The 57671-nt window shown below is 52.4% G+C and carries 46 protein-coding genes and 1 pseudogene (2 of these 47 running past the window's edge); 14 read left to right on the top strand and 33 right to left on the bottom strand.

Annotated elements, in window-relative coordinates; genetic code table 11:
- The 4 genes from LDN30_RS01970 to LDN30_RS01955 all read left to right on the top strand — a co-directional run.
- Positions 1-162 carry the 3' portion of a hypothetical protein gene (locus LDN30_RS01970; RefSeq protein ID WP_223926894.1) on the top strand. Its footprint begins 1500 nt before the window's first position, so the window shows 162 of its 1662 coding nt (coding positions 1501-1662); its start codon lies off the left edge, out of view; its stop codon occupies positions 160-162.
- A 285-nt stretch (positions 163-447) separates the two neighbouring features.
- On the top strand, positions 448-672 hold the full coding sequence (locus tag LDN30_RS01965) for a hypothetical protein (protein ID WP_223926893.1): 225 nt from the start codon (positions 448-450) through the stop codon (positions 670-672).
- A gap of 71 nt (positions 673-743) precedes the next feature.
- The gene (locus tag LDN30_RS01960) at positions 744-1631 is read left to right on the top strand and encodes a GLPGLI family protein (RefSeq protein ID WP_306421498.1); all 888 of its coding nucleotides are present in this window, start codon (positions 744-746) and stop codon (positions 1629-1631) included.
- A gap of 12 nt (positions 1632-1643) precedes the next feature.
- Entirely contained in the window at positions 1644-4220 is a 2577-nt protein-coding gene (locus tag LDN30_RS01955; RefSeq protein WP_223928582.1) for a TonB-dependent receptor, read from the top strand.
- A 130-nt stretch (positions 4221-4350) separates the two neighbouring features.
- Here the strand turns inward: LDN30_RS01955 and LDN30_RS01950 are convergent, their stop codons facing one another.
- Complete coding sequence (locus LDN30_RS01950) at positions 4351-4710, bottom strand: hypothetical protein (protein ID WP_223926890.1); 360 nt, start codon at positions 4708-4710, stop codon at positions 4351-4353.
- Positions 4711-4922: 212 nt separating this feature from the next.
- On the opposite strand from LDN30_RS01950, the gene LDN30_RS01945 reads away from it, so the two are divergent.
- Together LDN30_RS01945 and LDN30_RS01940 are read left to right on the top strand one after the other, a co-directional pair.
- On the top strand, positions 4923-5846 hold the full coding sequence (locus tag LDN30_RS01945; RefSeq protein WP_223928581.1) for a DMT family transporter: 924 nt from the start codon (positions 4923-4925) through the stop codon (positions 5844-5846).
- A 450-nt stretch (positions 5847-6296) separates the two neighbouring features.
- Positions 6297-6647 carry a winged helix-turn-helix transcriptional regulator gene (locus tag LDN30_RS01940; RefSeq protein WP_223928580.1) on the top strand — a complete coding sequence of 117 codons (351 nt, stop codon included), beginning with the start codon at positions 6297-6299 and terminating at the stop codon, positions 6645-6647.
- 163 nt (positions 6648-6810) lie between these two features.
- On the opposite strand, the gene LDN30_RS01935 is transcribed toward LDN30_RS01940, so the two are convergent.
- The 4 genes from LDN30_RS01935 to LDN30_RS01920 all read right to left on the bottom strand — a co-directional run bounded on the left by LDN30_RS01935 (position 6811) and on the right by LDN30_RS01920 (position 14710).
- Positions 6811-8856, bottom strand: coding sequence for a DUF5686 family protein (locus LDN30_RS01935; protein WP_223928579.1), 2046 nt, complete (start codon positions 8854-8856; stop codon positions 6811-6813).
- Positions 8857-9448: 592 nt separating this feature from the next.
- Entirely contained in the window at positions 9449-11701 is a 2253-nt protein-coding gene (pnp, locus tag LDN30_RS01930; protein WP_223926886.1) for a polyribonucleotide nucleotidyltransferase, read from the bottom strand.
- Positions 11702-11957: 256 nt separating this feature from the next.
- A complete protein-coding gene (locus LDN30_RS01925) occupies positions 11958-13526 on the bottom strand; it encodes an ArnT family glycosyltransferase (RefSeq protein ID WP_223926885.1) in 1569 nt (522 codons plus the stop codon).
- A gap of 14 nt (positions 13527-13540) precedes the next feature.
- A complete protein-coding gene (locus LDN30_RS01920; protein ID WP_223926884.1) occupies positions 13541-14710 on the bottom strand; it encodes a TlpA disulfide reductase family protein in 1170 nt (389 codons plus the stop codon).
- A 121-nt stretch (positions 14711-14831) separates the two neighbouring features.
- On the opposite strand from LDN30_RS01920, the gene LDN30_RS01915 reads away from it, so the two are divergent.
- Positions 14832-16880 (top strand): protein-disulfide reductase DsbD family protein, encoded by a 2049-nt coding sequence (locus tag LDN30_RS01915; RefSeq protein ID WP_223926883.1) that lies wholly within the window; start codon positions 14832-14834, stop codon positions 16878-16880.
- A gap of 618 nt (positions 16881-17498) precedes the next feature.
- Here LDN30_RS01915 and LDN30_RS01910 read toward each other — a convergent pair.
- The 16 genes from LDN30_RS01910 to LDN30_RS01835 form a co-directional block, all read right to left on the bottom strand.
- Complete coding sequence (locus LDN30_RS01910; protein WP_223926882.1) at positions 17499-18251, bottom strand: metallophosphoesterase; 753 nt, start codon at positions 18249-18251, stop codon at positions 17499-17501.
- A gap of 101 nt (positions 18252-18352) precedes the next feature.
- Entirely contained in the window at positions 18353-19729 is a 1377-nt protein-coding gene (locus tag LDN30_RS01905) for a class I adenylate-forming enzyme family protein (RefSeq protein WP_223926881.1), read from the bottom strand.
- Positions 19716-19952, bottom strand: coding sequence for a phosphopantetheine-binding protein (locus LDN30_RS01900; RefSeq protein ID WP_223926986.1), 237 nt, complete (start codon positions 19950-19952; stop codon positions 19716-19718). The genes LDN30_RS01905 and LDN30_RS01900 overlap by 14 nt, the downstream gene beginning before the upstream one ends.
- Before the next feature lie 48 nt (positions 19953-20000).
- Positions 20001-22790 carry an MMPL family transporter gene (locus LDN30_RS01895; RefSeq protein ID WP_223928578.1) on the bottom strand — a complete coding sequence of 930 codons (2790 nt, stop codon included), beginning with the start codon at positions 22788-22790 and terminating at the stop codon, positions 20001-20003.
- Positions 22791-22922: 132 nt separating this feature from the next.
- Entirely contained in the window at positions 22923-23738 is an 816-nt protein-coding gene (locus LDN30_RS01890; protein ID WP_223929416.1) for an alpha/beta hydrolase, read from the bottom strand.
- 28 nt (positions 23739-23766) lie between these two features.
- On the bottom strand, positions 23767-25281 hold the full coding sequence (locus LDN30_RS01885) for a glycosyltransferase (protein ID WP_223928577.1): 1515 nt from the start codon (positions 25279-25281) through the stop codon (positions 23767-23769).
- An 11-nt stretch (positions 25282-25292) separates the two neighbouring features.
- Positions 25293-25904 carry a hypothetical protein gene (locus tag LDN30_RS01880; protein ID WP_223928576.1) on the bottom strand — a complete coding sequence of 204 codons (612 nt, stop codon included), beginning with the start codon at positions 25902-25904 and terminating at the stop codon, positions 25293-25295.
- Entirely contained in the window at positions 25879-26499 is a 621-nt protein-coding gene (gene lolA2 / locus LDN30_RS01875; RefSeq protein WP_223928575.1) for a flexirubin biosynthesis/transport protein LolA2, read from the bottom strand. Before lolA2 ends, LDN30_RS01880 begins: the two co-directional genes overlap by 26 nt.
- Before the next feature lie 178 nt (positions 26500-26677).
- Entirely contained in the window at positions 26678-27031 is a 354-nt protein-coding gene (locus LDN30_RS01870; RefSeq protein WP_223926984.1) for an EamA family transporter, read from the bottom strand.
- 182 nt (positions 27032-27213) lie between these two features.
- Entirely contained in the window at positions 27214-28992 is a 1779-nt protein-coding gene (locus LDN30_RS01865; RefSeq protein WP_223928574.1) for a beta-ketoacyl synthase N-terminal-like domain-containing protein, read from the bottom strand.
- Entirely contained in the window at positions 28993-29250 is a 258-nt protein-coding gene (locus LDN30_RS01860) for a phosphopantetheine-binding protein (RefSeq protein ID WP_223926875.1), read from the bottom strand.
- Between the two features lie 75 nt (positions 29251-29325).
- Positions 29326-31071, bottom strand: a complete 1746-nt coding sequence (locus LDN30_RS01855; protein ID WP_223928573.1) for a beta-ketoacyl synthase N-terminal-like domain-containing protein — start codon at positions 31069-31071, stop codon at positions 29326-29328.
- A 51-nt stretch (positions 31072-31122) separates the two neighbouring features.
- Positions 31123-32019 carry a lysophospholipid acyltransferase family protein gene (locus tag LDN30_RS01850; RefSeq protein ID WP_223928572.1) on the bottom strand — a complete coding sequence of 299 codons (897 nt, stop codon included), beginning with the start codon at positions 32017-32019 and terminating at the stop codon, positions 31123-31125.
- A gap of 8 nt (positions 32020-32027) precedes the next feature.
- Positions 32028-32270, bottom strand: a complete 243-nt coding sequence (locus LDN30_RS01845) for an acyl carrier protein (protein ID WP_223926872.1) — start codon at positions 32268-32270, stop codon at positions 32028-32030.
- Between the two features lie 15 nt (positions 32271-32285).
- Positions 32286-33386, bottom strand: a complete 1101-nt coding sequence (locus tag LDN30_RS01840; RefSeq protein WP_223928571.1) for a FlxJ family methyltransferase — start codon at positions 33384-33386, stop codon at positions 32286-32288.
- Positions 33387-33424: 38 nt separating this feature from the next.
- Complete coding sequence (locus LDN30_RS01835) at positions 33425-34699, bottom strand: beta-ketoacyl-[acyl-carrier-protein] synthase family protein (protein WP_223928570.1); 1275 nt, start codon at positions 34697-34699, stop codon at positions 33425-33427.
- Between the two features lie 86 nt (positions 34700-34785).
- Between LDN30_RS01835 and LDN30_RS01830 the strand changes: the two genes are divergently transcribed.
- Positions 34786-34992, top strand: coding sequence for a hypothetical protein (locus LDN30_RS01830; protein WP_223928569.1), 207 nt, complete (start codon positions 34786-34788; stop codon positions 34990-34992).
- Between the two features lie 240 nt (positions 34993-35232).
- Here the strand turns inward: LDN30_RS01830 and LDN30_RS01825 are convergent, their stop codons facing one another.
- The 12 genes from LDN30_RS01825 to tsaB form a co-directional block, all read right to left on the bottom strand.
- The gene (locus LDN30_RS01825) at positions 35233-36057 is read right to left on the bottom strand and encodes a Cof-type HAD-IIB family hydrolase (RefSeq protein ID WP_223928568.1); all 825 of its coding nucleotides are present in this window, start codon (positions 36055-36057) and stop codon (positions 35233-35235) included.
- Between the two features lie 259 nt (positions 36058-36316).
- Positions 36317-37192: a T9SS type A sorting domain-containing protein gene (locus LDN30_RS01820; protein WP_223928567.1), complete on the bottom strand. Its 876-nt coding sequence runs from the start codon at positions 37190-37192 to the stop codon at positions 36317-36319.
- A gap of 15 nt (positions 37193-37207) precedes the next feature.
- Positions 37208-40489, bottom strand: coding sequence for a choice-of-anchor J domain-containing protein (locus LDN30_RS01815; protein ID WP_223928566.1), 3282 nt, complete (start codon positions 40487-40489; stop codon positions 37208-37210).
- A gap of 18 nt (positions 40490-40507) precedes the next feature.
- Positions 40508-42850: a C10 family peptidase gene (locus tag LDN30_RS01810; RefSeq protein ID WP_223928565.1), complete on the bottom strand. Its 2343-nt coding sequence runs from the start codon at positions 42848-42850 to the stop codon at positions 40508-40510.
- Between the two features lie 88 nt (positions 42851-42938).
- Positions 42939-44537, bottom strand: coding sequence for a helix-turn-helix domain-containing protein (locus LDN30_RS01805; RefSeq protein ID WP_223929415.1), 1599 nt, complete (start codon positions 44535-44537; stop codon positions 42939-42941).
- A gap of 5 nt (positions 44538-44542) precedes the next feature.
- On the bottom strand, positions 44543-45733 hold the full coding sequence (locus LDN30_RS01800; protein WP_223928564.1) for an anaerobic nitric oxide reductase flavorubredoxin: 1191 nt from the start codon (positions 45731-45733) through the stop codon (positions 44543-44545).
- Between the two features lie 102 nt (positions 45734-45835).
- Positions 45836-47236, bottom strand: coding sequence for an RIP metalloprotease RseP (rseP, locus tag LDN30_RS01795; RefSeq protein WP_223928563.1), 1401 nt, complete (start codon positions 47234-47236; stop codon positions 45836-45838).
- A 144-nt stretch (positions 47237-47380) separates the two neighbouring features.
- Positions 47381-48562 carry a 1-deoxy-D-xylulose-5-phosphate reductoisomerase gene (locus LDN30_RS01790; protein WP_223929414.1) on the bottom strand — a complete coding sequence of 394 codons (1182 nt, stop codon included), beginning with the start codon at positions 48560-48562 and terminating at the stop codon, positions 47381-47383.
- 151 nt (positions 48563-48713) lie between these two features.
- Positions 48714-49253, bottom strand: a complete 540-nt coding sequence (gene rimM / locus LDN30_RS01785) for a ribosome maturation factor RimM (protein ID WP_223929413.1) — start codon at positions 49251-49253, stop codon at positions 48714-48716.
- 149 nt (positions 49254-49402) lie between these two features.
- The gene (gene murA / locus LDN30_RS01780) at positions 49403-50707 is read right to left on the bottom strand and encodes a UDP-N-acetylglucosamine 1-carboxyvinyltransferase (RefSeq protein WP_223928562.1); all 1305 of its coding nucleotides are present in this window, start codon (positions 50705-50707) and stop codon (positions 49403-49405) included.
- A 9-nt stretch (positions 50708-50716) separates the two neighbouring features.
- Positions 50717-51313, bottom strand: coding sequence for a DUF4290 domain-containing protein (locus LDN30_RS01775; protein WP_223928561.1), 597 nt, complete (start codon positions 51311-51313; stop codon positions 50717-50719).
- Positions 51314-51377: 64 nt separating this feature from the next.
- Entirely contained in the window at positions 51378-52070 is a 693-nt protein-coding gene (gene tsaB, locus LDN30_RS01770; protein ID WP_223926861.1) for a tRNA (adenosine(37)-N6)-threonylcarbamoyltransferase complex dimerization subunit type 1 TsaB, read from the bottom strand.
- Positions 52071-52158: 88 nt separating this feature from the next.
- On the opposite strand from tsaB, the gene LDN30_RS01765 reads away from it, so the two are divergent.
- The 6 genes and pseudogenes from LDN30_RS01765 to LDN30_RS01740 form a co-directional block, all read left to right on the top strand.
- Complete coding sequence (locus LDN30_RS01765) at positions 52159-53037, top strand: YicC/YloC family endoribonuclease (protein ID WP_223928560.1); 879 nt, start codon at positions 52159-52161, stop codon at positions 53035-53037.
- A gap of 110 nt (positions 53038-53147) precedes the next feature.
- On the top strand, positions 53148-53726 hold the full coding sequence (gmk, locus tag LDN30_RS01760; RefSeq protein ID WP_223928559.1) for a guanylate kinase: 579 nt from the start codon (positions 53148-53150) through the stop codon (positions 53724-53726).
- 167 nt (positions 53727-53893) lie between these two features.
- On the top strand, positions 53894-54526 hold the full coding sequence (nadD, locus tag LDN30_RS01755) for a nicotinate (nicotinamide) nucleotide adenylyltransferase (RefSeq protein ID WP_223928558.1): 633 nt from the start codon (positions 53894-53896) through the stop codon (positions 54524-54526).
- A gap of 1142 nt (positions 54527-55668) precedes the next feature.
- A pseudogene (locus LDN30_RS16580) lies at positions 55669-55866 on the top strand (hypothetical protein); the annotation flags it as partial.
- A gap of 228 nt (positions 55867-56094) precedes the next feature.
- Complete coding sequence (locus LDN30_RS01745) at positions 56095-57438, top strand: hypothetical protein (RefSeq protein ID WP_223928557.1); 1344 nt, start codon at positions 56095-56097, stop codon at positions 57436-57438.
- A gap of 5 nt (positions 57439-57443) precedes the next feature.
- Positions 57444-57671, top strand: partial view of a DUF1848 domain-containing protein gene (locus tag LDN30_RS01740; protein ID WP_223928556.1) — the start only. It continues 843 nt past the right edge of the window; only the first 228 of its 1071 coding nucleotides appear in the window; it begins with the start codon at positions 57444-57446; the stop codon falls past the right edge of the window.

Genomic DNA, 57671 nt, shown 5'->3' with positions numbered 1-57671 from the left:
GTCATTTGTGTGTTAACCAGATTGCATTTTATCCCGACAGAAATTGCGACATTACTCAATCTTACGAAACAACGCATATCAAATCTCAGACGTTCTCTTAACAAAAAGATTTTCAATCAAGAAGGTTCTAAAACTTTTACTGCTAACATCTATCGAGTTTAAAGATAGTAGAGAACAAGATGTACTATAGCCCTTAACCATCTGCAAATTATAGCATTAACCAATTATTGCTTTACAATAGTGTATTAAGTGTACTCAAATAAATCGTTTTTATCAATATTGCTTCTTAATTTTGCATTGTATTTCAACTGAAGATGATGCGACAGACCGGTAGTTGCGCGTCTAAATTGATTTGACATAAGATGATTGACGAATCATCATGTCCAGACCGAACTGACAAAAGGAGCAAAGCTGAAAGCTTTTAGACGGCAATAATAACTTACAAAAATGAAAAAGAAAATAAGGATTTTTGCTTTTTCTGGGGCACTGATGCTCGGCATGCTTATGCCGACCACTGCTTCGGCATATAAGTATTATGTGACTCTACCCAATGGAACTCAGGTAATGTTTCATGCTAGCAGTAAATTCCAAGCAATAAGTATATTCAGAGCTAATTTTACTCAAGGAGTTCTTACTTCTCGTCCTGAAGGAGGCTATCTGGATCAACTGTAAAATTATAGAATATTCATGTCCTTTTTACCACGAGCAACTTGGTAGAGGGGGCATGGACATTCTTTCTGTTAATGAGGTATATGAAAAAAATTCTTTTTGTTCTTATTGTTTCATTTTACTTTATAGCTTTACAAGCTCAGACGATGTTCAGCCCTGATGGCGGCATGGACCACTACGAGAAAACAGAAAGGACGGTTTATGACACGGCGAAAATTAACGTGTATTATACGCTGTATTTTCTTGCAGATTCTTCTAAAACAGACAACTATACTAAGGGGCTGATGGTGTTGCAAGTCTCCGACCATTATCTCCGCTTCGGCGACTTATACCGCATTCAGCTTGATTCTATCAATGATTTCTGCGCTATAAACAAAAAGAACGCGAAGAAAGCTGCTAACGATTTTAATCAGACAAGTAGTAAGGTGTGTTATGGCTTCAACATTACTTCATTAGTAGACTTGGACAACGAGACAGCAACGGTTCAACTGCAGGCTTTAAGGAAATATCAATACACAGTTCCTTTGCCGAAATTCGACTGGCAAATTACTGAAGGCGATTCCATCATCAACGGACTTGCCTGCAAGCGAGCTGTTTGCAGATATGCTGGCAGAAGCTATATAGCATGGTTTGCGCCATCAATCAATTTGCCTTATGGTCCTTATCTTTTCGGCGGTCTGCCTGGACTGATAATGTGTCTTTGCGACAAAAGCAACAACTGGATATTTACGAATAGCGGTATTGAGGTGGCAAGAAGCAACCGCGATATGTACCTTTACAGCGACAAGGATATAATAAAGACTGACAGGGAAAAGGCTCTTTCTGCTTACAAGAACGAAATTGAGGACTGGAATAATCTCGCCGTCGACATTATCGGGCTCCGTGTCATAAAAAATGGCAAGGAAATCAAGCCCGACACTAATTATCCGAGAAAACCAAGCAATATGCTTGAACTGAAATAATAAGCACAAAAGTTGAGTTCAATAAAAATCACAAAAAGAATACTCGCAGTCTTTCTGTTCGTAATTACAACAATATGCAGTTACGCACAGACAGAGTTCAGTGGCATAGTAATTGACAATAAAGGCGTAGCTGTCAATCGTGTCACTTGCCGGTTGTTCTCAGCGTCAGATTCCCTAATTTCGTATGCTTTTACAAACAAAAAAGGAGCATATATTCTTAGGAACATTGAAAGCGGAAGCTATATAATTTTTTCAAAAGTCGGATATACTTCAATGCGTTTAGCAGTAATCGACAAACAAACGACTTACAACGTAAAACTTGAGAGAGGTGAGATTTCCCTAAAAGAAGTAATAGTTACCGCTCCACCGATTACGCAACGCAACGACACTTTATTGTATAACGTAGCAAGCTTCCAACAGAAGGGAGACTTGTATATTGAGGATGTACTGAAGAGGATGCCCGGAATAGAAATTGACGCAAACGGTGGCATCACCTATCAGGGCGTAGCTATAAATCAGGTAAATATAGAAGGGCAGAACCTGATGGGTGATCAATATAACCTCGCAACACAAAACATGCCGGCAGAGGCAGTATCTCAGGTGCAGGTTATGCAGAACGACCAGCCCATCCGCTCGCTTGCAGGGAAGGTAAACACGAACCGCGCCACGCTGAATCTCAAGTTGAAGAGGGATTATCGCTTGCGGCCTTTCGGAGAGATCATAGGAGGATACGGGACATCGGGCACTTACGACGACCACATCACTGCGATAGAGGCAGGAAAAAAGAATCAGTTTCTGTTGTCGGCAGGCATTAACAACCAGGGCAATAACTATGCTCAGGTTGTCAACGGAGTGTCAACAGTAAACAGTCTTTACACCAATGAACCATTGCCCAACCTTTTCCTTCAGAATGCCAACAACCACAAGCCCCCGCTCTCACCAGAATATTATCTTCGAAATGAGTCGTATTATGCGTCAATGCATTATCTCCATGCACTGTCAAAATACTCTACACTAAGAATAAATGGATTGTGGTTTCATGACGCAACCAACCTTAACGACAGTACTTACGACAGATATATAGCCAACGATACAACAACAATTTTCGAGGCTTCGGCAAGCCACAGGCAGACAAATGTCATTAAGGGGCAGATGCAATACGAACTGAATTCTGAAAAGATTTACTTGCAGGACGAAGTGAGTGGAAAACTTAATGCCTGGCATACTGATGAAAGTATAAACAGTCAGCAAGGTCATGTGGACGAAAGAATGCGACGGCGGCCGCTCACATTGCAGAACATATTCAACATGAATATAAACACTGGAGCAAGGCTTGTCCAACTGTCTTCTATTTTTCGCTATTTCCATGCTAAGGAGGAGCTTTATGCTTTGCCCGATACCATTGACGACAGCACTCGGCTCAAACAGTTTTTCATGCGCAACCGCATTGGCACGTCGTTCAATGTCTTTGGCAATCCGCTGCTTATTGGGTATATAATAGAATACAAGCACAACGATGTTAAGCAATCAAATTATGACGACGCACAATATGGCGAAGGCAAATCTATCAGCAGGTACTGGCTGCACACTTTGGAACCGGTATATGAATGGAATTTCCGTGGCGGATCAATGGAGTTCCGTCTGCCAGTCGAGTGGATTCATTACAGAAACGCTTGGAAAAACAATTCCGACTCGCGATGGATGTTCTCTCCGTCGGTAAAATTTGACAAGAAGCTAAACCCAGTCTTTTCATTATCAGCCAACGCCAGTATTAATCAGGATGCAAACACCATTGATGTGCCCGTCCGCAATGCAATAACAAACAACTACCGCACATTCACCGACGGCATCGACAGCCTCAACATTAACAAGACAGACATGGTTTCGGGACGCCTTTCTTATCTGAGCACAATACATCTCTGGTCATGGGATGTTTATGCTGTATGGACTAAAACGAAGTCGGACTATTGCCGTGCTTATCTTTACATGCCCGAACTGACATATTCAATGGCGGTATGGAAACAGAACAAGCAGTATAATTGGAGCCTTGCCTATAGCATAAAGAAGAACTTTCGCAGTACGCATTTGACCATAAGCCACAGCATGTGCTATGCCTACAACAAATTCCTTCTTTCGCAAAATGGGATTGAGGATTATGTACATTCAAATGTCCTCAACATGTCATTGTCTGTCTATTGGGACAAACTAAGCTGGCTGCACTATAAGTTGTCATCGGCGGGCAATATCAGTTGGAAGGGCAAGGATGCGTTTTCACAGTCGAATAACGCACTGCATAATTTCTATTCCACAATGCATGCTGACGTGTTCCCATTTCCTCAACTACGCTTATATGCCGACTGCTCAATTGAGAGTTTTGAGATTTCACATGGAAACTATTCATCTAATTGCTTCTCAAATGTCGGATGTGAATGGAACATTACCAAGAGATTTTCATTGTCAGTAATCGCCCGGAATATCTTCAATAGAAGACTTTATGAAGAGACTGTATTTTCTGGAGCAAATTATCAGTATTACTCTATCCCTTTATGTCCACGCAGATTCGTTGTTGAATGTCGGTTTAGATTTTGAATTCTATGTTACGCGTAAGTGCTTCTACAAGAGTTTTCCCATCATCAAGCCGGGATGGAATGAAACGTGTATTGAGTCGATGTGGCTTTTTACCACGCTTACTTTCAATTTATTATTTTAATTTCATAAATTATAGGCTATAGCGATTGACGTTGTAACCTTGGTCAACAAGTTCACGGAGGATTTCCTCACGGCTCTTGTGGCGGACATTAGGATTTTCAACAGCTCGTGAGCCGGCGCCGATGTTCAATGAACTAGATAAATTGAGTATAGACGACAAGCGGAAGAACATGGTGTTCTCTATCTTCTTCACTTCGGCAGACAGCTTTACTCCGCTAAGTTGTCTTAGTCGCTTTGCAAGAGCCACGTCTATCTCTGCTGAGAAGTATTTGGCAACAATTTCTTCTTTGGAAATCTCGTCTGCACGGTAAGCCCTAACATCTTCCTTATCAGCTCTTTTGCATATAGGGTCACGGAATCCATCTGGCACGACAACTTTTCCCGCTTTCGTCGCCTTTTTGAAGTGACAAAGCTAATTGCCTGGAAATCAGCCTTTGGACCTTTGAAAATACGCGAAATTGGGTGTTTCAAGCGAATCAAACACATTTTCTTATGGCAAATATAAGGAAAAAACCGGCAATTCGTATCATCCGATGGTATTTATTCGTAACTTTGCGCATGATTTTATAACAGTAATAAAGTATGAAGGATAGCAATGCCCCCTTGCGGGCGCATCTTAGCATGTTCATCGCCGAAGCCATCTGGGGTTTTATGGCCCCTATCGGCAAGGCAGCGATGAACAGTGGCTTTGACGGTATTTCAGTGGTGTCGTTTCGTGTGGCTGGTGCAGCTCTGCTCTTTTGGCTGGCCTCGTTCATCGGTCCGCGTGAGCATATTCCCGGGCGCGATATTGTGAAGTTAGCAGGGGCTGCCGTGCTTGGTATAGTGTTCAACCAGTGCTTGTTCAACATCGGACTGAGCATCACCTCGCCTGTCAATGCCAGCATCGTAACTACTTCGATGCCCATTTTTGCCATGGTGCTCTCCTTTTTCATCCTGAAGGAACCCATAACGTGGAAGAAGGCGTTGGGTGTGGCCATTGGTTGTTGCGGCGCGCTCATCCTCATTTTCAGCAGTGCCAGTGCGGGCAATGCCAAGGTAGGCGACATACGTGGTGACCTGATGTGCCTTGGTGCGCAGTTTTCCTTTGCACTCTACCTGGCACTCTTCAATCCACTCATCCGCAAATACAATGTTTTTACGGTCAACAAGTGGATGTTCACGTGGGCCTCGTTGTTCGTATTGCCGTTCACCACGGTGCATGTCAGCCAGTTGTCCTGGGCCTCGTTTACCGCCGCCACATGGCTGGAAGTCGTCTATATGGTTGTTTTGGGCACCTTTGTGAGCTATCTGCTTAGTGTGGTGGCCCAGAGCGTACTCCGGCCTACGGTGGTGAGCGTCTACAATTATGTACAGCCCATTGTTTCTGTTGTTGTCAGTGTGGCCGTGGGCATGAGCGTATTCACCCTGCCTCAGGGCGTGGCCGTTGTACTGGTCTTTACCGGTGTGTGGCTCGTCATTAAGTCGAAGTCGAAAAGAGACGAGGAGTTAAGGGCCAAGAGATAAGGGTCGGGAAGTTGACAATTAATAATCGCGAGCCGGTAATCGGTCAGCAGTAAAGAACCATGCGACAAAACAAAGAATATCGCGGCGATGACGTTCATCGCCCTGTTTGATACTGTAGGGCTGTTGTCCTTCATGACACACGAGAGCGCCAAGAGCCGACGAAGGCGGCAAAGGCCCGAGTCCTCGGCGCTGACAGGAAGTGCGTTATTGGTTTCTGGTCTGAATATATCGTTTGTTTTAATATTGAGTGAGCATCCATAGACACAGAAATTAAACGAATTTGGGTGTCCTAAAAATGAGAACCCGATGTGGCTTACTCACTTTTTTTAGTAGGAAACGGATGCAAAGGGGAGGAAACGGGGCTACAGTTAACTTGCTTTAACCCTTCAGTCTTTTGCCGTTTGGTAACTTTTGGTTACTTTTGCGTCAAATAGGAAGATACAAGCGATTATGACGAAGAAAGAAATCAACCCGGAATATCTCACCTGCCCCATCCGCCAGGTGATAAGTCGGTTTGGCGACAAGTGGTCAATGCTCGTGATATACTCGTTGGACGCGAGCGCAACGGGGGTGATGCGCTTCAACGAACTGCACGCCCACATGGTCGACTGCTCGCAGAAGATGCTGTCGAAGACGCTCAAGGAGCTGAGGGAGAGCCACCTCGTCGACCGTACGGTCTACCCCGAGGTACCGCCACGTGTGGAGTATCGCCTCACCGATGTCGGCAAATCGCTCATTCCGGTCATCGAACAACTCATTGGATGGGCTAAGAAGCACTTCGACGATGTGGTGCGGCCGTAGCCATAGCTGATGCCGGCTGGAAGGGTGCCGAGGCGGCAGTGACTGTGGCGAGGGGAGGCCGAGGGACGGCAGCCGGGACTTTCCGCCGGGCTTTCAGTGCGTCAGTCGTCGAGTTCATAACTTTCGGGCGCTGCGGCAAAAGTAATCGGGCGTGGCTGCAGACCTAATAGTTGTTGAACAGTTCGAAGCCGAATTTCATGCCGACACCCTCAAATCCATATTTGCTCCAGCCGGTGAAGATGCCCATGGAGAACGCCCTGTTGGTGAATCCGTAGCCGGCCTCAACGTAGGGCAGGAGGCCGCGGACGGCGAGGGCACTGAGGTAGATGCGCTCTTTTTCGACGATTTGGCCTACGATGGGACAGAACGACAGGAAAAGCAACGGCGACTCGTAGGTGGCGTTGGCACGGAAGTAGTAGTCGGAGGCGTTGTACCAGTTGGCGTTGAGCATCTCGAACTCGCCCGACCAGCGGTCTTCCCACCCTAAAGAAATATAGTCCTCGTGGAAGTTGTGGTAGTCGAGGAAGTAGTCATCGTGGCCTTTATGAGTGTAGAACCCGAATCCCGACCGCAGCTGCCAGCTGCGCATCCGCGGCATGTCGAGGACGTACTGTCCGTCGAACTCGAAGCGGTCGTAGGCTATCTGTCCGCCGAAGTGCTTGATTCCGTGTTCCCACTGCGTCGTAATCACCAACGGCACACGGTCGGTCAGCGGCCGGTACTGGAGCTGAAGGAACGGGGCAAAAGTCTTGTAGACGGCGGGGCGACCGGCAGCCTCGAAGCCTTTACGGTCGACTGCCGAACGGCGGTGCTTGGTGAAACCGGTCTCGATGCCCAACGTATTCTTGATTACGTCGATATTGAATCCCAAATGGAACCGGGTGTCGCGGAAGTAATCGAGGTGCATGGCGTTCCAGTCGATGGAATCGGCATGATGGATTGTCTTGATATTGTCGAGGACGCGGGAATTGGAAATTCTGTTTCCGTTACCGAATTCGACAAGAATGTATCCGTTATGGCACTTGTCGAAGTTCCATTGAACGGGGATTTTGTAGAACAGCTGCTTCTGCTTGAAGGAATAGCCGAGTTTCAGCCGTGCCGTAATGTCGCTGTTCGGTGTGAAATTATAGAACGATTTGATGTCGAAACGGTATATGACTCCCTTGTGGGCGGTATAGCCGAAGTAGAGCGGATTGAAGATAGGGCCAATGCGTATCTGTCCTTTCTCCTCGCCACCGATATTGGTCTTAATCTTGTTCAGGATATTGTCGCCGACGATGTCCCACATTATGTGCTTGGCCCAGTTGCGTTTCTTGTGTCCGTCGGATGTAGTCGCAGTGTCGGAGCGGGCCTTCGCGTGCCGCTTGTAGTAGTCCTCCTTTATCCGTTCCTCCTCATCGGTAAGCGGTATGGGGCGCACCCGGCTCATGAGAGTGCTGTCGTCGCTATCCTCGATGGAATCGGGCATTTCGACCTTTTGGCCGTACATCGTGATGAGATGGACCTTAATTTTGTTGCCCATGAACGAGAACTTTGCCTGAACGTCGCAGTTCAGTGGCATCACGGAGATACTGTCGTCGCGCATCGTGCAATGGAGCACCGACCGTATCATGTCGTATTCGCCTTCGAAAGAAAACTCCGAGATGCGGCCTGTGGCATTGTCGACGATGGCATAACCACGGCGGATGAGCTGGGTGTTGCGGTGGCGGGAACTTATGCTGACGTATGACGTGCCGTCGCCGTTGTCGCGCATACGGTAGCGGTAGTACTTCCGGTTGTGGTAGTTGGCTGGCGAGAGTATGGCATCGGCAAAGAGTTTCTCCTCATAGAGGCGCGGAGTGACGTATTTCTCCATCGGCGGCAGGGTGTTGTGGCGGTGATAGATGGTGCTTAGATGCAGATAGCGGTGAGTGTCAATATCCTTACCGTTAGTGACAACGCGGCTGTAGCTCTCCGAGAGATGGTTGCGCTGGCCGTCGCGGAGGAGGTAGAACATCGTCGGAACGACACTGAGAAGGACGTTGCGGCGCCCGATATTTATCGTGTATTTGCTGTAGACATTCGTCGTGAGGGTGTCGCCGGCAGGCACAACGTGGGTTTCGCCGTAGTGGAGCATGCGCTTCAGCACTTCGGCGTGGCTCTGGGCACTGCACTGGATACCGGCGAGCATGAACGCAGCAGCCAATAATATGATTCCACGTTTTATCATTTCCTAAAAAGAAAACGCTTAACATCGGCTTTTGTTGTGTGGGGGCGATAATTTGGTCGTAGTACGGCCGCAGAAAATAATGATTGAAAGAAGAGCGCACCGGATATTTTCAGTTGATCAAATTTCATTCCCCAAGGACAATGAAAATGTGGCATCACGGTCCGCATTTTGAACACACATTATTATATAGGAGCTGGGTCCGACACAACTCCTACCCTACGAACTACCCTCCTTTCTATACCCCGAAAATTTGGAATCGAGAAAAAAGTTTTATAACCTTGCAGCGAAATGACAATCAACCTAACCCGACATGATTATTACTGAACCCTAATAATCGTTCTTTTCAGTCATTCCGGTCGTCAACATACATATTCCATTTCGGTAGAAAAGGATGTCAAACAACATCCATTGTAGGGCTTGAATGCGGAGGCCTGTGCATCTTTATCGGCAAACAAGGATACCGAATAACATCCGATAAGCCCGGAGCGCAATTAACACCAATCCGCAGAAGATACCCGATAGGAAAAGAAAAGTCCCACAAACCAACGTGTGGTCTGCGGGACTCTGTGATAAATTCCGGGTTCGAGGAATTTTAATCGTTGTCGTTATGCTCGTTGTTCTCACGGCGCGGACGGCGGTCGCCACGTGGACGGCGGTCACCACGCTCACCACGCTCGCCACGAGGACGGCGCGGACGCTCTACATAACCTTCCGGCTTGTCCTCAAGCACACGGTGAGAGAGCTTGTACTTTCCTGTCTTAGGATCAATCTCGAGGAGCTTAACCTGAATGTGGTCACCCTCCTTGATGCCAGCCTCCTCGACGGTCTCAAGGCGCTTCCATGCGATCTCGGAGATGTGGAGGAGTCCTTCCTTACCCGGAAGAATCTCAACGAAGCATCCGTAAGGCATGATGCTCTTCACGATACCATCGTAGGTCTCACCAACCTCAGGGACAGCGACGATAGCGCGAATCTTGGCCATGGCTGCGTCGATGCTCTCCTTGTTAGGAGCGCTGACCTGCACCTTGCCCACACCGTCGGTCTCGTCGATGGTGATTGTAGCACCGGTATCCTCCTGCATCTGCTGGATAATCTTTCCACCCGGGCCGATGACGGCACCGATGAACTCCTTAGGAATGTCGAAGGCCTCGATACGGGGAACCTGAGGCTTGAGTTCCTTGCGTGGCTCAGCGATGGTGTCGGTGAGCTTGCCGAGGATATACTCGCGGCCTTCCTTAGCCTGCATGAGGGCTTTCTCGAGGATCTCGAACGACAGTCCGTCGCACTTGATATCCATCTGAGTAGCTGTCAGACCATCCTTTGTACCGGTGGTCTTGAAGTCCATGTCGCCGAGATGGTCCTCGTCGCCAAGGATATCGGAGAGGATAGCATACTTGTCCTCACCCGGGTTCTTGATAAGACCCATAGCGATACCACTGACAGGCTTCTTCATTGGAACGCCGGCGTCCATGAGTGCGAGTGTACCTGCGCACACTGTAGCCATCGACGACGAGCCGTTCGACTCGAGAATCTGCGACACCAGACGGACGGTATAAGGGAAGTCCTCAGGAATCTGACCCTTCAGGGCTCTCCAAGCCAGATGGCCGTGACCAATCTCACGACGGCCTACGCCGCGCTGAGCCTTTGCCTCGCCGGTGCAGAACGGTGGGAAGTTATAGTGGAGGAGGAAGCGCTGATAGCTCTTGTTGAGCACATCGTCGACCATCTTCTCGTCGAGCTTGGTGCCGAGGGTACAGGTCGAGAGCGACATTGTCTCACCGCGCTGGAAGATAGCGCTTCCGTGAGGCATTGGCAGTGGGCTCACCTCGCACCAGATAGGACGAATCTCGTTGCAAGCACGGCCGTCCATACGCTTTCCTGTATCGAGGACGCTGCGGCGCATCGAATCGCGCTGAACGTCAGCGAAGTAGCGGTCGATTTCAGCATGCTTCTCCTCGAGGTCCTCCTCGCTGAGGTCTGTGTGCTGAGCATCGTAGGCATCGACGAACTCCTGCTTAATGTTGTCGTAGGTTTCCTCGCGGTGCTTCTTATCGGCATCACCCGACTGAGCCTCTGCATAGCACTTGTCGTATGTCTGTTCGCGGACCTGCTGGCGCAGCTCCTCGTCGTTAGTCTCGTCGTCGTACTCGCGTTTAACATCGGTGCCGAGCTCCTTAGAGAGCTCCTCCTGGAGCACGCACATTGGCTTAATGGCCTCGTGTGCTGCCTTCAGAGCACCGATAAGGTCCTGCTCTGAGACCTCATCCATCTCGCCCTCGACCATCATGATGTTGTCCTTTGTGGCTCCAACCATGATGTCCATGTCGGCATTCTTCATCTGCTCGAATGTCGGGTCAACGACATACTCACCGTTGATGCGTGCTACACGCACCTCACTGATGGGGCACTCGATTGGAATGTCGGAGCAAGCCATTGCTGCCGAAGCTGCAAATCCGGCGAGAGCGTCGGGCTGGTCTACTCCGTCAGCTGACAGGAGCATCACCTGCACGTAAACCTCGCAGTGGTAGTCGGAGGGGAATAAAGGCCGCAGTACGCGGTCAACAAGGCGTGATGTAAGAATCTCATCGTCGTTGGCTTTGCCTTCGCGCTTGGTGAATCCACCTGGGAAACGGCCTGCGGCAGAGTACTGCTCGCGATAATCAACTTGCAAAGGCATGAAGTCTGTGCCCGGAACTGCCTCTTTGGCTGCGCAAACGGTAGCAAGAAGGACGGTGTTGTTCATCCGCAAGACAGCGGCTCCGTCGGCTTGTTTCGCAACCTTTCCGGTCTCAATTGAGATGGTCCTGCCATCTGGCAATTGAACTGTTTTCGTAATTACGTTCATCGAAAAAATAAAAAATACTTATTGTTTTGACCAAAATCATCTTTGGAAGAGACATGTGCCAATGGCGTTTTTCCCCTTCCGCATAATTAAAATCGTGCAAATTTAATGAGTTTCAGCGAGATAAACGAATGTTTTGCTATTTATTTTCGTTTCCGCTGCGATTTTTTTCGTCGGGTGAGTCGCCACGAAGTCACTTCTGATTGCACTCTACGACAATGGAGGCGCACGCAATATGCGCCACGATAGCCTCCAAAGCTTACTTCTGATTGCACACGACGACAGCGAAAGCACCTACGACATGCACATCCTTAGCGTTCAGACTCTTAGCGTCTTCCTTCCTCGTGAGGAGGATGAAGGGAGCCCCTTTGCCAGCCAATTGAGGCACACTACGGTCGTCCTCGGCAGTAATCTGCTTGCCGAGGTATGCGTCCATGTTGGCGGCATGGTCGAGGCGCCACGCGTGTACCGACCCGATATGTGTGGTATCGGAAACCTTCATGGCTTCCTCGCAGAGCTTGCCATAACCGAGGTCGGAACTTGCTGCCGGCAGAGCCCAGGCGGCCACGAACACCGCAAGGCCTATTCCACCGGCCATCCGACGTATAATCTGCGCGAGATTCTCGGGCTGAGCCTTATTATAAAGGTGGTAAAGGACGTTGCCTCCCGACAGCGACAGCACCGTGGCAGCGGCATAGAAGAGGCCGTTGTTGAGGTAGTCGATACTCGGGAACCGCGATGCCGCCCATATAAGCACGGGCAAAGCGAGGAGAATCATCAGCGCGGGGATGGCGATGGATGTCCTTATCCACTTGCTGCCGTGGTAGCGAGGGGTGAACATTGCGGCCGAATAAACCATGAAGGGAACGGCCGGAAGCATGTAGATCTGCATCTTTGAACCTACACACGACAGCACGACGAAGATAGCAAACGATGCTGTCAGAAAGAAGGTCTGGATGCCGCTCTTTACCACCGAGTGCCTCAGCGACGCGAGATTGATGCCGATGATAAGCAGCGACCACGGCGCAAGGATGTACCAGATGGTCAGCAGATAGTAGTAGAACGGCTGCACATGGCGTGTGGCATCGAAGGTGCGGTCAACCAACTGATTCTCAACGAACTCGCGCAGGAATCCTGCTCCACCCTCGGCATAGACAGCCGTGAGCCATGCAGCCACGAGGACGATAAGCACAGACCACGTGCGCCAGCTCCAATAACGGAAGAACCGGTTCAGGCGTCCCGACACTGCGAGGTATGCGGCAGTTACTGCCAACGGGATGATAAGGCCGAGAGGACCCTTCGTGAACATCGCCAAAAAGATGTAGATTGGGAATCGCCAGCGGCAGCGGGCAGTGCCCGGCTCTCCGCTCTGCATCATCCAGAACTCGTAGAGGGCCAGGACGATGAACAGACTCATAAGCATATCCATCCGTATCGTTACCGCCGAGACGAAGAATATGCCGCTGGTGATGAGCATCAGCCGTGCCATCGACCGTCCGACCCCGTCCATATCGTGGACCGTCCAGCGGTCGATGACCCTCGCGATGATTATTGCCGGAACGAGAGAGAACAGTCCCAAGAGCGTCATATAGTGTCCGCCGGTGAGCCATCGGCAGAGCATCACGATCCACAAGTAAAGTGGCGGTTTGTCGACGAAGGGCTCACCATGGTTCGTAAAGGCAAAAAACACATGGTTGCGCAGTGCCTCATCGGCGATGCTCAGATAGCGCAACTCGTTCGACGACGTGAAATCGCGGAACAAGAGCACCGGCACGAGTGCCAAAATCAGGCAGATGTAAAGTATATGACGTTCTCTACTTTCTCTCATAAACGATTTTTCTTTTACAGCAGCGACTGGATTTCCTTGTCGAGGTCCTTCACGTCGGCAGCCTTCTTTACAATGTTGTTGCCACGGTCAATGATGAAATAATAGGGCAGACCAGGTGTGGCGGCGAGATAAGCCTGACTGGCCCCGTGGTCGTCGAAGACGTTAATCCACGGCAGAGCGCTCACCTGCGATATCCAGAACGACTTGTTGTCGTCGAGTCCAACCATATAAATCTCAAACCCACGGGCATGATATTTATTGTACAAGTCGCGGAGTTGCATGACAGCCTGCTGCGAGCCGTCGGCCGAGAACATATTGAAGTAGAGCAGCACCACCTGTCCCTTGAGGTCGGAGAGTCTGTGGAGCACATCATTACGGTCATAGAGCGACATGTCGATGATGCCCGTCTCGCTGACCTTCATGTTCTTAGCCTCAGCGGCTGTCTGCTGTTGTTCGCGTTCGTTATTCTCAATGATGCGGGCGTTTCTCATTCCGCGGATAGTGATATTGTGCAGATTCTTGCCCCGCTCAGAGTTGGGATAGAAAGTATCCCAGCTCGTTGCCACGGCACCGAACACCTTGTTGTCCTGCGCGTTACCGGCAGGATCAAATATCATTACCGGCTGATTATTGATGACGATATACTGGAACAGGGCGAAATAAGCATACGCTTTCATCGGTTCTCTGAAGATGTAGTTGCGCTCAACATTCTCCTTATAACGGCTTATCATGGCATTGACGGTAGAGTCGGAAGCACCATTGGCATAAGCAGCCTGGCACTGTGCCTGAAGATTTATCTGCATAAGAGCGAGCTCACGAATCTTCTCATTCTCGTAAGACCCCTTGACATCATAGTCGGTAGCCATGCCGGGATATTTAGCCTTGACGTTTACAGTCTCGGTAGAGTCAATGGCAATGTTGATAATCTGACCGTCGATGCGCAGACGGTAGAACTCCGGTGCGTCGGCTTTGTCGCCACTAAAGCTAAAATTGCCGTTTTCATCGAGTTTCGTTGAGTCGAGAACGGCGAATCCATCGAGACCGTTGTGCTCAAAGTAGAGAATGCTGTCCTTAGCGCCCGTGACCGTTCCCTCGACGTGGAAGGAGTCCTTACCGCAGGAGGCAAGGGCAAGAGCAGCGACTGCGAAAATACCGCAGAAAAGCAGTTTGCTAATTTTTTTCATCTTTTTTTTTCTATTTTAGCCACAAAATTACATCAATTAATATGAATAAACAAAAATAATTTCCTAATTTTGCACAATCTTTTATATCAACAGCACATAAACAAGAAAGGTTTACTGTAAAATGTTTAAAAAAGCATTCATGTCACTTGCCCTTTTACTCATCAGCGCACTAAGCTGGGGGCAAGGCAATCCTGTGCATTTCACTGTTGCACAGAAACAAGTTTCACCGTCCGAAGTCGATGTTGTCTTCACCGGCACCATAAACAACGGATGGCATGTCTACTCCACCGCCCTACCCGATGGCGGTCCCATCTCAGCATCATTAAATGTAGAGAAAGCCGTGGGAGCCAAGGCTGAAGGTCCGCTGCGCCACTCGGGAAAGGAGATAAACATCGACGACCCAATCTTCGGCATGCGCGTCCGCTACTTCGAGCATCACGTGCAATTCGTCCAGCGGTTCAAGATTACCGGCAAGACCTACAGCATCAACGGCTATCTCGAGTATGGCACCTGCAACGACGAGATGTGCATGCCGCCGCAGTCGGTCGACTTCAACTATAAGGGCAACGGTCCTAAGGATGCCCCCGCAGCCACCGACGAGACTGCTGCCGCCACTGCCGACGATGCATCTCCTGCCGACAGTGCCGCCGCAACGCCTGCCGGTGAGGCCCAGGACTCTGTAGCCGCAGCGGCCCAGGCTCAGCCCGCCGACACGGCGACGGCCTCCATCGGCGACCAGCTCTGGACTCCGGTCATCGACAAGATGAAAGCTTATCAGCCCGACACCGAGGGCAAATCGCTGTGGTACATATTCCTCATGGGACTCCTCGGTGGTATCATCGCACTCTTCACACCATGCGTCTGGCCAATCATCCCGATGACGGTGAGCTTCTTTCTCCACCGTTCGGGCGAAAAAGGAAAGGGCGTGCGCGACGCCATCATCTACGGAATATCCATCATTATTATATATATGACCCTGGCGCTTGTCATCACGGCACTCTTTGGTCCACAGACGCTCAACGAGATGTCGACAAACGCACCATTCAATATTTTCTTCTTCCTCCTTTTAGTTGTCTTCGCCCTGAGTTTCTTCGGGATGTTCGAGCTCGCCCTGCCATCGTCGTGGGGCAACAAGGTCGACTCTAAGGCCTCGGCCACGACCGGTCTGCTGTCGATCTTCCTTATGGCCTTCACCCTCTCGCTCGTCAGTTTCTCCTGCACAGCGCCTGTTGTCGGTCTGCTTCTCGTCCAGGCAGCCACAAGCAACAACTGGGTGGCACCGGCCATCGGCATGTTCGGCTTCGCCCTGGCGTTGGCTCTGCCCTTCACCCTCTTTGCGATGTTCCCAAGCTGGATGAAGAAAGCCCCGAAGTCGGGCTCGTGGATGAACACGGTGAAGGTGGTACTCGGATTCGTCGAACTGGCCTTCTCTCTGAAATTCTTCTCCGTTGCCGACCTCGCCTACGGATGGGGACTCCTCGACCGCGAGACATTCCTCGCCCTGTGGATAGCCATCTTCACGCTCATGGGACTCTATCTCCTCGGAATCCTGCACTTCCGTTCCGACGGCGACAACCCGAAAGCGCAGCCCGTGGCCTGCATCATGCTCGGTCTGTGCTCCCTGGCCTTCGCCGTCTACATGGTTCCGGGACTGTGGGGCGCTCCCTGCAAGGCCGTCTCGGCATTTGCTCCGCCCATGTACACTCAGGACTTCAACCTCAACAAGACTGAGGAAGTGAAGGCTAAGTACACCTCTTACGAGGAAGGTATGGCCGCAGCCAAAGCTCAGCACAAGCCCGTAATGCTCGATTTCACCGGTTTCGGATGCGTCAACTGCCGTAAGATGGAGGCTGCCGTCTGGACCGACCCGGAGGTACAGAAGCGTCTCAACGACGATTACGTACTCATATCGCTCTATGTCGACGACAAGACTCCGTTGGCTAAGCCTATCGAGGTGAAGGACTCGAAGGGCAACACCCGCAAACTGCGTACCGTAGGCGACAAGTGGAGCTGGCTCGAACAGACGAAGTTCGGTTATCTGGCCCAGCCTTACTACGTCACGCTCGACAACAACGGCATGCCTCTCAGCGGCTCGTTCGTCTACAAGGAGGACATTCCGGGATTCCTCGAGTTCCTCGACAACGGTCTGAAGGAATACAAGAAACGCTAAGCCGGCGCCCCCGCTGTCTCGCGCATCAACCACAGGCAGCAGCCGTCGTCCGGCAATAATTTATTGTTAGGGGCGGCATCGCCAAATCCCTTTTCGCCACACAGCAGCACACGATTCACACATCGCGCCGACGCTAACAGTGCCGGAAAAGGATTTGATGATGCCGCCCCTAATACGTATCACCTACCGTTCCGGAATAATTTATTGGAAGTTTACAGGAATTAATGTAAACAACAATCTTCACGAATTAACCACACATTTCGCATACATTCATTATTCTCGGTTAATTCACGATTCACTCACAACAATTCAATATTCAAGAAAGCGGAGTCTAATGTTCATGGTTATTTCAAACTCCAAACCATTCAACATTAGCGAAAAATATTAACAGCTTTGCCATATATGCCGTTTCATCGTCTGAAACGGGCCGTTTTGCGTTCCAATTCGGGCCATTTCAGCGTCTAAAACGGGCCGTTTCAGAACGCAAAATGGGCCTTATCTCCATCTATTTGATTATTAGATAGTTACGAAGAAAGATAAGGAAGTCCTTAAATATGAAATATTTTTACTATTGATTCGGGGATTAAAACGGAGGAGACAGGTCAGAATGATCACCTATTACATATCGTCGCCGTACTCGTGGACAGTGCCGTCGTCGGCAAGAACGAATGGACGGCGGACATCGAGCATGGCAAAATGGCTGTTGATGATGGGGTCGTTCCTACGCTGACTGTGTGCAAAGACCTCATAGTCGTAACCGTCGATGGTGTACGGATGGCCGTCGGCATCGTAATGTTCGGCTACATCGGCCCACAGCGGACCTCCCGTCGGACGCTCACCGCCGCGCATCCGTCCCACATCGGAGAGGGCGAACCACCCGTCCTGGGTGTTCATCAGCGCGTTGATGCTGTCGGCACTCAGCGGTTTCAGCAACTCGCCGTGGCGCTCAACCCACTCGCGGTTGACACCTGCATGGGTGAAGAGCACCCGTTTCGGCCCCACCATCGTATCGTAAGCCACCCGGAACAGACTCTCATTGCCAGCGAAGATGGCCTTGATAGCATCGAAATAGCGACGCGACAGTCGGCTGCCGCCGGCAAAAGCCGAGAATACTGGGTTGGCGTAATGAGCATCGTGATTGCCAAGGAGGAATACTGGCTGACAGCCGAGGACACCATCGCTGACGGTAGCGAAGAGCCGGTGCCAGTTGGCTATGGCCTCGCTCTCGTCGATACCCTCACTGTCGTAGGGGTCGAAATAGTCGCCCATGAACACTATCGAGTCGAAATGGCGGCGGTGACGGATAACATCGTCAAGGGGTTTCTGCCAGAACGAGCGGCCATGGATGTCGGGGAAAATTAGTATGCTCATATCTTCGAGGTTTTACGTAACACACTGACTGTAAACGCAAAAGTAGTTATTTTGTCGCAGACTGCCAAATTCCGGAACGGAAAAATGTCTGCCGCCAGCGGTCATTCATCAGACTTCTCGTCGCCACCAGTAAGATAGAACCGCCGGTCGGGCTTGCCGTTGAATGTGTGGCGGATGCTGCCGGCCTCCTCAAAGACCCTCGGCACCTTGTAGCTTTCGAGCTTCGCGGCCAAGGCCCGTGCCACATCACGCTTGCCAAGCATACAGCCTGGACTGACGACATAAATCAGTTTCATCGTGTCGCCAAAGATACCGGAGTGGAACGGGATGCAGATACTGTCGGCAACGGCCTCAATATCACTCGCGGCATCCTCTATTTCCTGTGGCGACACCTTATATCCGCCGATGTTTATCACGTCGTTCTGCCGCCCTTTGATGTGCAGCCGGCCGTCGCTGTCAATCTCGCCGAGGTCGTTGGTGACCACCGTGCCACCGTGGAGAACGGCTCGTGTGAGGGTCTCATCGCCGAGATAGCCGCTCATGACCGTCGCCCCGCTGCACGTTATCCGTCCGTCGGCGGTAATCGTCACGGCGGAGTTGCGCATCGGCCGGCCGGTGCATCCGGCAGGAGACGCACCCTGACTGAAGTCGGCGGTGGTCACGATGCCTGTCTCAGTGGAGGCATAGGTGTTGTAGAGTCGGACTCCGGGCAGCAGACGACGGAGTCCGTCGATGTCAGACTGTGACAGAGCAGCGCCCCCAGTCTCGATGAAATCGATGTTTTTGGCCACTTCCTTTATCCTCTTACTGCCGAAACGTAGAATCATCCGCAGACTCGCCGGCACCATGAATGTGGCAAGGTGCTGACCGGAACGGTCGAAGAGGCCGAGCAGCGAGTTGATGTCCTTCATGCCGTCGACTATCACCAGTGTGCCGCCGAGGGCGAGCACGGGCCATATTTTCGACAGCGAGCCGATATGGTTCAGCGGCCCGCATATTATAAAAGTGGTGTCGGTGGTGAACCCCTGCGAGCTGATGAGGTTGTCGGCATCGGCAATGATGGCGCGGTAACTCACCATAACCCCTTTCTGCCGCCCCGTCGAGCCGGTGGTGAAGAGCACGTCGGCAATGCTCTCGAGGGCATCGTCGGCCGGCGGCAGGACCATCGTGCCGTACTCGTTTCGCAGAGCTGTGAGCCGCGCCTCAGGCAAATCCTTCTCCAGGGGCATAGCCACCATTCCGGCACGATGGGTAGAGAGATACTCGACGATGAATTTCTTGTCGGCCGTGGCGCGGAAGATGTTCAGGCGTCCCGGTGCGGCGGCAGCTCTCAGTTCGTCGGTGCGGCGGCAGACATCGGCCCATAGCTGGGCATAGGTGGTCGTCGTTCCGCAACTGACTACGGCGGGTTTGTCGGGTGTCGAGAGGGCGTGACGCTCCACCTGCTGCTCGATGGTTGTCATTTTATTGACGATCATTCTTCTCAGCAATCTTCGTTTCGACGAGCCGTACGAGACTGTCGAGGTTCTTGAAGTTCTTTGGTGTGACGTCGGGCGATTCCAAATCGATGTCGTAAGCCTTCGATAGAGTCATAAGTATGGCCGTAATGCCCAAGGAGTCGAGTTCGGCAAAGAGGAAATCGGAGTCAAAGTCGACGAGCGGGAGTATATCCTCGAGCATCTTCCTTATATCGTTCTTCATCTTATTTTCATCCATAATATAGTTTATTTTTATGATTATGATGTTTCGTTATTTACTTTCTATCCTGATATTTCCAGCTATCCTGCAAGCCACATTGCGGCACACGTCGGCATCGTCGGCATCCAATGTCCTGGCGATGACGGTAGCCTTAGGATGCATGAGGGCCTCGACGAGGGCCACGGCACCATACGATTCACCGTCGACGGTGATGGTGCCATTAGGCGACGGTACGGCGGTGGCCGTATGGTTGCGCAGAGCTGTCTTCACCGTCCTCACGATGTCGGCCCCACAATAGTAGTAGCAATCCATCACGTAGCGTGCATAGTAGTCGTGCGTCCGGCCCGCCTCACAGCTGTCGGGATAGCGGCGGGGCATAAGCAACGACCTGACAGTCAGCGGCCGACGCCGCAGCGACCCGTTCTTCCGCGTTATCCACTTGAAGATGAAAGGCGGCAGCAGGTAGGCCATGAGGACTACCGAGAACATGCCGACGACGGTCACCTCGCCCAAGGAGCGCAGTGCCGGATGGCGGGCGATGACGAGTACGCCCATGCCAATGAACATGATGATGGCCGAGATGACAATGCTGTTTTTGTAGGAAGCGAGCATCTTCCGGCCGTAAGCGTACTCATACTGACAGCCTTCGGTGATGAAGATGGTGTAGTCGTCGCCTTGTCCGAAGATGAATGTGGCGAGAATGATGTTTATGATGTTGAATTGTATGCCGAACAACGACATCAGTCCGAGAATCCACAGCCAGCTGACAGCCATCGGAAGGAACGAGAGGGCCGCGAGCTCGATATTTCCGAACGACAGCCAAAGGAAGAAAAAGACTATCAGTCCGCATGCCCAACCGATGTAGTTGAAGTTGTCGGACAGGCTGTTGGCAATGCCTTTATTCAGTGCTCCAATCTCGAAACTGTAGCCGCAGGGAAGCGACTTGTCGAGGTGGGCGGCCACGTCACCGGCTCTGTCGGCCCTTACCGTGACGGGAGTGATAATATTATATGTGCCGGACGACTTGTCGTAGTAGTAGTTTTGGCGCAGTGGACCGTCGGTAAGCGGAGCGAAATGGGCGATATTCTCGACGGTGTATTTCTTCGAGAGGATTGCATAAAAATCGCTGAACGAGCCGGACCCGAAGCCTAACGATGCCCCGGCGGATTCAAGATTATCGCGGATGGTCTTGCCATAGCGGTCCACAAAGCTGTTCCACATGGCCAAACGCCGGTGCTGTTCGGCCTTTGAGGGCAGAAACTGTGCCGGCGAGTGGACACCGGTGACGGCCTTGTCGCGACTGATTCCGGCTAAGGCCGTCTGCATCTTCTCATTGGCTGCGAGGGCCTCATCGGCCGAACGGCCGTCAGCAACAGCATATACGGTTTTCTCCTTGGGGTTGCTGCGCAGCAGAGAGGAGAGATAACTGAGGTTAGATTTCTGCTCCTTCGTGAGATAATTGATATGCGAGATGTCGGAATCGAACTTCGTATTAAGACTCAGAACGCCGAAAATGAGGGTCAGAACAGCCGTCACGACAACTATCCAGCGCTTATTCTCGAGTTGCACATTGCCGAGACGCGTCAGCCACCCGGTCCGTGGCTCTGCGCTAACCCTCACGAAATGAGGCAGAAAGGCGAAGACGAAGAGTATGGTACCGATGAGCAGGAAAGCTGCGAAGAGTCCGAGGTCGCGCAGGGCGACCGACTTCAGCGGCACAAGGCACAGGAAGGCGCCGATGGTGGTGATGTTTCCGACGAGCAGGGGTTCCACAATCTCGCGCAGTGCCTGCCGCATGTCGGGGGTGTGATTGAGGTGGGCGACGAGATGCAGGGGATAGTTGACGGCTATACCGATGATTATCGACGAGACACCGAGGACGATAAGCGATATTGTGCTGTGGACTATCGACAGACAGCCGAGGGCGAAGACCCACCCCCAGATGATTGTTACGGCGATGAGTCCGATATTTCGGACGTTGCGGAAAGCCACTGCGAGGAGGACGAGGATGAGCACGATGGCGATGGAAACGGAGAGAATGGTGTCCGATTTTATCTGACCGGCATTGTCGACGGCTATCACCGGACCACCCGTAAACCGGATACTGACACCGGGGAACTGCTTCTCCACCTTGCCGGAGCAATCCGTCAGCCGCTCGATGAGCTGTCCGTTCCTGTCGGTCTCGCTCGAACCGTAGGGCGATTCGATTATCACGACAGCATTCTTCATGTCGGGTGTGAAGATATGCCCGTTGTAAAGTTCGTAGTTCAACGACTGTGCACCATTGCTGAGACGTTCCACCACGGGTGTGAAGAGGTTCAGCGGGTCGCGCCCGATGTTGTCGGAGAGCATACTGCCCGACGGAAACATCAGCATCTCCATGTCGTTATTGAGCTGTGAGCCGACATAATCGTGAGTCCGGAGGAGCGAGTCCATGCGGTGATAGTCGGCATCGGTGAGGAAATAAGGAATATTCCGGTAGACGAATGCGGCAACATCCGACATCTTGTCGAGGTCGATGGTGTAGGTGGCCTTGAGCTTCTCGCCGTCGATGGAGGTCACGAAGGCATCGGCAGCATCGCAGAGGCGGTCGGCATCGGGACTCTTCGCGCCTTTCGCACCGACGATGGCGATGATGCGGTTAGCCCCCGACAGTCCCTGATACATGCGCATGGCCTCCTGATCGTTGCCGCTGAGAGGAAGGAAATCGGTGATATCCTCCTTATAGCTGATGCGGTGGATGAGCACACCGAGCACCACCGTCACCACGGCAAGGACCGTAAACATCAGTCCGCGGTGCGCATGGAATGTGTCATAAAGTATGAGTATGAGTCGTTTCATTTCGTTCTTATATCGTTAACCGACTTTATTTCAGTATCTTGGGGATTGATTCCAACCGTCGGGAGCCCCGGAACCGTATCGCTGTAGAGTCATGTCCCCACCATCCGGCGGCATATCTCTGACTGTCAGAGCCTAACGGCTGATTTCGCGGAACCATCTGATGAATTCGTCCTTCCACTGGCGGCATTCAGCCGTTCCTTTCGTCTGTGATGCTCCAAAGCCATGACCGCCGGTGGCATACTGTATGTACCGGTGAGGCACATGGTTGGCGGTGAGGGCCGAATCGAGGAGTTCGGCATTATGATAGTTGACGATTGGGTCGTCTTTGCAGTTGACAACGAACACCGGCGGACAGCCGGCGGGGACGTGCTTCTCCATCGACAGCGAGTCGCAGAGCCTTCTGTTGTGTTCCCGACTGTCACCGAGCAGACCGCGCCGCGACCGTTTATGAACACATGGTGCCGTCATTGTGACCACAGGATAGACCGGCACGACGAACGCCGGCCACTCTTCGCGCGGCAGAAGTTCTACGGAGCTCATGGCGAGATGGCCCCCGGCCGAGAATCCCATAACCCCTATGCGACTGGGGTTGATACCATATTTGCCGGCCCCTTGGCGCACAATGCGCAGAGCCTGCCTCAGGTCGTTGAGACAATCGGGATAGCGGTTGCCGCGGAAGAGAAGCCGGTAGTGGGTGACAAAGGCCGGTACATAGGCCGTGCGGTAGCGGAGGACAAAGGCTGAGATGCCGTTTCGGCTGAGCCATTCGCCCACCTGCCGTCCCTCGCCGTCCATATCGTGCCAGAAATAGCTGCCTCCGGGACAGACGATAACGGCCGGGGCATGGGGCCCAGGAGCAAGATATGGGGTCATCTCCACATCGTGTCGGACGGCAGTACCACTCCAGATGTTTATTTGTCCGGAGCTGCACAGAGGCAGAAGTGCCATCGCCAAGGTTATGATTATATGGTGGAGATTATGCATCCTGTTCCATTTTATTTGACATTTCATCATATCTCTGCCTATAGAGGCGGTGGAAGTACTTCGTCAGAGCACGTCGGTTGCCAATCGCTTCCAGCTCGGAATGACTGTACCGTCGTCCAACCTCAACATGTATATGGCCCCGATGGGGAATATGCCGCTTCTTCCTCAGCACCTTTCCTGCGCCATAGAGCATAACCGTTTGGATGTCAAGGCCTAACTGTTCGGCAACATAGAAGGCACCTTGATGGAACCGTGCTATCCTACAGTCGGCCGAACGGGTACCCTCAGGGAATATGGCGATGCTGTAGCCACGGTCGACAAGCGATTGAAAGTGGGGCATAAGATTCTCTATTCCGGCGGCAGCAGGATAATATTCGGACGCATGGATAAGGAATCCGAACAGTTTACTGTGCCACACCCAGTTGTTCGTGAGGAAGATAATCTTCGGTGTCAGAGCTAAAAGGTATGGCAAATCGAGATGCGACTGATGGTTGCAGATAATCACCGAGGGGCGGGAGAAGTCGGCAGAGGCATCCTCCGTCATTGTGAAATGGACTCCGGGGAGCCCGATTTTCATTGTTATAAGCCTCGCCACACGATATGTTATCATGTGCAGACGCCACCTCTTACGCTCCGTCATGGGTCCAATCTTGGTGTATAAAAGCAGTGACGGCCAGAAGATTACGACGACGGCGACAAGTATCGAGGTCATTGCCGCCACACGCAACCATTTCATCATGGTCCGCAGAACGAACAGAGGGAGTGCGTAGACGACGGCAAGAATACAAAGAATGGTATTCAGAATGCTTATGCGGGTGAAGTCCTTGGCCGGCCGGAAGTGGCTGACGCGCTCTTCCTTGGGAGGATAGTACACGTCGACGGGAATGGAATGGATTGTCACTCCGTGCCAGGCGGCGAAGACGAGGAGTCCGAGTTCGGCCTCATAGCGGGCGGTCATAAGACGGTAGCCGTAGAGTTTCTTCAGCGGATAGAGCCGGAAACCGGTCTGCGTATCGGGCAGTCGGTGCAGTGTCTGGACGCAAAACCAGAAGTTGGAGAAGCTGTTGGCAAAGCTGCTGCCCTTCGACCGCACAATCTTCGCCTTGTTTCTGTTGCCGAGGATGATGCTTCCCGGCCACCGTCTGTTAGCCTCCACGAACGCGGGAATGTCGGAAGCGGAGTGCTGTCCGTCGCCATCCATAGTTATGGCATAGGCGAAACCGCGTGCCAAAGCCCGCTCGATGCCCCGTTTCAGGGCGTATCCCTTGCCTCTGTTCCGTTCATAAGCCACCACATCAATGCCCTTCTTCGACGATAGAATGGAGGCCGTGGTATCATCACTGCCGTCATTGACAACGATGATATCATCGCAATAGAGAAGAGCTTCGTCGACGACGCGACCGATGGTTCCGCCATTATTGTATGTCGGAATAATCACGCAGATGGCACGTTCGTGCATTATCGTGCGCAGGTCGCTGTACTTACTATCGTTAACTTGCTCGTTCATAAGGTCTTAGTTCATGGTTGCGGGTTGCCGTCATCGTCCTTCAAGGCATTTCCTTCGGCGCCGGAATCATCACTATCCTCCCCTTTCCCGGTACCGTCCATGGCACTTACGCTATAAGCTATCTTATATTTCTCGTCGGTATATGACGTTTTTCCGTTCCTGATATTGTGCAGAAGACTTCGTATATCCTTGCTGATCACCGGTTTGATGTACCATTTGTCGAGCATCGGAGCGACGCTCACGACTTTCACCTTATCCTGAGTGATGAGATAATCGAAGTCGGCGAAGGTCACACCGAACTCGTTCACGATAGCGCCATGGATGGTATCGCCGTCGTGGATGAGAATCATTATCCCGCTGACCGTCCCCTTCGGTGTCGTCACGAAGGCCAGGCACTGCGTCCTACTGCCCTCAGCCTCAGGATATAAAGAGTTTCCTGCCGTGACCGTATCGGCCACACAGCACGTGTCGGCGACACTATCACAGGCTCTTGGGCACTTGCCGACGGTAGTATCGCTCACCGACTGGCAAGCCGCTGCACCGCCACCGGCATCCGTCACGTTCGCCGCCGTCATCGACAACACCACTGCCAAGGAGCTAACGAAGATTGAAAACCGATGCATTGATGGGAATATTTGTCCTCACATTCGTGAGATTTATCGTCGTGGTATCGCCGTTACGCTCAGTCATCTTGACGGCTGTGACTGTCGACCGCCTCATATCGAAGTAAACGATGATAGAGCTGAACATCTGCCGGAGAGGGTTCCGCCGTGGTGTCAGCACCGCATGCCAGTTGTTTCCACCTCCCTGCAGTGCCACCTTAAAGTCGCGGCTGTCGTTGACACACGACCCCACGACGCTGCTCATCATTATCCTTGTTATCTCCTTAAACACCTTACTCTGAGCCACATCGGCCCTGCTCGTTCCGCGGGCGTTGCGCATTGTCACCGTCTGACCGTTCATAACGAACTGATAGCGGTACGGCGACGTGTACTCCCAGCGCAGGCGGTTGGGCTTACTGTAGTACATTTTGCCGCGCGAACTGACACTGCTCTTGAGCATGTGCAGTTTCTTCGTCTGAACGAAATTACAGCTCATAGTGTTGATATGCGCCGTCATGGAGTTTATCCGCTGACGCACCTGCGCCACCGAATAGTTCTGCGCCGACGCACCTACGAACGCAAGAATAGCTATAAATAAAGCAAATATCTTTTTCATCTTCATATAATGTTCAATCAATGTTTATCCTTTTTCTGTCTGACGGGACAGAATCCGCGCCCTTTGATGACACTGAAATCAGTCCACCGAGGAAAATTCCGTCATATTTAATGATACGAAAATATCGGTTCTCTATTGCCTTCGACGGGATATTGTTTCCCATTTTAACCATCATAAGCTACTTTACTATCAGACAACAGCCTGCCATTATCAGTCCTACCCCTGCCCACCGCGTCGGCGTCACGTTCTCATGAAACACCACGACTGCCGCTACCATGCCGAAAACATAGCTCAGCGACACAAGCGGATAGGCTATGCTAAGCGGAAAGACCTTCAGCATGTACATCCACAGCAACGAGGCCAAGAGGAAAAGCAGGCCTCCCACAGCCAATTGCCAGTCGACAAGGACACTCCTTATGAACCTCCACGACCAACTGAAAGCATGCAGTCGCATCATGGCAATCTTCATCATCACCTGTCCTCCGGCAAGCAATGCACTCTGTAATATAGCCAATGGCAGTATCTTCCACATCATTCTGTATTCTATTATCAGCTCGTCCGAACCATAGTTTTCCTATTAATAAAACCCATATTCATGCTTTTGGAAAACTCATTCTTTTGTCGTCAGACCAATATCAAGTTTATTTTGGGAAGTAATTCATTCTTCAACAAGCAAAAATTATGCCGATTTTAGAATTCCATTCCATTATTTTATTATTTTTTAACCGCTCTCAGTACTATCGCCGTAGAGGCTACCTCGGGTTCAGGGGCAAATCCCGCCATACTCATGAACTTAGCGAAGAGCGGTGCCATCTCGTCATGACAGCCCACGAGCACCGTCTTGCAGCGTCCCGACCGAATCAGCAACTCAGCCTGATACAGAGCCCATTGCATCGACTGTCGGCCTTGCGATATCGTCGTATTATAGCCATGACACTTAAGGTGAATGGCAATCGTACTGCCAGTGGTATTGTGTGTGCTCTGCATGAAGTATGTCGGCTTGAAGGCATCGCCCGTAGCCATGGCCGTCAGCAGCCGTTCACTGTATTCCAACGAGCCGTGCGCCGTGGCCGTAACGATGGCATCGGGACTCACAGCAGCCGTCTCGAGAGCCTGGAGCGATGTCATCAGGGCGCTCTTCAGCAGTTTTCCCATTCTTCGCGCCTCCATGGCACTGACGTAACGCCTTATGTCCTTGAGGTTTTCCACGCTGTTATTCTCCACTCGCGTCACCTCCTCAACACCGATATTGCCTGTGAATTCCTCACGCTGGCATCCGTTGTCGGAAGCCGAGAGGATAAGCGAAGAGTCGTTGCCGCCAAAACCGAACGAATTGACCATTACGTTCTGCAACTCCGTTTTTATCGGACTCTGGGCCGTGGGGATAGCCTTGGATATTGGATTCCCGGCTCCCAACGACACCGGAACGAACCCGTCGTGCATCGCGAGGATACTGATAACGGCGGCTATAGCACCCGACGCGCTCGTGGTATGGCCCGTAAATCCCTTCGTACTGGTCACCACCGGAGTCGTATCGCCAAACACCCGGTCGATGGCCACGACCTCACTGCTGTCGTTATTCTGCGTTCCGGTGCCGTGAGCGTGAACCCACTGAATGTCGGCCGACTTCATTCCGGCCATCGCGAGGGCCTCACGCATAGCCATCTGCGCACCGGTATCCTCCGGCGACGAGGCCGTCTGGTGGTAAGCATCACATGCATTGCCGTAGCCCGTAAGCCAGGCGTCGATGGTGGCACCACGCTCCCGGGCCTCATCTTCGCGTTCCATGACCACGTAAGCGGCCCCTTCGCCGAGGTTCAGTCCGTTGCGGCTACTGTCGAACGGCCTGCAAATATCGTGGTCGAGAATCATCAGCGAGTTGAAACCATCGAGATGGAACCGCGACAGAGCCTCCGTACCACCGGCAACAACAATATCGGCATCGCCGGCCTTCAGCATATCGGCACCGAGGATGATGGCGTTAGCCGCTGACGAGCAGGCCGTTGAGGTTGTCGTAAAGTCGTCGAAGATGCCGAAATAGTGGGCTATATCCTCCGTGCAACTGCCACAGTCGTGGTGGCCGAGCCAGCTCAGGTCGCACGATTCCTGCTTGTCGCCGGCGGCCGCGAGCATCTTTCCGAAATTCTTCTCGGTGACATCCATACCCGCCACCGTCGTTCCCGAGATGAGGATGATGCGCCGCGAGGCTCCTTTTTCCACCTCGGACTGCCGCAAAGCTTCCCTCACGGCCATGATTCCGAGCAGCGTCGTGCGGCTCACCGTCCTGTCGGCGGGGATGCCCAACAGCCGTTTCATCTCGTCGTCCGACAACTTCACCTCACCGACGGGCAGCTCGTGATGCTCCGATTGCAGATAGCGCATCTCGCCGATACCCGTCCGCGATCCACCTATAGCCGTCCGCACCGACTTCTTATCGTTGCCGATGGCACTGACGATGCCTTCACCCGTTATGACGATACCCTTGCCAGCCATCTACTTCTTGCGGTTCTTGCTCACATATTCGGCCATAGTACGGATGCTCTTGAAGATATCCTTACCCTCAGAAGCGCTCGCAAGACGGATGCCGTACTTCTTCTCCATGAGAACGATAAGTTCCAGAGCGTCGATGGAATCGAGCCCCAGACCCTGCCCGAAGAGCGGCGCGTCGTCGTCGATGTCGGCGGGAGTCATCTCCTCAAGGTTCAGAACGCTGATAATCTCGCGTTTCAGTTCTTCCATTAATTCTTCCATATCGCTATTCACGTTTAATATTCCAATATCGTTATTTCTGCCTAAGCAGATGATTCTCAAGTTCTTACATTATCATTATTTTGTCGCCGCAGGTCTTCCGCCGCCGTCCGCTTTGCGTTCGAAAATGCTCAAGTCGGCCTCAAACGCCGTCTCACTCCCACATTCGATCCATCCTCCTACGACACTGTTTGTTCCCCGGTCGCAGAAAGCCGAGCGGAGAATATCATCTACGAACGCATCGTTTCTGTCGGCCAAGAGGTAGAATCCTGTCTCGCCGTGGTACTTATTGCGGATGGCAATCTCGCCGGTGACGATATTCGGCAGCGTGTAGACAAAGCGTTCCGGACTCGGGAAGTAGTCGTCGGCATCGCTTATCGACGACAGATAGTTCATATCGGCAAGCACAGAACCGGAATGTCCCACGAGGACGACGGCCCTGTCGCTGCGTTCCACGAACCTCACGCCGCCCTCAGCGCGAAGCAGGAGCTCCGTGGCTACGAACCCCAAGCGACTCAGGAGGTCCATCTTGTAGAACCGCGGATAGTCGCCGACGACACCCTTATATATCTCCGTAAGCATCTGACGGCCCACAGCGTGTGTCGGCATGACCTTGCCGTCGATGCAAACAGTCGATTCCGTAATATGAACATTATGTTTCGCCTGCAAAGGACCATCCTCATGGCAATCCGCCGTGGCTCGGTCGGCTGCATTCTTATTGCTACTCAGGAGCATAGCGGCATTGCATCCGCCGAATCCCGACAGCATTTTCACGAATCCCTTACGGCTCGTCGGCGCAGCGTTAGCCGCTACCGTAATCCTACCGGAGACCCCAAGCTCGGCGAATCCCATCGTCGACGGAACGATGCCATTATCGACGGCACACATCGACAAAGCCGTTTCCATCACCCCACAGGCCCCCATTGTATGGCCGTAGTAGCCTTTAAGTCCCGCCACCGGCACCTTGCCGAGGCCTGCTCCGGCTATTGCCACCGACTCCATCTGGTCGTTGAAGAGTGTTGCCGTGCCGTGGGGAGAGATGAAAGCTATGTCGTCGGCGGGATAATCGCCGACAGCTTGCGTGAGGGCCATGCGCGCTCCGAGACCCGTTTTCGACGGTGCGCTGAGGTGGTAGGCATCGTTGCGCTGACAGCCGTCAACGATTTTCCACCCGTGTTCCTTGTCGTCGCCACGCCCTAAGACTATTGTCGCGGCGGCTTCACCGAGGTTCAGGCCCATGCGGTCGATGTCGAAGGGACGGCATGGCAGCGGCGACACGGCCTTCAGCGACTGGAATCCCGAGATGATAAACTTGCTCTGCACCTCCACACCGCACACTATGGCACGGTCGTAGCGCCCCATCATCAGCAGTCGCCAGGCCGTTGTCAGTGCTGCCAGACCCGAGACGCAGGCGTTGTCGACAACGATGGGGGCCGTAGTCACGCCCAACGCCGTAGCTATCATCCGTGCACTGCTGTCGGGCAGTGCCCGTTCGAGAGGATGGATGCCGTCGGCAAGCCATTCCACATTACCCTTAGTCGTACTCAGGACGAGCAGTGTTCTGTCTGATGCCGTATCGACATCCGTGCCCTTCAGGGCCGCCCGTATCGACCTCAGAGCCAGACGCTCCAGACGCGAGAGCCCCGCGGGGCCGTCCGTGGCACCGCTGCCGTCGTCGAAGAGCGACGCACAGAAATCGCCGACGGGACCAAAGCGGCCATGCCATTGGCGCACAGCCGTCTGCTGCCGGAGCACCGACCGGAAGTTGTCCTCCGTAGTCGAGCCCAAGGGCGATATGATATTATGCGACAGAACCGTTATCATTGTCAAATAATCTTTTCCTCAGTCAATCCTTTTCTTTACTCTGATGGCACCTCACCGATTCCCGGCACCATCATGCCAGAAGTCGAAGAAATTGTACCACTGGGCGGGATACATGCGCAGAACGCGCTCTAACTCAGCGGCATAGCCGTCGGCAAGAGTCCGAACCTGCTCCCGCCGCGGAGCCGTCTTGTCATAGTCGATAGGCACCACGTAGGCAGTATAGCCCCTGGCGCTGGTCTTCATCACGTTCACGGCCACGACATTGAGACCCCGCATCGCAGCTACGCTGAACGGACCCGACGGCAACGAGGCCTCCGCACCGAGCAGACTGACACCGACGGTCCTCCTCGAACCGAACACCCTGTCGGCAGGGATGCTCACAATCTCGCCGCCACGGAGGGCCTCCTCAATCCGGAACAGATGGCTCATGTCGCTCGTTATGGGTATCATACGTATGTGGTTGTCGGCAAACAGCCGGCTGCGGCCGTTCATCACCGATGCCTTCTCGTTGGCATAGACGAGGGCATTGAACATCTTACGGTCGGAAACAAGCTCGTAGCCAGCCATCTCGTAGCAGCCCACATGAGCGCTGAGGATGACGAAACCATCGTCGGCGGAAGCGAGACGGCGGAAGATGTCGCTGCCTACAACCTTGATACTCATACGCTTACCGGCGTAAAGAGCAAACTTGTCGATTACGACCTGCGAGAAGAGGGTGAGGTTTACATACGTCATCAGCAGCGACCGGAGGGGACCAAAGCCATGCCGCCGGCGGAAATAACGCCACGACGTGCGCGCTCCCTTGGCGAAAATCATACAGAAGGGTATGACGAACACCGCCGCGAAAGCATACCAGAACCTCACGTCGCTGTAGCGCAGGGCCCTGATGAGCCATCGGTGCATGAAAGCGGTACCGAACGTATTGCCTTTCCATTCCTTCTCGGCCATGGCGATCACTATGCTGTCTTACGTTCTATATAGGCGTAGAAGTCGTCAAGAGTCCTGACATCCTTCATCTCCTCAAGGTTGATCTTGAATCCGAAAATCTTCTTGACGACAACGACAAGGTCGACGAGGTCGAGGCTGTCGATGCCCAAGTCCTCCTTGAGCCGCGCCCCGCCCTGGATTTTGTCGGCTTCGATTTCGAATTCGTCAACGAGAAAATCATTAACTTTCTGTTCTATTTCCTTTCGAGTCATATTCAAGGTTGTGAGTTACTTTCTTACTACTATTATCGAATGGCCCTGCCCAAGGTGGTCGTGGATGGCCTCAACGGTCAGACCGGCCTCCGTGATGCAGTGCTCCATATCCTCGGTATTGTACATCTTCGAGTTGCCGTTGGCCATGGCCGCAAAGTAAAGGCTGGTGAGCGTCAGACAGAGTGTCGCCGGCTCATACTTCTGGCGGTCCCACAGCGTCTCCATGATGTATATGCGCGTATTATCCTTCATCGCCTTCCGCGCCCTCCGGAGGATGCCTACTATCTGCTCCATACTGAAACAGTCGAGGAACTGACTCATCCATATAGCGTCGGGACCGTCGGCAGCCACGGGGAAGTCCTGCGTCGCGTCGAGCAGGTTGATGCCGTAGCCGCTAATCCTGTCGGCACCCGGTTTGCCGTCGATATTCTCGCGCATCATAGCTATCTGCTGCGGGAGGTCGAGGACCGTGACCTTGGCCTCGGCACTGTGGGCGACACAGCGGAGTGCCCATTTGCCGGTGTTTCCGCCGACATCGTAGAGCGTTCTGACCTTATGTTCGTCGAAGACAATCCTCAGGGCCTCAGGAAACGACGAGTCGCTGTAGAAATGGTCAAAGCCGAACCAGCTCTTCTGTACCTCGGCAGGCAGTGACGACAGCCCCTCGTAGATCGTGGGCCAACTGCCGAAGTGCCTCAGTCCCACTGGTTTACCTTCCTTTAGTGACTCTTCGAGATGGAACCATCCCTCATAGTTCACGTCGTGGTTGAAGTCGATATTTACGCGTGTGGCCGGGTCGTTGATGAGAAACCATCCTGTCTTCGACAGCGTATAGCGGTCGGTGGCGGGGTCGGCGAGCACGGTGCCAATGCTCAGCGAGGCCTCTAAGAGGCACTTCACGGCATAGTCGGAGAGACGGCTCTTCGCCACAATTTCCTGACGCGTAAGCCCGTTGTCGCTGTCGCGGAGCATCTCGAGGATTCCCCACTTCAGCATCAGCCGCGAGACCTGGAAGATAGCCGGTCCCCAGGCTATGAACTCAGCGAGGCGTTGGGCCTCGGGAGCAGTGAGCTGTTCGGCAGTATATTTCTTCTTTAACGACTCTGATAAATGCATTTTCTTCTACAAATGATATTCTTTCCTACTCCCCGTCATCAGATTTTCCTCAGGACGAGTGCTGCGTTCGTTCCCCCGAAACCGAAGGAGTTGCTCAGCACCGTATTCACCGGAGTCCTGACGGCTACGGGAGTGATATTGAGTTCTTTAGAGTATTCGTCGGGTTCACAGAAGTTGATGTTCGGAGCCACGAAGTCGTTCTGCATCATTATCGTACAGTAGACAGCCTCGCTGGCTCCTGCCATCCAGCATTCATGACCCGTCATCGACTTCGTCGAGCTGATGAGGGCGTGCTCTCCGGCGAAGAGTCCGCTAAGGGCTTTTGCCTCCACGGCATCGCCCTGCGGTGTCGAGGTGGCGTGGGCGTTGACGTAGTCGATGTCGCCGACAGACGTTCCGGCATCGTCCAAGGCGCGTTCCATGGCCGTGCGGCAGCCGCGTTCGTCGGGCGACGATATTCCGCCGCCGTTGCCGGAGAATCCGTAGCCTGCCACCTCAGCGATAATCCGTGCCCCGCGGGCAACGGCGTGGTCGTAGTCCTCGACGACAAGCGCCGCCGCACCGCCACTCGGTACGAGGCCGTCGCGATGACGGTCGAAAGGGCGGCTGGCTGCCGTTGGGGCATCCATGCGCATGGAGAAAACCTGCAGGGCATCGAACGACGACAGAGAGAGGAGATTAGTCTCCTGGGCACCGCCACAGAGGACGACATCCTGCAAGCCCTGACGGACGAGCATCGCGGCCAGACCGATGGCGTGGGTACTGCTGGCGCACGCTGCCCCCACCGTGAAGTTGGCCCCGCGGAGATGGAATATGGCTCCGAGGTTCATCGTCACCGACGAGGTGAGACACTGGAACACGCTGCCGTAGCCGAGCATGGCACTGTCGTGGCCGTCGGCCATGGTCTGAGCCGACTCAATGACGGCCTTCGCCGAGGTGTCGTTGCCGAAGATGCAGCCCACCTCGTGGGCCGCAAGATAATCAGCGTCGATACCGGCGGAGCTGAAAGCCTGACGGCTGGCGAGGAAAGCATACTTCGCTTCTTCCGACATACAGGCCCGCATGTGGCGGCTGACATCGGCTTTCGTCAGTACCGGTTCGGGGACAATGCCCGTCAGTGCCGACCGGTAGCCGTAGTCCAACCGCTCGCGCTGCACACCGATACCGCTGCGCCCTTCGAGAAGCGAGCGGCCGACGGTGGCCACGTCGGTGCCAATGCACGACCAGATGCCCGTGCCGGTGATGACTACCTTTCTTTGTTTTCCTGCTCCAGTCATAGAGTCTTTCTTGCGTTGGTTATTCGTTTGCAGCATGCAAAGATACAATATTTAATAGGAATAACGCACTTTCGATGGAGAAATATTTGCCGCTATCGGGTTAACGGCTAACTCATATAACTATGGAAGCTATTGACTCTATAGATACTATAGAAGCTATAGCAACTATAAAAGCTATAAATTCTATAGATACTTTAGAAGCTATAGCGTCTATAGAAACTATAAATTCTATAGCCGCTATAGCTACAATAGAGCTCCACAAGCCCAACGACAAATGTAAATATTATTCAAACGTCGGCGCTTTCTTATCCGTCTCTGCTACCGGCTGATTACCAACGGCTTACAAATACATGCCATTTGGCATTGCAAAACGGTCCATTTCAGGACACAAAACGGACCGTTTCAGGAGACGAAACGGACCGTTTTGCAAGCCCAAATGGACCATACGGGAATGCTGTAAAGATATTTCGCAGTAGCTGAACGATTGTCAGTCATGGGGCGGAGAGGGCGCGACAGGCTGCGGAACACTCCGGCACGCGGCAGCAAATGGCCGGGTCGGAGGGACGCGACTACTCCTTTCGGCCTTTGTTCAGAACGAACTTCTCGACAACATGGGCCACACCGTCCTCCTCGTTGGAGTAGGTTATGTAGTCGGCGGTGTCCTGGACGTCCTTCGGAGCGTTGGCCATGGCTACACCCAATCCGGCAAACCGGATCATATTCTGGTCGTTATAGCCGTCGCCGCAGGCTATGACCTCATCCTTACTGAGACCCAAAATCTCGAAGAGACGCTGCAACGACCGAGCTTTGTCGATGCCCGGCGGCACACACTCGAGGAAGAATCCTGCCGAGCGGTAGGCATCCATGCGCCCTCGGAAGGCCGTCTGGAGGTTGAGCTCGAGTTCGTGGAGGGGTGAAGGATCGCCCACGACGAGACACTTATTTATCGGGTAGCGCACCTCGTGTACAAAGTCGGAGAACTCGACTACGGGCATCTTGTTGATGAAAGCCTCGTGGAGCACGTACTTGTTGGCACGTTTTGTGGCCGCAATCTTCTCGTCCTGATAGGTGAGCATCTCCATTCCCGCGGCCTTGACCTTATGGTAGAGGGGTTCGACAACGGATGGGTCGAGGGGCTGATCGAATACCACACGGCCTGTGGCGCAGTCGGTTATGCGTCCGCCATTGAAAGCAAGGATGTAGCCGCCATAGTCCTTCAGCCGCAGCTCATCGGCAAGGGCCGTGATGCCATAGGTAGGCCGGCCGGAGGCAAGCACAACCCTCAGTCCCTGCCGCTCGGCAGTGAGCAGCGTCTCGCGCGTGCGGTCGGTCATCTCCTTCTTACTGTTCGTCAGTGTGCCGTCGAGGTCGAGCACAATCATCTTGTATTCCATATCCTGAATTCTTTTGTCGGTTTACTGCCGCAAAAGTACAATAAAAATATCTATTGACCGCAGTTCCGTCCCGATTCTCTTACCAAACAATTGGCTTTACGATTGCAAAAGTGGGACTTTTGTCGCGGTCGCGGTGGTTTCGGCATCGCCTAAAGAGAAAGCCCCGGGCCATGGAATGATCCACGACCCGGGGCCGTTATGTCTGCTTGCAGCATCCACGCAGAAGGTGCCGGGCACCACCTCGCGGCTGCTGCCAAAGTTATTTCACTACCACCTTTCGGCTCTCCTGCCCATCCGTGACGATGTATGCTCCCGGAGCCAAAGTGCGTATGTCGTTGCCGGTCGATGTGAACGTGTCGACGTTACGGCCGTCGAGGGTGTAAATGTGGTAAACGTTTCCACGCTCACCGAGGAACGAAATGCCGTTCTTCACACCGCGGATGCCTGTGCTACGGCCCATAACAGTCTGGATGCCATCGGCGGTCGGCGACGAAATTGTGACATTATCGATGAACACATAGTCGTAGCCACCGCTCACGCGAGCATCGAAACGAAGGGTGCCGTAGCTGCCGAAGGCCTTCAGCGGCATGTGGAACTTAGTCCATCCGGCCTCGCCATCCTTAATGAAGATGGTGTCGGCAAGGGCCGTATAGGCACCGTCGTCAGCATTCTGACTTACAACGAGATAAGCCGGATTGGTATAGTTGTTGGCTATTCCGGTGTAAACCCAGAACTCGGCATAAGCACCTTCGTCAGCGGCGGCGAACTTAGGCGATACGAGCTGACCCTTGGCCTCACCCTCATAGTATGACCCGAAGTAGTAGAGAGCCATACCGTTATCGCCGTCCTGCGACTTGTATGTCTGGCCGTCCTGCGGCTCCGACCATGTGGCATAGTTCGACGAGCTGCCTGTCAGCCACACATTCGTCGACTCGGCACCATTGGCGAACGACTCCTTGAATGGCAGGGCGTAAGGCTTACCGAGCACGACGTAGTTGATATAGGCGTAATGCAGGTCGTAGCCGGCACTCGTCGTCGGGATGACGGTGTAGTAGTGAACGGCCTGAGTGTCAGCAGTCTCCACATTATTTATATTATAGCTTGTCTGCTTAGTCGTGCCAACTACTTGCAGCATCTTGCTGGCATCGCTCTAATTGGGGAAGTACTCGCCAACGATATACTGCAGTGAGCCGTCGATAACGCCACCGTGGACACCACCGGTAGGAGCATCCCATGAGAGACGGGCACCGGTATTGGCATCGTTACCCTTTACGGTGTAGTTGCTGACGCCAAGAGGCTGATCGACACCTACATAGCATGTGTCGCTTGCTGCGCGGCCGCGGCCATAGTCGTTGCGCGCCACCACCATATAACTGTCGTAGCCTTTGAGAGCCGAATTGTCGGTCCACGTAAGAGTTTCGCCCGGAGTGACACTACTGAAGGTCTTGACGGGGATTGTATTGTTGGCTCCACGGTATATGTCGACGGCGAGAGCACCGCTGAGACCGTTGCCGGCATAGTCCTTAGCCGGCGCATTGAAGCTGACAGTAGCCGCGAGAGCACCCGTAGGATCGTTGACAGCCTTGAGATTTGTGACCGAGTCGGGAGCGAAAGCCGAGCCAATGGTCTTGATGACAATACTGTCGATGGTCGGCGAGAGGTAGTTGGCCTCCTCGGTGCTGATACTCACGTAAGGATAGTAGCGGCCGGCCTCGCTGGTGACAATGTCGAAAGCCATGAGCTTATTGGCACCATAAGCCGTCTTTGGCAGGTCGCCAATCTTCACAAGATCAGAGGGTTGACCGGAGCGCGAGTAGCCGAACTCGGCCGGTGCCTCGGCGGTACCCCAGATGCTGTTGTCCCATGTGAAGGACACTTCGTAAACGCTGTCCTTATCGAGTTTGATGGCCGGGAACATCAGGTCCATGGTTGCAGGCAGAGCATCCTGCGACGGGAAGTAGCCGAGTTCGAGGTCGTGGCCGTAAGAGTTGTATTTCCAGCCAGTTACATTATATCCGTCGACGGGCTCCCCATTGAGGTAAGATGTGAAGAATGCATCGGAGCCCTCATCGTCGAAGGTATTGGTGTAGGTTGGAGTGTAGATACCAATGAATGCTGATGCCGACACCTTCTTACCCTCACCCTTGTCGTTGGCTATGGCAACGGTGTAGCTATGGGTGCCCACTCCCGTCACGGCATCGTCGGTATATGAGGCTTTGCTGCCTGCGGTGACATCGATACTGGCTATCGGCTCACTGCCTTTATCGCGGTAGATATTGGCGGTAAGACTGCCGGTGAGATCGGCTCCACCAAGGGTCTTTGTCGGTGCGGTGAAGCTAACGGTGCCCTTCATGGCACCATCCTCGTCGGCCTTGACAGCGAGGTCGGCTGGCGCTGCGGGTGCCTCGATAGAACCAAGGGCATCGACGGAGATTTTCTCAACGAACATTCCGGAGCCATGGGCTTTCTGACTTGTGCAGACGAGGGCGAAATAATAGGTACCGTCGGCGTCGACGGTGATATCGTTCTCGATGTCGGTGAGGGTTCCACTGACATCGAAGGAGTCGCACTCAGCTATCAGTTTAAACGTGGAAGTATCGGCAGGATTGGTTCCGCAGAGAATCTTATAGCCCTCATAAGTGCCGCGGAAGGTGTTGCGCATATTGTAGACGAGGCCGTAAGCAATGCCCTTATTCAACTTTACGCCCGGGGTTATAAGCCAGTCGTTAAAGGTATCCTTGGCACTGTAGTTGACGGTATTAATGCCCATATCCTTGTTCCACGTGTTATATGACCACGTAGCCCCGTCGTTGTTGGCATCGATGATGGTGAACAGAGGTTGCGTTTCCTCGCTGTCGAAATCGTCGGAGTAAGGCACGCTGTAAGCATCACCGTAGAGGACGCGGTTCGACTCGGCGTAGTCACCGGTTTTGTCGTTGTTAACCGGATACACACGATAGTAGTAGCGGTGGAGCGTCGACGGTGCCGGATCAGCAAAAGCAGTGTCGGTCAGGCCGTTAGCAACGGTGACGCTGTCGGGCATACGCACGACGTTGTACTTGAGGTTTGCCTTGTCGAGGTAACCCTTATTGACACCATCAGCAGGTGCCTTCCACGTGACGTTGAACTTCTTGGCAGTGCTGTCGACGGTGAAAGTGACATCGGTGACGGGGTTCGGCGTATCGTAACCAACATACTGATATACATAGTTGTTAGGCGCAAAGCCGTTATCGTTTTTCAGGACGACATCGATGTAGTGGTTGTCGTTGCTGAAGTCGACGGCCTGAGTCTGCTTGCTGCCCGGTGCCACGGTGGCTGTCTTAACCTCGCTGCCGTCAATATATACGGTCATATCGACATTGTCCGTCAGCGCGGAGCCGTCGTAGGCCTTCGATGGTACGGTGAAGGTGAGGTCGCCCTGCTGGGCTGCGGTGCCAGTGAAGCTCAGGGCCATATCGTTGATGGCTGCCGGAGCCTTGTCTTTGGCCTCGTTGCTCTTGAAGAAGAGTGACGAGAGCTGCTCGTTCTTCGACAGACCATTGACGAGAGTGGCCTCTCCTGTCTCTGTATCGACGGAGTAAAGGCCTGTGCCATCATCGGTTACGGCCTCCCAGAGGAAAGTACCTGTGCGACCGTCGTAGCCCATTGCCTGCACATAATTGGACGGTACGGGACCCGGCTGACCAACCATCGAGGCATCGCCGGTGGCCTTGTCGATCTCGTAGAAGTAGCCGTCGAGACCGATACTGAACAGACGGCCGTCGGGAGTAGCGGCAAGGGTAACGGGCTGGAAGTCGTTGCTCCACTTCTTCAGAGTCTCGAACTTACGCGTCTTTTCGTTGAAAACGGCCCAGTTGATACCGTTGAGCTGGTCGTTGTACATAGCTCCGTAGAACTTGTCGCTTGTTGGATCGTAGGCCATAACCGTGGGAATGTAGCCATAGGAGACACCACTGTATATTTCTTCCCAGTCCTGCTTGAAGTTGGCGGAGTCGAGACAGATGTAGCGGACACCGTTGAGAGCTCCCATTATTGACATGGGGAACACTCCGATAAGGCGGTCGCGGCCATAGGCACTGGCCATAAAATTATATGTTCCCGCCGTGGAAATAGCCGAGAAATCGGCGTTATCGCCGAAGGTGTAACTATAGACACCATAGGGAACGGAGCCTATAGATAATCCCGCCCAGTCATTACTGTTGACGAGATTGCCATAGAAGGTGCGGCCGGCATAGGCCGACGCATCGACAGCCTCGTGGTGCGGAGAGCGCAAAATGTGGCGCGTGGCAACAGCTGGCAGGGCCTGTCGGGGACTCACCACCTGCTGAATGCGGTAGGGTTCGCCGCCTTTCTCGGGCAGACGGACCTGTGCCTGCAGTGCTGTAGCAGTCAGACTGGCCAGACACAACGAAATGAATAATGATTTCCTCATAAGCTTTCTTTTAATAGATTATTTTACTATGTATTTCTTTCCGTTAATGATGTAAAGGCCGGGAGCCAAGCCGTGCAATGTGCCGTCGTGGCCGACGATGCGTCCGTCGAGGCTGTAGACGAGGCCACGGCGGACGGGTGTTACCATGGTATCGGTTATTCCGTCGGCCGTAGGAGCAGAGAGGGTAAAGGTGCAGGACGCAAGATCCTTAGGGGTGATGTAGGTGAGCTGCGACAAATTGACGAGAACGGCTTTATAGGTCTGACCCACCACCCCGTTCTCGAAGGGGCAAGTGAAGGTTACATCGGGTGTCTCGCCGGCCTCAGCGAAGAGGAATACGGGGTCGAAACTACCCATAACATTCTGGCCATCAGCGTCATAGATATACACAGAGAGGTCGTTGGCGAATACACCTTTGTCGACTTTGAGGTGCGCTGTCAGCGTGACGCTGTCGGCTGGGACGTTGTTATTATTGGCGAACGACAGCTGACGGGCCATAGTGATGACAGCCTCGTCGGCAGGTGTATCCAAGACGACAACCCTCTGGAGCCCAGACACTTTCTGCATATTCTCGTCGATTATACCGAAATAGTATGTCCCCGCACTGATGGTGAAGGCATTGCTGATGGCTACGGCCACAGAATCGCCGGCAGGGATGTCGTAGTTGAAGTCGCCGCTTTGGGCCACCAACGTACCGTCGGCGTTGAAAAGGGCGGTGCGGAGAGGACCCGAATACTCGAGCTCGCCGTCGTTATGCACTGTGGCAGTGGCGCGGGAGGTCACTCCGCGGTATATTTTTGTGGTCGTAACGGTATCGGCCTTAAGGTCGTAAGACTCAGCCTGATGGAAGAAAAGGCTGTCGGCGGTAACGCTGAGGCGCACGACATTGGTCTTGGTATAGTTGTAGTTGCAAACGTGGAACCACCTGCTGCCACCGACATTGCGTGCTATCGGCCGAAGGGTGTAGTCGCCGGGCGACAGTTGGGAAAGGTCTGCTGCGGGCGCTTTTACACTAATAATGAATTTATCCTTAGCCAACGGCTGCCCGCTCTTTGCGACGATGGTCTGGCGAAGGGTTCCGGTGGAGTCGTAGATGCCGAATCCGAGGTCGACGTTGACATCCTTCCATCCGTAGTTGGCTACCTTTCCACCCAAGGTGATGGTCTCGGCAGTGGTCTTGGCTGTAGCCATCGCCGACACCTTCGTGCGCTCCGAGCTGACCACCTGGAGCCAGTCCTCGCTGTCGTCGGTAGGCGGTTGGATGCCCACAATGATTCCCTGACGATAGTTGAAGCCGCCGCTGGAGCCGCCGGTGCCCTGCGAGGGCGGTGTAAGTGCAGACGTGCGGAAGTATCCGTTCGACATTCCGCTCCAGCCCCAGTTCACATGTATGAGCCCATCGGCATCATAACCGTCGAAGACAAAGGCGTGACCGCCGTTGCCATCGGTGAATCCCGTGGCAAAAACAGGGCGGGCATTGTCGATTTCGGAACGGATAATATCGTCCCATTCGGTCTGCGAATAGTAGGTACGGGTGAGGTATCCTAATCCTTTATCGTAGCCGAAATTGGTTGTCAGAGGCACCGGCCAACGGTCAATCATACTGCCGCTCTGCTCGCCATAAGCCATCTCGACGGCCACTCCGCAGTCGCGCATGAGCAGGGCCACGGCATTGCGGGCCGTGTCGGTGCTGGTGGCATCGTATTTCGGGGTCATCACGTCCCAGCCGTAATGACTCTTACTGAAGTCGACGGTGATGGTCTGGTTGAGGGTTTCTGGCTTGTAAGTCTTCTGTCCTGCACCCTGAGCCGGGTACTTGTGGTAGTACATTATCTGTGCCATAGCAGTAGCCACACATCCCGTTGCCGAGTGTGTGGTACCCACGTAGCATGGAGTCATGAGGTTGTAAGGGTAGGTCTGGTCCCACGAGATGTCACAAAGGAGAGGGCTGACTGGCTTATATTTAGCTTCACGACGAACGGAAGGTACATAGTTGTTGGTCCTCAACCACCTGATTTCGCGGCCATAATTGTCGAGAAACGAGCGCACCTGAGCCGGCGCTTCGGCATAGTCGAAATGGCCCTTCAGCGAGTAACCGAGTATCATATTAGCACGGTCGTCACCGGCAATAATAACGAAACCATTGTTGGCACCGTTGTTGAAGACGTAATAGTCGGCGGTACCCGCCGACGGTCCATAAGCGCGGCGGATGGCAGATGAAGCGCTTTTGTCAGCAAGAAGACCTTTCTGCCGGAAGAAAGCGATAGCCTCAGACTGTGCCTGACCGACAGTGACGTTGCCGGCCACAGCGGTCGATACTGAAAGAATGATGAAAAGGGAAAGGGATAGTATCCTACTCATGATGTCGTTGATTTTGATTCGACTGCAAAATTAACGATAAAATCAACAGATAACCGATGATTTGTTATCCTATATGTGCAGATTTCTACTATTTGTACGAATTTTCACGCTTTGCCTGAGTCTGATACTCCGATGGCGTTAATCCTGTAAAGCGTTTGAATGATGTGACAAATGATGTACGCGATTTGAAGCCCACGCCCGATGAAATCGCCTCTATTGTAAGATTGCCGTAGTGCTCCGTGTCGTTCATTCGCTTGCAGGCCTCCTTAATTCTATACTCGTTGAGAAACGTATTGAAGTTGCAGCCGAAACGCTCATGTATCACCTGCGACACGTATCTATATCTTGAGCCTACCAAAGAGGCAAGACGCTCAACGTTGAAACCGGGCTGAAAAATTTCATCATTATTCTCCATCACCTCAACGATGCTGTCGACAAGCCCTTCCTCGGGCACCTTGGTAACGTTTGCCTTGCGCCGCAACTGCCGCTGTTCTTCTTCGGCCTTGAGCATGCTCACGTTCTGATGGTAGAGCTGGCGGTTGCTTTCACGGAGACGGCGGTTCTGGCGGTAGACGACAAAAAGGAGCAAAAGGATAACCGCAGCCACAGCGCTGGCCACGATACTTATGGTCGTCTGAACGGCATGACGGTGGCTGATGTCGCGAATTTCGTCGCTCATGGTGTTCATCTGCTGCTGAAATTCCATCTCGTTGACGCTTGCCACCTGCCGGTAACTGGTGAGGGTGTCCTTCAGCTGGTAGTATTTTTCACGATTGGAAGTATATTGTCGCGTATCGCCTACCTTATTATATAATGCTGACAGCAGGTCATAGACTTCCAATTGGAGGTCTTTCTGATTCTGCTGCTTGGCTATTTCCCGCGGTTTTTGCATCGTAGCGATGGCATCGCGGTAACGGCCCATAGTCTCCAAAGCACGGGCTTTGTTGACAAAAGTGAAGTAAACAAGGCGCGAATACTGCTTATTGTCGCCGAGCATGGCTATCTGGCGGTCGTAGCATTCGATGGCTGCATCCTTCCGTCCCTGCTCCTCGCGGCTCACGGCATCATAGAGGATAAGGTTGTAATTGTACAGAAGTCCACCGTGGTTACTACGGCGGTACGCCCTCATTTCGCCTGCTATCGATGGCGTTTGCATCAATTCGTGGGCCACACTGATGACATTGGTCAGAGCCATGTCAATATGCAGATGGTCGTGGAGACGCTGCGAGACGGCAAAAGCCTGCCGATAGTAGCCGAGAGCCTTCTCGTTGAGCGGTGTATTGTGGCTTTCCTCGGCTATAGTCTGGTACATAGCACCGAAGGAAAGGTATATGAGCGGATTGGGCTTTTGTATCGATTTGGCTATATCACGGGCCTTGGCGATGAACTCAAAGCACTTGGGATAGTCGTAATAGGTATAGAAATAAATTGACCAGAGGTGCATGCATGTCTCCACCATCATCTGCTTTTCGGCCACGGGAGCGTCGTCCTGATAGCGGTTGTAGATGATGGTGTAGCATACAAGGGATGTGTCGTTCGACGGTTTGTTTAGCTGCAGCTTGCTGTTGGCGATGAAGAACAGCTCCTTCGACGGCATCTTAACGTATCTGTTGTAGATGTCATCTCTCCTTGCTCCTCCCGCGGTGAAGGGGAGGAGAAAGAGTAGAAGAATGGTTATCCACCGCATCAGGCTCACTTTACAGCCTCTGCAAAGTCGCGGCCATAGGCCTCACAGTCGGCAAGAGCCTCCTCGTCGGGAACCCACAGCTTCTTTATTCCGTCGTTGACGATCTCAAAACCGGCACCTTTGAGGGCCTCGGTAATCTGCTTTGGTGCATCGCCACTCCATCCATAGCTGCCGAAGGCTGCCGCTTTCTTCTTCTTGAATTTCAGGCCTTTAGCCATTTCGAGGATTCCGGCAATGGCGTAGGAATATCCGTAATTGATGGTAGGAGAGCCCACGAGAACCGCTTTCGACTGGAACATCTCGGTGAGGATGTCGTTCTTATCGTCCTTCACGGCGTTGACAATCTTCACCGTCACCGTAGGATCGGCTTCCCGGATGCCCTTGGCAATGGCCTCAGCCATACGCCGTGTCGACTGCCACATGGTGTCGTAGACGATGGTTATCTGGTTCTCCTGGTAGGCGTTGGCCCACTCGAGGTACTTCTCGATAATCTTTGTGGGATTCTCCTTCCAGATAATTCCGTGGCTCGGACAAATCATTTTCAGCGGAAGATTCATCTTCAGAATCTCGTTAACCTTCCTCGTAGCCATCATAGCATAGGGGTTGATGATGTTTGTCCAGTACTTCTCGGCCTCATACATCACGTCATGCTCGTCGACACAATCGTTGTAAAGGGACTCGGAAGCATAGTGCTGGCCAAAGCCGTCGTTGGAGAAGAGAATCTCGTCGGTATCCATATAGGTGAACATCGTGTCGGGCCAGTGCAGCATCGGAGCCTCAATGAATGTGAGTGTCGACTTACCGATATTCAGTTTGTCGCCCGTTTTGACATTCACGTAGTTCCAATCCTGATGATAGTGACCGCGAAGGATGGCCTCGCCCTTCTTCGTACAGTAGATAGGAGTGCCCGGAATCTCGCGCAGCAGCTCGGGAAGAGCACCGCTGTGGTCGATTTCGTTGTGGTTCATGACTATATAGTCGATCTTCTTCAGGTCGATAACCTTCTTTAAATTGGCTACGAACTCATCGTCGTAGGGTTTCCAAACGGTATCGATGAGCACCGTTTTCTCATCTTGGATGAGGTAGGCATTGTAGCTCGAGCCCTTCGTCGTCGACAGCTCGTCGCCATGGAAATGTTTCAGTTCCCAGTCGACCTTGCCGACCCAGGAGACCATGTCAGTAATTTTCTTTGCCATAATTTGTTTGCCTTCCCCGGGCATCCGACGACTTTCAAGCGGCCTCCGGTGCCTCAGGGCGAGGACTTAATGATAATGTTGTGTTAATAATTTTTCGTTTCTTTACATGTAGCCTAACCACCTGAGAATGTCGTTGAGATTGGCCACGATGAGCAACAGCAGGAGAATGGTTATTCCCGCGTACTCGGCGTAAATCATGAACTTCTCGCTCGGCTTGCGGCGCGTAATCATCTCGTAGAGCAGGAACAGTACGTGACCGCCGTCGAGTGCCGGAATCGGCAGGATGTTCATGAAGGCGAGGATAATGCTGAGGAACGCCGTCATCATCCAGAAGTCGTGCCAGTCCCAATAGGGTGGGAACAGACTGCCTATCGAACCGAAACCGCCGAGACTCTTGGCACCGTCGGACGAGAAGAGATACTGGAAGTTGCTGACATATCCGCGGAGGATATTCCAACCATATTTCACACCGGCAGGGAAGCTCTCGAAGAATCCGTAGGTCTCGGTAACGGGCTTATAATAGTTGCGCAACGACGTCTGAGCGACACCAACGGTGAGGTCGGGGGCGAGCGTCATGTGCAGAGTGTCGGTGGCACTCTTGCCCTGCCGTGCCACAACGAGGACCACGTTACGTATCTTCATCGAGTCGGCACTTGTCTTGGCAGCTTTAAGTTCGTCGCCGAGGACGGTCTTATGATAGTCGAAATCGCTCCATGTGGCCACCTCCTTTCCGTTGACAGCCACTATGCGGTCGCCCTTCTTAATGCCGGCCTTTGCAGCCGCCGAGCCAGCGAAGACACTGTCGACGGTGGCTGGGATATACGGGACGGCAAAAATAGGATAGCTCTTTATCATCGCGAGCATGTCCAAATCGCCGGGCATCTTGATACTCACCTTCTTACCGTTGCGCATGACATCGACACGCTTAGCCTTGGCAATCTGCCGGAAGAAGTCGCCGTTGACATTCATGAACTCCTTGAACGGGCCGCGGTCTGTGCCGATCATGATGTCGTGATCGCGGAATCCCATCGACTTGGCCTGAGCGTTGAACTCCATACCCATGCTCATATCGGCCACACGATAATAGGTGTTGCCCCAGTGGAACATAATCATGGAGTAGATGAACAGGGCAAGAATGAAATTCACCGTCACACCGCCAATCATTATCAGCAGCCGCTGCCATGCCGGTTTCGTGCGGAATTCCCACGGCTGTGGCGGCTGTTTCATCTGCTCGGTGTCCATACTCTCGTCGATCATTCCGGCAATCTTACAGTAGCCGCCGAGCGGCAGCCATCCCATACCGTATTCAGTATCCGAATTCTTTGGCTTCCAGGCGAATAGCTTTCCGGCCCACTTCCCAATCTTAACATCAAAGAACACGAAGAACTTCTCCACCCTCACGCCGAAGAGCTTCGCGAAGAACACGTGACCGCCTTCGTGGAGCAGAACAAGCAGCGAGATGGACATGAAGAACTGTACTAATCTTATCAGAAATGTTTCCATAACTTAACGCCTCCGTCGTTTCCTCCCTCTGAGTGCCCCGTAAGGCACCCTGTGGTAGTGCGGAGGTTCCGTTTTTTGCTTTTATTAATTTAGAAATATATTGATAGCGTAACTGGAGACTGCGGTCCCCGTATGTCGTTAGCGCTACAGCAGTTCGCGTGCTATGGCCCTGGCCTCGGCATCTGTACTTACGTAGACGTCGTAGTCGGGATTGGCATCGAACGTTGCGCGCTGCATTGTTTTCTCTATAATGTCGCCCATGTCGAGGAACGAGCACTTACCCTGGCGGAAGGCGGCGTTGACAATCTCGTTGGCCGCGTTGACGATGCACGGCATGTTGCCGCCACGGCGTATGGCCTCGTAAGCCATGGCGAGGCACTTGAACTTATCGACGTCGGGCTCAAAGAATTCCAACGGCTGCTTGAAGAGGTCGAGACGGTCGCCATTGAGGTGCAGACGCTTAGGGAACGAGAAGGCATACTGTATTGGCAGCCGCATATCGGGCACCCCGAGCTGGCCTTTCACGGCCCCGTCGGCAAACTGCACGGCACTGTGCAGGATGCTCTGCGGGTGGATAAGGACCTGTATTTTCTCGGCCGGAACACCAAAGAGCCATTTGGCCTCCATGACCTCAAAGCCTTTGTTCATCAGCGATGCCGAGTCGATGGTAATTTTGGCACCCATCTCCCACGTCGGATGCTTGAGGGCATCGGCGGCCGTGACGTGCCGCAGCTGCTCGTGGGTGAACGTCCGGAAGGGTCCGCCGGAGCAGGTGAGGAGAATCTTCTCGATCTCGTTGTCGTCCTCGCCGACAAGACTCTGGAATATAGCCGAATGCTCCGAGTCGACGGGCAGGATTGGAGCGTGGTTCTCCAGAGCCAACCGGCAGATGAGTTCGCCCGCAACAACCAGCGTTTCCTTATTGGCCAGACAGATGGTCTTATGGGCTTTGATGGCGTGGATGGTCGGCGACAGTCCGGCGAATCCCACCATTGCCGTGAGCACCATGTCGATAGGGCCGGCCTCAACGATCTCGTCGAGTGCGCGGCTGCCTGCATAAACCTTCACGTCGGGCATGTCGGCAAGGGCTTCGCGAAGCTCATCGTAGTGGGCTTCGTTGGCTATGACCACTGCCGCGGGGTGGAACTTATGGGCCTGCTCGGCAAGCATCTCCCAATGGTTGTTGGCCGTAAGGGCATAGGCCTCATAGAGGTCGGGGTGCTGCGAGATAACATCAAGGCCCTGAGTGCCAATGCTTCCCGTCGACCCGAGGATGCATATCTGCCGCCGGCGGACAGCTTTAGCACCGCTGACCGACGACGACATGGAATTGATATTGTTCGTTGTCTTCATTATTATAATATGTGGAGCACGCTGATCGAAGTCTTTGCGCCGCTCCGGAGTTTTGTCTTTGTTTTGTCGCTACAGCACTACCACAGTCCGTTCCAGTCACCAGATAACGACAGCCGACTGGGAATCAAAGATTTAGCAGACCATCGGGGATGGTCATAACTATCTCCTTCTTACCCTTGTCGACATCCTTTATGAGGTCGTCGACGGCCGGAATGAGATGTTCGGAGCCATCGTCGCCGACAACATCGAGAAGGATATTTATCGTGGAATCGTCGACAGCCTTTATTGTCCCGACCCTCCGACCGTCGTCGGCGACAACGCTGTAGCCAATAATCTCGGCCCAGGTGACACGCTCGTCGGCACCGTCGGCGGAGTAGTCGCGCGGGAAAAACACCTCACAGCCAGTGAGTTCGCGGGCATGGTCGGCGTCGTCGATGTCGCAGAACTTCATCAGCACGGTCTCGTCGCTGCGGAAACGGTACTCCTCAATGAAGAATGGCACAAGCAGACCGTCGACTTTCAGGAATACGTAGTCGGCATCGGTGCGGTCGAAGACATCGTCGCTGAACTGCATCGACACCTCACCGCGCACGCCGTGGGGCTTACCAATGCGGCCAATACGGAAAGCATCGATTGTGGCGCCGGCAGCTTTCGGAGCCGTCATGCCACCGTTTGTCGTGCTGTCGCTGTTCTGTTCGGTCATATATCCTTATCGTTTTATCCTTATTTCAGATTATTTTTCTGTCGTTGTCAGACTGTTTTCGCCTTCGGGAGCGGCCGGAGCCAATCTGCGATCACCGCCCCACTCCATCGTCAAATCCTTATGATGTTGGCTCCCAAGGCGTTGAGTCGGTTCTCGATATTCTCGTATCCGCGGTCAATCTGGGCGATATTGTCGATGCGACTCGTACCCTTGGCACTCATGGCGGCAATGAGCAGAGCTATACCCGCACGGATATCGGGGCTCGTCATGCGCTGGGCGCGCAGCTTGCGCTTATGGTCGTGGCCCACGACGACGGCGCGGTGGGGGTCGCAGAGGATTATCTGGGCTCCCATATCGATGAGTTTGTCGACGAAGAAGAGGCGGCTCTCAAACATCTTCTGATGGAAGAGGACGCTGCCACGGGCCTGTGTGGCCACGACGAGGAGCACGCTGATGAGGTCGGGAGTCAGTCCCGGCCACGGCGCATCGCTGATTGTCATGAACGTTCCGTCGATAAAGGAGTCTATCTCGTAGTGTTTCTGCTTGGGAACGATAACATCGTCGCCGTCGATTTCGATTTTCACGCCAAGCCGGCGGAAGGCATCGGGAATGATGCCGAGGTTCTTCACCGACGCGTCTCGGATGATGATGCCGTCGCCGACCATTGCTCCCATGCCGATGAACGATCCCACCTCGATCATATCGGGGAGGATAGTGTGGTCGGCACCGTGCAGACCCTCCACGCCCTCAATGGTGAGGAGGTTGCTGGCGATGCCCGATATCCTCGCGCCCATGGCGTTGAGCAGATGGCATAGCTGCTGGATGTAGGGCTCACAGGCCGCATTATATATTGTGGTAGTGCCCTTGGCCATCACGGCGGCCATGATGATATTGGCCGTTCCCGTCACCGAGGCCTCATCGAGGAGCATGTACGAGCCCTTCAGCTCATCGGCCCGAATCTCGTAGACATCGCGTTCCTCGTTGTGGACGAATTTCGCACCGAGGTGGTGGAAGCCGAGGAAATGGGTGTCGAGGCGCCGGCGGCCAATCTTGTCGCCACCCGGTTTCGACACCGTAGCCTTATGGAAGCGTCCGAGCAGAGGACCAATCATCAGCACGCTGCCCCTGAGAGCCGCGCACTTCTGGATGAATTCGACACTGCTGAGATAGTCGAGGCGCAGGTTGTCGGCCTGGAACGAATAGTCGTTAGCGCCGAGTTTATTGACCTTTACGCCGATTTCCTTGAGGAGATTTATGAGGTTGTTGACGTCGAGGATATTCGGGATATTGTGTATTACCACCTCCTCGTCGGTGAGCAACGTGGCGCATATCACCTCCAAGGCCTCGTTTTTGGCGCCCTGCGGCGTTATGGTGCCCTGCAGACGGTGTCCGCCCTCAATGATGAATGATTCCATAGGCCCTTGTTATTTCTTTTTCTTTTTGTTCTCCTTCAAGTCCTTCATGTTGATGCGCTCAAACTTGAAGGTGCTCAGATCGAGGCGTATCTTCCCGTCGGTGAAACGGTACAGGTCGTCGGCCACCTTCTCGTCGTCGCTGCTGCCGTGGCTCCACATCAGCAGGTCGCGCTTCATCTGGTTGGCGGTGTAGCCCACGAGGTCGTCGCGCTCCTTGCCGGGCTCCATAGTTTTCAGCTTGTCGAAGAGCTCAAAGAGAATCTTTCCGTAGTGGCGGATAGGGATTTTCGACATCGGGTAGCTCATCGGCTGCGGCTTCTGGAGTATCTGCCGGGCGTTGCTGACGTCGACGGGATAGTCGATATCGAGCTTGAAGCCCGACATGATGGCAAGGTGGTCCCAGAGCTTCTGCTCGTGGTCGATGTTCGATCGGTTCTTGGCCGTCATGCGATCCATAACGGCCACTATCGACTCGGCGCACTTCTGCCGCTGTTGCCGGTCGGGAATGGTCATGCAGTAGTCGACCATATTCTGTATCTCGCGCCCATATTCGGGAAGGACGAGCTTCTCGCGCTGGGTGTTGTAGTCTAATCCTTGTATGTTCATTATTATCGTTTGTTCTTTCTGTATGTTGTCGTTTGTAGCATCGCGGAAGCCCGCGGAGCAGCCGTCAGAGGAGCGGCTTGGGCTTCTTGGCTACGAAATCCTTCAGATAGAAGGGCACGTAGTAGGCCACATCCTCAAATTTCTCCTCCGCGATACGCTTCGCCGCCAACGGATACATGTTCTTGGCCAGCGGCTCGATACCGTCGATGAGGTGAGCGTTGGGGTGGGCAATGACATCCATGCACTTCGCCGCGCCGTTGCCGAAGAAGTAGACCGGACCACGGTCGAGGTACTCGCGGTAGGTGTCGGCGTCGACAATGTCGGAATGGATGTCGCGCACGGGCTTCAGCCCACGGTCGAAGACCTCGGCGTAGACCTCCATGCGGCGGGCGTCGAGCATCGGCACGATGAGGGCGTTGTCCTCAATCTCCTCGTGATGGAGCAGCACCGGCACGGCAAGCAGCTCGAGCGTGGGCACGCTGATGAGCTTCACGCCACGGCCGTAGCATATACCCTTGGCCATCGACACACCGATACGCAGACCCGTATACGACCCCGGGCCACCGCTAACGGCTACATAGTCGAGGGGAATGGCGTGGTTGTCGATATACGACAGGGCCTCGTCGACGTACACACCAAGCTTCACGGCATGGTTGGGACCGCTGTGGTCTTCCTTGTTGAAGATGCACTCAGCATCATTGATTATGGCTACAGAGCACACCGAAGTGCTCGTTTCGATATTTAAAATGCAAGACATAATTTAATATGTTCTAAATAAGATTGCAAATTTACTGCTTTTTCCCCGTTTTTTCGTACTTTTGCAGAAATTTAACGCTATAACAACTATGGTATTGTCTATGACCGGCTACGGCAAGGCTGTCGTAACCTACAAGGAAAAGAAAATCAATGTTGAAATCAAATCGCTGAACAGCAAGGCCCTCGACCTGTCGACACGCATTGCTCCGCTCTATCGTGAGAAAGAGATGGAGATTCGCCGCACCATCGCCAAGACCGTCATCCGGGGTAAAGTCGACTTCGCTATCTGGATAGAAAAGGATACGGCTGTCGACGCCACACCCATCAACGCGGCCCTCGTGGAGGACTACTACCGCCAGATAAAGGACATCGCCGCAAAGACCGGAATCCCCGAGCCCGCCGACTGGTTCAGCACACTGCTGCGTCTGCCCGACGTGACAACGAAGACCGATGTCGAGGAACTCGACGACGAGGAGTGGGAGGCCGCCAAGGCTGCTATCGACGAGGCAATACAGCATCTCATAGAGTTCCGGACCCAGGAAGGTGCTGCCTTAGAGAAGAAATTCAACGAGAAGGTCGACAACATCGAGCGGCTGCTCCACAGCATCGAGCCCTACGAGAAGGAGCGCGTGCCGAAAATCAGGGAGCAGATAGTCAAGGGGCTGGAGCAGATCCCAGGTGTGGAGTACGACAAGAACCGCCTCGAGCAGGAGCTCATCTACTACATCGAGAAACTCGACATCAGCGAGGAGAAGCAGCGGCTGACCAACCACCTGAAGTACTTCCGCGAGACAATGAAGGAAACGGGCCACGGCATCGGCAAGAAGCTCGGATTCATAGCCCAGGAGATGGGACGCGAGATAAACACAACCGGATCGAAGAGCAACAACGCCGAGATGCAGAACATCGTCGTGAAGATGAAGGACGAGCTCGAGCAGATAAAGGAGCAGGTGCTCAACGCGCTATAAACGCAGTCAGCGGGCGACGGTTTTCTGGTCTCCGGCGGCCGTCGCCACGGTGATGACTCCTCCTGGCAGAAGGAAAAACAGACTATCAACGACCGACAAAAAGATTAAAAATGGAAACAACAGGAAAACTGATAATATTCTCAGCACCATCGGGCTCTGGCAAGAGCACCATCGTTCAGTGGCTCATGAGGGAGCATCCCGAACTCCGGCTGGCCTTCTCCATCAGTGCCACAACGCGCGCGCCACGGGGCACCGAGAAGAACGGAGTGGAATATCTCTTCCTCTCGGAGGACGAGTTCAGAGACCGTATCGACAAGGATGAATTCCTCGAGTATGAGGAGGTCTATGCCGGACGCTTCTACGGCACCCTGAAGTCACAGGTGGAACACCAGACGGCAAAGGGCGAGAATGTCGTATTCGATGTCGACGTCAAAGGCGGCTGCAACATAAAGAAGTTCTACGGCGACCGCGCCATGAGCATCTTCGTTCAGGCACCATCGGTCGACGAACTGCGCCAGCGACTCATCGGGCGCGGCACCGACAGCGAGGAGGCCATCCGCAACCGACTCGCCAAGGCAAGCTACGAGATGACGTTCGCACCGAAATTCGACCATGTGGTCGTCAACGACGACCTCGAAAAGGCTGAGGAAGAGACTTACGAGTTGGTTAAAAAATTCTTACAACTATAAGCTCCGTACAAGGCCATTTTGCGAAACGGTCCGTTTCGCATTCTAAAACGGTCCGTTTCGCATCGCAAAACAGACCGTTTCGCAATGCGAAATGGACCGTTTTGCAATGCAGTTTGATATACTTCATTATCCGCTTGATAATCAACGACTTACAAAAAAGGACAGCAATGGGAACCAAAACTATCAAAAATCTTGACTATTTCACACCCGATGCCACGGACAGCGGGCTGCGCATAGGAATCTTCGGCGGCACGTTCAATCCCCTCCACAACGGTCATGTGGCACTGGCCAAAGCGTTCCTCCGTCAGGCCGGACTCGACGAGGTGTGGTTTGTTGTCTCACCGCAGAATCCGTTCAAGAAGAACGACGCCCTCCTCGACGACTCGTTGCGACTGGAGATGGTGCGCAAGGCCGTCGCCGACATCCCCGGAATGAGGGTGTCCGACGTGGAGTTCCATCTGCCCAGACCGTCTTTCATGTACGTAACGCTGAGACACCTCCGTAAAGTCTATCCCCACTGCACCTTCACCCTGCTCATCGGTGGCGACAACTGGGCAGCATTCGACAGGTGGGCCAACGCCGACGAAATTCTCGCCAACTACGACATCGTAGTCTATCCACGGTCCGGTGAGGTCATCGACCCCGCTACCCTACCCGCCAACGTCCGCCTCCTCAACACCCGGCTCATCGACATCAGCAGCACACTGATACGCCGCCGAATAGCCGAAGGCCTACCCGTCGATGCCCTCGTGCCACCTGCCGTAGCCGCATTCATCACCGAGAAGGGCCTCTACAGATAGTCCTCCCCGCATCATCCAGTTATATTCTTAATTAGTAACGTATTAGCAGCTGCGTTCTGACCAACCGTTTCTCGCTAATCATCTAATTATGTTCTTAGAATCAAAAGGGCTTAAGAAGTCTCGGCGATGTAAGTTAATGTCCATAATCTAAATTCGGTCGTAAATGGCGTTAGAATAGTCGAAAACGGTCTTCTTGGGGGGCGTAACTCGGTCGTCTTCTGACGTTTAAATAAATACACACCTGTTATGTGCATTGATAATCAAAGAGATGGCAAGACAACCGATGTAACGATTAAAAAATATTAGCCCTTATATCGGTCGTAGTACGGTCGTCTTTTTATTGCGTACGCTGTGTTTGAGAACGTAAATGCATGCTGTAATGCCAAGAAAAACATCCTATTTCAAAAATGAAGCAAAATGAAACAGTCTAAAATTGTTCCTTTTTGAAAAAACTTCGTATATTTGCAATCGAGAACCACATCCGCGACTTGACAGTGGGGATTGATTTATGGATTAGGCGTTTACTTAACGCTTTGTTCTTGACGCATAGAAATTCTGCAACCTTCTAATCAGTCAAAGAGCATGGCAACAGTAGATGTTCATGGGTGTGTATTCACCAGGCAAAGATATACCTTATTATATAAGGTATACCAAAGGTGCGATATACATACAGGCGTGGGTTTCTGCGTTGCTCGTTCAACTTGATTGGGCAATGCAAAGGTCTCTATGCGTGGGACGGGTGACGGTAAGAATCCCACGCTTTTTTCGTAAATATACCTATCAACCTTATGAGAACAATCGCAGGATCAGGGAATCGTCTTGCTAACATCTAACGAAGAAATAGTATAGGAAAACCTATTCATATTGTTCTAATAACCACAAATTAAAATATATGACTATGAAAGCAACTACAGTTCGTATTGTCTTGCTTATCATGTGCTGCCTTACCATGATTTCATGCGACAGCGACAAAAGCAAGATAGAGCCCCTAATAACTGTCTGATAATCAATAGCACTTTTTTGCTATAATGGCTATTCATGCTTGGCTCATAGGTTCGTTAGAAATAGAATAACATCATTATCACAAAATAATCATTTTCCACTGCTAGTATATAGAAAATTTTTCGTAACTTTGCCTATCAAAAGGTGGCATCGAAAACACCAATGGCCTCATAAGGCAATACATACCAAATGGTACTGATTTCAATGATGTAAGTCAACAGAGAATAAAAATGATACAAAGAAAAATTAACGCAAGACCAAGGGGAAAATTAAATTTTCTTACAGATATTTTCTGTAATTTTGCTATTGGATTGGGTACAACCTTTTCCAGACATTAAGAATTATTAGGAGCGTTATGCTACTCTTGTAAGTGCAAAGCCTGAGAAACTGAAACACAAAATCAACAAGAATAGGCATGGCAGTTCCCACGTTATAGCGTGGGCTGCTTTACTATCTGTTGATTAAGGTTTTCTTAGGGCCTGCACTTTAAGACGTGGCTATAGCAGTGCCACGCTTTTCGTTTAACTAATATGTCCTTTAGGCTACTGATGGACTAACTTTTTGATATGGGAATATTCGATTTTTTAAACAATAAAAAGAAAGAGAAAGCACGACAAGAACAATTGCGTCTTCAAGAAGAAGAAAAGCGTCGTGCAGAAGAACAACGACGATTGGAAGAGCGTCGTAAGCAAGAAGAGCAACAAAGGCGTGAAGAATCGTTCTTGTCTAATTTCGAATTTGATTCTACCTGTCATCAGCGTTATGAAAATGGTCAACCTGTAAGAGGATTACAAGTCTGTCCGAGATATATAAAAATCAAAAAGAACATCAATGGATGTTCTGGGTATCAGCTTACACCTGGAGATGGGTATATCTTGACTGCAACAAATGGAGATACAGGACAACCACAGTTTGCCCCCAAACCAATGCGTGTAGTAAAATTCTCAAATACCGAGATTTTGCTTAAGGGATATTGTGTCTCTGCGCAAACACCTTTTGGATGGCAAGAGATAGATTTGTCAGATTATGGCTTTTCCATAATTTGGCAGAATGGCATAATTCAAAAATGCATTCTACATATGTATGATAGAAATGTTGATTTGGAATACCAAAGAACAAGCCAATCAACAGCTTTGTTCTCTAAAGATGAACTGAAGTCGATAATTGCTATTCTTTCCGACATTAGTTATATCTTTTTGAAATCAGACCGTTTAGTTGGAGGCAGAAACGAGAAAATGAAAAGTATGCTATTCTCATACGCAGGTGTATTTGGCTACTATTATGAGGAAGAATACGCTTATGGTAAAGTTTCTGATATAACCGATAATAATATTGCCTCTCATTATGTTTTGGTTAAATTAAGCATATCTGATGATTCTCACAGACGAAACGTTGTTCGGGATTTAGCTGATAATTGGTCTGATGTTTTACAGGTTATATTCAATTTGGAGCTTGATGACAACGAAGCAGGTAATAAATTGAAAAAGATGGAAAGCAATATACATACAGTGACCAAGGCTATAGAGAAACTTTCTGGTAAAAACTGCAAGAAGCCTTCCAATCCTCTTAAAGTACACCCAAAGAAAGTCTCATACAATCCATTCAATATTACAGAAGACTTGAAACTTGCTGAAGGACGGGCAATTCCAGACATCACAGATGTCTTTGCCAGAGAGCTTGTTCCTATGCTTGCGTCTAACCAACATTCATCAGATGAGTCAAGAGATATTGTTGCGAACTATGCTTTGAGTATGATAAAGTCATATTATGACAATGCAGGTTTTGTTCCTATGTTAATTGTAGATCAAATTACAGGACAGGTTAACCAAGTCGCAGAAATGGTGGAACATATATCATATGCTCCACAAAAAAATCTAAAAGAATATATCTTAAGTAAAATATACAGATAGAATTTATGGCAACATGGGCTAAACAAAAACTTCCACGTGAGAATGGGGAACTTGTAGATATGCAAGTTCCTATTCTTGTTTCTGCAAGTAGAAGCACGGACATACCTGCTTTCTATGCAGATTGGTTCTTTTACCGTCTTGCTAAAGCTGGCTATTCTGCATGGACAAACCCTTTTAATGGGGTGAAAAGTTATGTGTCTTACAAGGACACACGGTTTATTGTGTTTTGGTCG

The sequence above is a fragment of the Prevotella lacticifex genome (assembly GCF_019973375.1).
Taxonomy (GTDB): Bacteria; Bacteroidota; Bacteroidia; order Bacteroidales; family Bacteroidaceae; genus Prevotella; species Prevotella lacticifex.
Note: the sequence above shows the minus strand (reverse complement) of the source record. Positions and strands in the feature narration are given on the sequence as shown.

Bases quoted from the DNA above. Each gene is read 5' to 3' on its own strand.
- LDN30_RS01870 (WP_223926984.1), bottom strand. From the start codon at position 27,031: ATGTGGAAGATACTGCCATTGGCTATATTACAGAGTGCATTGCTTGCC.
- LDN30_RS01900 (WP_223926986.1), bottom strand. From the start codon at position 19,952: ATGAAGAACGATATAAGGAAGATGCTCGAGGATATACTCCCGCTCGTC.
- LDN30_RS01865 (WP_223928574.1), bottom strand. From the start codon at position 28,992: ATGGCTGGCAAGGGTATCGTCATAACGGGTGAAGGCATCGTCAGTGCC.
- LDN30_RS01850 (WP_223928572.1), bottom strand. From the start codon at position 32,019: ATGGCCGAGAAGGAATGGAAAGGCAATACGTTCGGTACCGCTTTCATG.
- rimM (WP_223929413.1), bottom strand. From the start codon at position 49,253: ATGACGGCTCCGAAAGCTGCCGGCGCCACAATCGATGCTTTCCGTATT.
- LDN30_RS01885 (WP_223928577.1), bottom strand. From the start codon at position 25,281: ATGAACGAGCAAGTTAACGATAGTAAGTACAGCGACCTGCGCACGATA.
- LDN30_RS01890 (WP_223929416.1), bottom strand. From the start codon at position 23,738: ATGGCACTTCTGCCTCTGTGCAGCTCCGGACAAATAAACATCTGGAGT.
- nadD (WP_223928558.1), top strand. From the start codon at position 53,894: ATGGGAACCAAAACTATCAAAAATCTTGACTATTTCACACCCGATGCC.
- rseP (WP_223928563.1), bottom strand. From the start codon at position 47,236: ATGGAAACATTTCTGATAAGATTAGTACAGTTCTTCATGTCCATCTCG.
- LDN30_RS01905 (WP_223926881.1), bottom strand. From the start codon at position 19,729: ATGATCGTCAATAAAATGACAACCATCGAGCAGCAGGTGGAGCGTCAC.
- LDN30_RS01920 (WP_223926884.1), bottom strand. From the start codon at position 14,710: ATGAAAAAAATTAGCAAACTGCTTTTCTGCGGTATTTTCGCAGTCGCT.
- LDN30_RS01805 (WP_223929415.1), bottom strand. From the start codon at position 44,537: ATGCGGTGGATAACCATTCTTCTACTCTTTCTCCTCCCCTTCACCGCG.
- LDN30_RS01775 (WP_223928561.1), bottom strand. From the start codon at position 51,313: ATGAACATACAAGGATTAGACTACAACACCCAGCGCGAGAAGCTCGTC.
- LDN30_RS01910 (WP_223926882.1), bottom strand. From the start codon at position 18,251: ATGAGCATACTAATTTTCCCCGACATCCATGGCCGCTCGTTCTGGCAG.
- LDN30_RS01835 (WP_223928570.1), bottom strand. From the start codon at position 34,699: ATGCTGCAAACGAATAACCAACGCAAGAAAGACTCTATGACTGGAGCA.
- LDN30_RS01830 (WP_223928569.1), top strand. From the start codon at position 34,786: ATGGAAGCTATTGACTCTATAGATACTATAGAAGCTATAGCAACTATA.
- LDN30_RS01935 (WP_223928579.1), bottom strand. From the start codon at position 8,856: ATGATAAAACGTGGAATCATATTATTGGCTGCTGCGTTCATGCTCGCC.
- tsaB (WP_223926861.1), bottom strand. From the start codon at position 52,070: ATGTCTTGCATTTTAAATATCGAAACGAGCACTTCGGTGTGCTCTGTA.
- LDN30_RS01810 (WP_223928565.1), bottom strand. From the start codon at position 42,850: ATGAGTAGGATACTATCCCTTTCCCTTTTCATCATTCTTTCAGTATCG.
- LDN30_RS01800 (WP_223928564.1), bottom strand. From the start codon at position 45,733: ATGGCAAAGAAAATTACTGACATGGTCTCCTGGGTCGGCAAGGTCGAC.
- LDN30_RS01880 (WP_223928576.1), bottom strand. From the start codon at position 25,904: ATGCATCGGTTTTCAATCTTCGTTAGCTCCTTGGCAGTGGTGTTGTCG.
- LDN30_RS01820 (WP_223928567.1), bottom strand. From the start codon at position 37,192: ATGCTGCAAGTAGTTGGCACGACTAAGCAGACAAGCTATAATATAAAT.
- LDN30_RS01855 (WP_223928573.1), bottom strand. From the start codon at position 31,071: ATGATAACGGTTCTGTCGCATAATATCATATCGCCCTTGGGCTCGACT.
- lolA2 (WP_223928575.1), bottom strand. From the start codon at position 26,499: ATGAAAAAGATATTTGCTTTATTTATAGCTATTCTTGCGTTCGTAGGT.
- murA (WP_223928562.1), bottom strand. From the start codon at position 50,707: ATGGAATCATTCATCATTGAGGGCGGACACCGTCTGCAGGGCACCATA.
- LDN30_RS01895 (WP_223928578.1), bottom strand. From the start codon at position 22,790: ATGAAACGACTCATACTCATACTTTATGACACATTCCATGCGCACCGC.
- LDN30_RS01860 (WP_223926875.1), bottom strand. From the start codon at position 29,250: ATGGAAGAATTAATGGAAGAACTGAAACGCGAGATTATCAGCGTTCTG.
- LDN30_RS01940 (WP_223928580.1), top strand. From the start codon at position 6,297: ATGACGAAGAAAGAAATCAACCCGGAATATCTCACCTGCCCCATCCGC.
- LDN30_RS01815 (WP_223928566.1), bottom strand. From the start codon at position 40,489: ATGAGGAAATCATTATTCATTTCGTTGTGTCTGGCCAGTCTGACTGCT.
- gmk (WP_223928559.1), top strand. From the start codon at position 53,148: ATGGAAACAACAGGAAAACTGATAATATTCTCAGCACCATCGGGCTCT.
- LDN30_RS01745 (WP_223928557.1), top strand. From the start codon at position 56,095: ATGGGAATATTCGATTTTTTAAACAATAAAAAGAAAGAGAAAGCACGA.
- LDN30_RS01915 (WP_223926883.1), top strand. From the start codon at position 14,832: ATGTTTAAAAAAGCATTCATGTCACTTGCCCTTTTACTCATCAGCGCA.
- LDN30_RS01790 (WP_223929414.1), bottom strand. From the start codon at position 48,562: ATGTCGTCGTCGGTCAGCGGTGCTAAAGCTGTCCGCCGGCGGCAGATA.
- pnp (WP_223926886.1), bottom strand. From the start codon at position 11,701: ATGAACGTAATTACGAAAACAGTTCAATTGCCAGATGGCAGGACCATC.
- LDN30_RS01825 (WP_223928568.1), bottom strand. From the start codon at position 36,057: ATGGAATACAAGATGATTGTGCTCGACCTCGACGGCACACTGACGAAC.
- LDN30_RS01965 (WP_223926893.1), top strand. From the start codon at position 448: ATGAAAAAGAAAATAAGGATTTTTGCTTTTTCTGGGGCACTGATGCTC.
- LDN30_RS01960 (WP_306421498.1), top strand. From the start codon at position 744: ATGAGGTATATGAAAAAAATTCTTTTTGTTCTTATTGTTTCATTTTAC.
- LDN30_RS01765 (WP_223928560.1), top strand. From the start codon at position 52,159: ATGGTATTGTCTATGACCGGCTACGGCAAGGCTGTCGTAACCTACAAG.
- LDN30_RS01925 (WP_223926885.1), bottom strand. From the start codon at position 13,526: ATGAGAGAAAGTAGAGAACGTCATATACTTTACATCTGCCTGATTTTG.
- LDN30_RS01840 (WP_223928571.1), bottom strand. From the start codon at position 33,386: ATGCATTTATCAGAGTCGTTAAAGAAGAAATATACTGCCGAACAGCTC.
- LDN30_RS01845 (WP_223926872.1), bottom strand. From the start codon at position 32,270: ATGACTCGAAAGGAAATAGAACAGAAAGTTAATGATTTTCTCGTTGAC.
- LDN30_RS01945 (WP_223928581.1), top strand. From the start codon at position 4,923: ATGAAGGATAGCAATGCCCCCTTGCGGGCGCATCTTAGCATGTTCATC.